The organism is Halorubrum orientale (assembly GCF_059623105.1).
This window is the reverse complement of sequence record NZ_JBSPSR010000001.1, coordinates 1-55,763: the sequence shown is the minus strand read 5'-3', so window position 1 is coordinate 55,763 and position 55,763 is coordinate 1. Positions and strand designations below refer to the sequence as shown.

The following is a 55,763-nucleotide window of genomic DNA, read 5'->3' as shown; positions in this document are numbered from 1 at the left end:
TCGCGAAGCGCAATCGCCGTTGAGGTGTCTCGGTGTGCCCCGTACGGGACCCGCGGCCGGATCGTGTACGGATGCGTCGCGACCCAAGACGTGTGCAGCGCGACAAGCGCGTCGGCCGTCCCGCGGATATCCTCGTAGATGCGCTCGCAGATCTGTTGTTGGACGCGTGGGGGATCCCCGGACGGCGACGGCTCGCGACCGAAGTACCGGTTGGGATCGTCGTCGTGGTACGAGGCGGTCCGACGGTTTCGCCGAAAGCCATCGGGGTTCATCACCGGAAGACACACCACCCGCCCTGCGAGCGTGTCGACGTCGATCCGATCGACGATGTCGTGGGCGACGACTGTCCCTGTGGGCTCATCGCCGTGGATCCCGGCCGTGACCCACGCAGTCGGGCCGCTTGCCGCCCCGTTCAGGACGGTCACGGGGAGGCTGACGTCGCCGCCGAGTGGTAGCTCGGCGACATGACGTGATCCGGTCGCCCGCTCACCCGGCTCGGCGACGGCCGTGCCGACAGCCAGTGCGTCGTCAGCCGTCATCGCGTCACCATCCAGTCGTCGAGTCGTCTTCGAGGTTGGTATCGAGGGTACACGATGGGCGTGAGATAGAAGCCCGACGACATCAACCCAGGGGGTCGAACGGGCCCAGTCGCTGTCGGGACGCTGACCGAGCGAGTAGTCGCCTCACGACAGCTCATCCGCCCACGGCCAGGGGCGCTCGTCGCCCCACGGCCACGTACCGGTCGCTCGCATCCCGACGTCGTATCCGCCCGCTATCGCCTCGTCTCTGACCGACTCTGGGTCGCGGCCGGCAACCGCGCGGTCGGCCTCGGCGAGTTTCGCCACGCCTGCCGCACACAACACGGTCAGCTCGCGGAGGTCCCGCACGTCGAGTTTGTCGAACGTGTCGCCGTGGGTGTGTCCCCACCCGCGACCGCTCCCGTCAGCGGTTGAGCGGCCCTGGCCGGCGGCGACACCGCGCTGGACGAACGGCCAGTGGTCGCTGTGCGGGCGGAGACCGTCTTCAACCCGGATCGGCACGTCGAACGCGTCGCTCACCTCCTCGAACGCCTCACCCATGCCATCGGCACCGTGTGGATACACTTCGAGGTCCCGCGAGTACCCCGCGCCGTCGACGTTGAGTACACACTTCACCAAATCGAGGTCGTGCGTGTGTGACCAGTAGTACGACCCGTACAGTCCAGTTTCTTCGGCGCCGAAGACGACGAGCCGCACCCGCGTCTCGAGATCCGCTTCGATCGACGCGAGCACACGGGCGACGCCGACGACGAGTGCGGCACCAAACCCGTTGTCGTTCGCGCCTGTGCCGACATCGTGTGCGTCAAGGTGGGCGGTGTATACCACCTCCTCGTCGGTGTCGGGGCCCAGCACTGCCTCGACTGTCGTCGACGTCGCCGGCTCGTTGCGGGCCGAAACCGAGAGTGTCGCGTCGATGCCGCCGTCGTCACTCGTCTCACAGTGGCGGGTGAGTCGCGCACCGAGCTCTTTGCTCAGTCCTACCGCCGGGATCGCCCCCGGCCCGTTCGTCCGGCCGACGTCGCCGGTCGGTGGGAGGGCCCCCTCGATGTGGTTATAAAACAGGAAGCCCGCCGCACCCGACTCGGCGGCGTAGTCGTACTTCTCACTGCGGTGGACCCAGCGGCCGTAGTCGTCGGGCGTGAGACTCGACGCCATCGCGATACACCCAGACAGATCGAGTCCTTCGAAATCCTCCGGAAGGCCGTACCCCACGTCGACGATCTCGCCGGTCACCTCACCGGAGGGCGTCCCCGGGAGCGCGACGAGTTCGTGGCTCCCGTCGAACGTCGTCGCGCGTCCAGTGTGCTCGACGGTGAGCGCTGCCGACTCACGCCACCACCCGGGGATCGGAAACGAGGTCTCCGTGACCGACGCACAGCCCGCCGCCTCAAGCGCGTCGGCGACCAGCGCCGCCGCCGCCGTCTCACCCTCGTGGCCCGGCATCCGGTCGCCGAGATCCGAGAGGTCAGCGAGGAGCTCCCAAGCGGTCGAGTCGGTATACGCCGCACCCACGGTCGCAGCCGGTAGCATTGTCATATCGCAACCCACACGTGCGGAGTATATCACTCTGCGGGAGGGGCGCGCGTTCGCCGGAATCGACGGCCGACGGACCCGCTCCAGGCGCGACCCAGGGCATTATACTCGTCCGCTCGAAGAAGAGGTATGGAGCCGCTCGTTGCCGTCATCCTGATCGGTCTCCCGCTCGCGTGGCTCGTCGCGTTCGCGGCGTACGCCTACCTCGACGCGCCAAACCACGGCATGAACCCGCGAAAGTGGGCGGTGATCGCGTTCGTCGTACCGCTTTTCGGCTTCTTTGCGTACCTCTTTGAACGATCGGAAAAACACGCCGACCCGGCCGACGACGACTTCACCCGCGGTGCGGTCTTCGAGGTGCACGACTCAAGACGCGGCGAGCCGGCGCTCGGACCGAGTGCGAACAGCAGGCGTGCCGGCGACCGAGCCGATGGTGATGAGACGGACGACAGCAAGGTCACAGCCGAGAGTACGGCCGACGACGATTCGGATGACGACGAGTGGAACGACCCGCCCGGCGTCGACCTGTGAGCCGCCGGCAAGGTCTCACAACAGGTCGGCGAGCGCGGCCCGACGCCGAGTGAGGTCGAACGGTGCCGCCTCGGCGTCGAGTCGCTTAAGAAAGCTGAAAACGTCGACGCCACCGCGTTCGGCGTGTTCGACGAGCGTCTCGATCGCGGCTCGGTTGTGTGCAAGCGACTCGAGGAGTCCACAACAGAGCGCGAGCGCGGCTGCGGGCTCACCTGTGGGAAACGCGCGGTCAACCGACCCGAAGTCGGCTATCTCGACATCGACGGCCGTCGCGTCGGCGGCCGCTGCTGAACTTGTTCGGAGACAGTGCGTGCAGAGTGCCGTCTCGTCAGTCGGCGCGTGCACGCGAAGCGACAAGGGAACGATGAACGCGACAACAGACGAGCCACAGTGGGGACAAGCCATTGTGTGTACGGTGGGTGTCGAGCCGCTGCGTCACTCGGCCTGCTCTGCCGGCTCCGCTGTGTCCTCGTCGTCGCCTGCGTCCGCATCCGCCTCGTCTTCGGCCTCCTCTGCTTCTTTTTTATCTTTGATCTTTTTTAGCCGGAAGATCTCCTCGCGCTCTTGTTCTTCGAGCTTTTGTTCGATGTACTCCTGATTCTCGTACAGCTGTGGCAACAACGTGAACTCGAGGGCGTTTACGCGGCGCTTTGTCGTCTCGATCTCCGTGAGCATCTTTTTCATCGCCGTCTCCACCTCGGCGGCGAGAATGATCGATTCAAGCAGCTTCTCGTAGGCGTCGGCCGCTTCGTCAATCCGCGCCGAAGAGCCGAGCAGGCCGTACCCGCGTTCATCGAGGTTCTTTTTCACCTTCGAGGACTCGATCTGGGGGACGACGACGCCCATGATGTTCTTCGAGCGCGTCGTGATCTCCGGGTGTTCTTTCAACGCCGCGGCCGCGCCGCGGACGGCGACGTCACCCTCCATAGCACGAGCCATGTCGATTGTGTGCTGGGCGGTCTCGTAGTCATCTGCCACCTCCGAGCGGACGTCTTGGGCCTGGTCGAGGATGTCCATGAACTCCATGATGAGCCCGTCACGCTTCTGTTCGAGCGTGTCGTGGCCGCGCTCTGAGAGCTCGATCCGGTCTTCGATCGCCATCAGGTTCTTCCGGGTCGGCTTGACGTCCGTTGCCATCGCTTACCGGTCTCTTCCGGGCGGGCGTGGTTAATTCTTTCCAGACGACCCCGTCGCTCGATGGGTCGAGACAGTGGTCAAAAAAGGCGTGCCGGCTCAGTCGTCGGCCTCGACGGCGACGCGCTCCGACTCATCCTCGCGGTAGTACATCTCGATGAACTCCTCGTCAATCCGGTTGAGCTCCTCTTTCGGCAGCGTCGAGAGAAGGTCCCACCCGAGCGCGAGCGTGTCTTCGAGCTCGCGGTTCGTCTCGAAGCCTTGGTCGACAAACGTCGTCTCGAAGGCGTCCGCGAAGTCGAGATACTTGTTGTCGCGCTCTGAGAGCGCCTCACGACCGACGATGTTCACGAGGTCACGCAGGTTTTCACCCTCCGCGTACGCCGCGTACATCTGGTTGGCGACGTCGCTGTGGTCCGCCCGCGTGAGCCCTTCGCCGATACCGTCGTCCATCAGCCGTGAGAGGCTCGGAAGCACGTTGATCGGCGGCTCGAGTCCCTGGCTGTTCAGGTCGGGGTCGACGTAGATCTGCCCCTCCGTGATGTACCCAGTCAGGTCCGGGATCGGATGAGTGTCGTCGTCGCCGGGCATCGTGAGGATCGGGATCTGCGTCACCGAGCCTTCACGACCCTGTATCCGACCGGCACGCTCGTACAGCTGTGCCAGGTCGGTGTACATGTATCCGGGGTATCCACGCCGACCGGGCACCTCCTCACGGGCCGCACCGATCTCACGGAGTGCCTCACAGTAGTTCGTCATGTCGGTAAGGATGACGAGGACGTGGTAGTCCTTCTCAAACGCAAGGTACTCGGCTGTTGTGAGCACCATCCGCGGGGTGACCGTCCGCTCGACAGCGGGGTCGTCCGCGAGGTTCATGAAGACAACAGAGCGCTCTAAGGCGCCCGTGCGCTCGAAGTCCTCCATGAACTCGTTCGCCTCCTCCTGGGTGATACCCATCGCACCGAAGATGACAGCGAACTCGGAGCCGTCCTCGTCGTCACCCTCCTCTTCGGGCACACTCGCCTGTCTTGCGATCTGCATCGCCAGGTCGCTGTGTGGCTGGCCCGAACTCGAGAAGATCGGGAGCTTCTGACCACGGACGAGCGTGTTCATGCCGTCGATGGCAGAGACGCCCGTCTCGATGAACTCCTCGGGGTACTCCCGTGAGTACGGGTTGATCGCCGCACCGACGATGTCCTGTCGTTCCTCGGGGACGATGTCTGGCCCGTCGTCGATCGGACGGCCCGACCCGTCAAGCACTCGCCCGAGGAGATCCTCGGTGACGGGCATCTTCATCGTCTCGCCCAAGAAGCGGACGGACGCGTTCTGGTCGATTCCGGACGTGCCCTCGAACACCTGGATGGCGACGACGCCCTCCGAGGATTCGAGCACCTGTCCGCGCAGCGTCTCGCCCTGTGCCGTTTCGATCTCGACGATCTCGTCGTACCCGATAGCCTCGTCAACCTCGGCGTACACCAGGGGGCCGCTGATCTCGGTGATTGTTTGGTACTCTTTCATGTTCAGTAGAGACTCCGGAGCTCGTCGGTGATGTCGGCTTTCAACTCCTCGATGTATGCCTCGTACTCCTCTTGGACGCCAACCCGGTTGATCTTCGGCGCAGCGTCGATCGCGACGATCTCGTCGACCGGTACGCCGGCTTCGAGCGCGTCGAACGCCTCGTCGTTGAGCGTCTGGATCGCCGTCAACAGGAGGTACGTCTTCTCCGGCGGACAGTAGGTGTCGACCGGGTGGAACGCGTTCTGCTGGAGGTACGCCTCACGCAGGTAGCGAGCGACCTCGAGCGTGAGCTGTTGGTCGTCCGGAAGCGCGTCCTTGCCGACCAGCTGGACGATCTCTTGAAGCTCCGTCTCCTCGTCAAGCACGTCGACGGCCCACTGCCGCTTGTCGGGCCAGTCCTCGGCCACGTGCTCTTGGAACCACGGATCGAGCTGGGTGCGATACAGCGAGTACGACTCGTTCCAGTTGATCGATGGGAAGTGTCGCCGCTCGGCGAGGTCCGCATCGAGCGCCCAGAATGTCTTGACGATGCGCAGCGTGTTCTGGGTGACCGGCTCGGAGAAGTCGCCGCCAGGCGGCGACACCGCACCGATAGCCGAGACGGACCCTTCGGTGCCGTTCACGTTCTCGAAGGAGCCGGCACGCTCGTAGAACTGCGCGAGGCGGGCGGCGAGGTACGCCGGGTACCCCTCCTCGCCCGGCATCTCCTCAAGCCGCGAGGAGATCTCACGCATCGCCTCTGCCCACCGCGAGGTGGAGTCGGCCATCAGTGCCACGTCGTACCCCATATCGCGGTAGTACTCGGCGATCGTGATTCCCGTGTAGATACAGGACTCACGCGCGGCGACGGGCATGTTCGAGGTGTTCGCGATGAGCGAGGTGCGGGCCATAAGCGGATTGCCGTTGGCCGGATCTTCGAGCTCGGGGAAGTCTTCTATCACCTCGGTCATCTCGTTGCCACGCTCGCCACAGCCGACGTAGACGATGATGTCAGCGTCGGCGTACTTGGCGAGCTGGTGTTGGGTGACCGTCTTTCCCGACCCGAACGGCCCGGGAATCGCGGCGGTTCCGCCCTTCGCGATCGGGAAGAGGCCGTCGAGGATGCGCTGGCCAGACACCAGTGGTGTCCGGGGCGTCTTCTTGCTCGCCGCGGGACGCGGCTCACGCACCGGCCACTCTTGATGCATCGAGACCTCGACGCCAGTGTCGAGTTCGACCACGGTCTCTGTCACGTCGAACGACCCCGCCTCGACGGCGACGACCTCGGCGGTCTCGTCGGCCGAGAGCGCGTCCGGTGGCACCATGACCTTGTGGTCGATGGTGACCGTCTCTTCGACGACCCCGACCACGTCGCCGCGGCCGACCTCGTCGCCGACCTCGACTGTGGGCTCGAACGCCCACTCGGTCTCGAGGTCGATACCCGGTGCATCAACCCCACGGTCGAGATACGGGCTGTCCATCTTGCCCTCCAAGACGTCCAAAGGACGCTGTACGCCGTCGTAGATGGCGTCCAGCATACCCGGACCAAGGTCGACCGACAGCGGCTCGCCCGTGTTCTCGACGGGTTCGCCAGGGCCGACCCCGGAGGTCTCCTCGTACACCTGAATGGTCGTGATGTTGCCCTCGATCTCGATCACTTCCCCCATGAGTCCTTCGTCGCCGACGTAGACGACGTCGTTCATGCGGGCGTCGAGATCACGGGCGCTCACGACCGGACCGCTCACGCTCTGGATTACACCGTCACCGGTGGTCTCCGTGGATTCTGCTTTGCTCATGTTAGTCCTCGTCTTCGTCCATCAGGTCGATCCCGATGGCGCGTTTGATCTGGTCGCGGAGCCCGCCGCTGCCGGCGCCGCCGGCGCCGAGCGTCACGAGTACGGGCTCAATGCTCCCCTCGACCCGCTCGCGGGTGCTCCGCGAGAGATGATCGAGGTCCGCGTCGTGCATCACGATGATGCCGGTGTCGTCGTCGTCGAGCGTGCGCTCGACGGCGTCGTCGAGCCGCTCGTCTTTTTCGTCGTCCGGCACGTTCTCGAACCGTCTGACGCCGGCCAGCCGGAACCCGGCAGTGAACTCCGGGCTGCCGACGACGGCGATCTCCTGGCTCATGTTATCACCAGCTCCGACTCGATCGCGTCGGCCGAGAGCCCGGCCTCCTTGCCGCGAGCGATCGCGCGAATGTTCTCTACCTCGCGCTCTTTCGCGAGGATGTACGAGATGACCGGCGTCACTGACACCGGGTGGATCGTTCCCAGCTTGTCGGCGTACGCCAACAGCGCCGCGTCGGTCGCCTGCTCGAACGCGATCAGGCTATCGGCCTCCTCGAGTTCGCGGAGCGCCGGACCGAGGTCGTCTGCGTACTGACTTCCAGCAACGTACTCGACGAGCTCGTCGAGGTTCCGGGCGAGGCGGGCCAGCGACGTGCGGGTAAACAGCTGGCCACCGTCGATGAAGTACTCAGCTGGGTCGATCTCCGCACCGGAGCGCGCGAGCCGAAGGGCATTCGCCGCGTTCCGGAAGTCGACCTCGGCTTCGAGGAACGCCTCGTACTGTCGGACCGGCTCTCCGCCCGGAAGCCCAGTCAACAGTCGGTCGTAGAAGGCGCGATCGACGGCATTTTCGAGCGGGACGAGCACATCCGACTCCTCGAACGCCGGATACGCCGCCTGTAGCGGCTCGTCGTAGATCGTATCTTCGACCGCTTCGACGACGGCTTCGATCGAGTCAGCATCGAGCAGCCGTCGGATCTGGTGGTCGTCAAACTCGCCGGCGCGGATGAGGTCCGTCTCGATCGCCTCGCGGCTCGCGTCGGTGTACACCCCTCGAATCACGGTCTTCAGGTTCCACGCGTCGAACTTGCGGAGGTACCGGGCGACGAGGTCGTACAGCTCCCCTTCGCTCCACTCGAGGATCGCCTCGAACTGCACCGCGAGGTTCCGGTTTAGCGCGTACTCGACGAGGTCGACGCCGCCGTGTCGACTCCCGAGCGCGTTTATCTCCGACTCGTACGTCGACTCCTCCATGAACCGGGCGATTTCGGCCGGTGACATGCGGACCAACTTGCGGTACTCCTCGTCCCCGTAGAGCTGGCCGCGGCGGGCGCGAACCCGCGCGACGACGTACCCAGGGTTCGAGCTGCCGACGGCACTCATTGGTCGAACAGTCGCTCCGAGACCTGTTTCAACTCGTCATCCCAGACCGATTCGAGGATCGAGTCGAACGTGTTGTTCACGCGGACGCGAGATGCGTCGCTCTCTGCGACGACACCACCCAGACAGTCGACGGGCTCGCCGACCTCAGCGTCCCGCCCCTCGAGCAGCGACTCGAGGAGATCAACGTCCGCAGCGCGCGTGGAGACGGTGACCGTCTCGTCGTCGAACTCCGCGAGCGTCGCCTCGAGCATCGCCTCAGTCAGCTCTCGACGGCGGTCACCGTCGATATCGGCGACAGTTTGCTCGACGGCGTCGTACACGTCTTCGAGGACGTCGCGACGGGCACCGAGCCGCTCTTGTTTGGCCTCAAGCGTGGCCGATGAGAGGGCCTGTTCGCGCTCTTGATCGATCTGTCGATCGACCTCGGCGAGCCGTGCCTCACGGAGCTGTTCTGCGTCCGCTTCCGCCTCGGCGAGTATCGCTTCCGCCTCGGCCTCGGCCGCCTCACGGATCTCCGTTGCACGCGCGCGGGCTTCGTCTCGAACGTCCTCAACGACAGTTTCCAGACTCATTGTGTGTGAGTCGGATTAGACGATGAACACGACGACGAGCGCAAGAATCACGATCGTCTCGGGAAGAACCGTCAGGATGAGCCCGTTGACGAACAGGTCGTCGTCCTCCGCCATCGCGCCGACGGCTGCCGATCCAATCCCTCGCTCGGCATACCCCGCGGCGAGCGCGGCCAGCCCCACAGCGAGTGCAGCGGCTGCGCTGGGGTCGGTGAGCGTTCCTCCGGTGGACAGTACGGCGTTCCCGAGTGCGTTGGTAGCTTCAAGCATTGGTAGTAGTTGCGGTTGCTCGTCTCCGAACAGTTGCTAGTTGCCCCTAGAAGCGACATAAAGCTTCCCAAAACGACCGACCGGAACCGCCGAGAGACGGCGTCAACGCGCCGAAGAGACCGGAGGCGAGGTGTCTGCAGTGCAGCAGAGAAACCGGTGTCGAGTCGCGACCGCAGGTCGCGATGACTTACTCCTCGGAGGTGAACTGGCGCTCGCGACCGAGCGGTGTATACGCCTCACCGCCGCTGTCGTAGAACTTCCCGAAGAACTCGACGTATTCGAGACGCACCGCCTGAATGCCGGCCGACGAGACGCCGAGCAACAACACCACGATGTGACCGACGAACGCGACCAGGATCCCGCCGACGAGCGCGAGCGCGCCGACGAGGCTCGGCTCGAAGGCGGTCGTCATCCCGGCGAAGACGAGTTCGTACGACTCGGGGTGATCCCGGATGTACGTGAGGTACTCCGGCGAGAAAATGAAGTGGTAGCTCCCCTCGCCGCCGTCGTCGATGTACGCGCCGAACGCGAGCAGGTTTACCGCCAGCGCCATCCCACCCTTCGCGAGCAACACGGCCATGATACGGGCGTACGAGATAACATTCACGACAGGTGAGAGCACCTCCGCCAGCTCGGCCGGCTCTCCGACAGCGAGTAACACGAGGCCGACACCGGCAGCGACGAGGCCGGCGATGCCGACGCCTACCGGGAGCCCAGAAAACGTCACCGCACCGAGCGTGAGCACCGAGATCGACTCAAAGAGGAAGTCCGGCTTCGGACCGAGGACGTGGCGGCTGAATATCCAGATCCACGCACCGTTCAACAACAACAGCCACGATGCGCTCTCGTACACCGCGTGAGCGAGGTCGTGCCGCTGGTAGTTCCCCACGAACGAGAGCACGTACCCGATGTTCAAGTGGAGTGCGCCGAACAGGACGCTGACGACGAGCCACGAGAGGGCCCAGTCAATGTCGGCCGGTGAGAGGCCTTTGCCGTCGATCGGCCAGTGGATGCCCAGGAGTTGATACGCGTGATACCCGAAGACGTCGATCCCGAAGTAGATCCCGAACAAGGTGGTGAATCCACCCGCCCACATCGCAACTGCACCCAGCTCGCGGAACGTCCCTTCGTACCGGGCGTAGAGAACGTACCCGATGACGGCATACAGGATGCCGTAGCCGGCATCGCCGATCATGAATCCGAACATCGCCGGGAACGTCAAGAAGACGAGTAGCGTCGGGTCGAACTCCGAGTACCGCGGGCGACCGAACCCTTGAACGAGCAGTTCGAAGGGACCTGCTGCACCCCCGTTATTCTGGACGACCGGGGGCTCTTCTGTCGGCTCGGCAGCGTGTCCGCCGTCGGTGGCCGCCTCGTGGTCGGTATCCCCGTCGGTACTTGCTCCGACGGATTCAGTGTGGTGGCCGCCGTCAACGGTGTACGAAGCCTGGTGTAGCTCCTCTACCTCGGCATGGTCGCCGACCGCGTCGGCGACGACCGATTCAAACTCGGCAACTGTGGCCGTCGGCATCCACCCCTCAGCGACGAACGCATTCTCCGTGGTAGCAAACGAGAGCGGTGCCTGTTTCTTTTCTGCCTCGATCGCGAGCTGTTCTTCGGCGCGCACGAGGAAGTCGGCCGCCTCCTCGCGAAGTGCCGCCAGCTTCTCGTCGACGCCCGCGACCTCGGCACGCAGCTCGTCGCGCTCGGCTTCGAGCTCGGCGACGTACGCGTCCGGATCCGTCTCGGCGTCCGGCACTTCGAGGACGGCGATGTCGACACCGACAAGCGCGTCTTGGAGGACGCCATTACCCGCGTCATCGGCGGGTGCGGCGAAGGCGGCCACGACGTCATCGCCGGTGAACACGTCGAACGCGGCAACGTCGTCGGCGTTGGTGAGGGCCGTCTCGACTGCGTCGGCACGCGCCCGTCCGACAACCACTTCGAGCGAGTCGTACCCGTCAAGCAGGTCGAGCGCGATACCGAGGTCGGCAAACGGTGCGACCCGGTCGATCGCCTCCTGCTGGTCGCGAAGGGACGCACGGAGCTCGTCACGACGGTCAGTGAGCTCGTTGACGCGGTCGCGCACCCGCTCGAGTTCGACCCGCAGCGTTTCGTCGTCAAGCTGACCCGCGGCGCTGACCCTACGCTCGTCGACGTCGAGGATGCTCTTCAGCGACCGGACCGTCACGAGTCGGTCGTTAACGGTCTCGGCACCCGAAAGCGATGTTCCGCGATCAAACCCATCGTATCGGCCGTCGTAGTCTGTGACGTGAAGCGAGTGGTGGTTGTACGTCGCCTCGATGACGTCGTCGATGACGCGTTTTGCGCCCGTCACCGACACCTTGCTCATGCGCTCTGGTCTCAGTCCCATTTACTCCTCCGTGGCGTGGGCCATCACGGCGGCCTCGAATTGGTCGACTGTGTACCCGACGGCGTCATCGAGACGTTCTCGGGCAGTCGATTCGAGCGCCTCGCGGTCAGCGCGCCCCTCAGCGAGGATCTCCTCGCTGGCTGCTTCGATCTCCTCGCGGGCGTCTTCGAGTCGGGTCTCGGCTTCGGCCGCCGCCGCTTCTTCGGCCTCGGCGCGGATCTCGTCGGCGCGCGTCCTCGCCTCGGCGAGGCGCTCGTCGGCGTCCGCTTCCGCCTCCGCGATGATCTCGTCCGCCTTTGTTTCAGCCGCTTTGATCCGGTCGAGCACCTCTGGTCTCGCCATGCTACTGATCGCCTCAACGTGCACGAGCGACGTATAAGGTGTTTGCGGAACCGCGCGGTGCCGGTTGTGCCGCCCGGCTGGATTTAAGTGGTCGTCGCGGGACGCCTGAGACATGTCTACCGTGTACGCGGTCGCCTCGGCGAAGGGAGGGGTGGGGAAGACGACGACCGCCGCTGGACTCGCGACGGCGCTCGCGGCTGCCGGTGAGTCCGTCGTCGTCGTCGACGGCGACATCGGATCGCCCACGTTGGCCGACACGCTCGGCGTAGATCCGGGAGAGACCACGCTTCACGACGTGTTAGCCGGGCGGGCGGCACCGGCCGCGGCAGTCGTTGACGGACCCGCTGGCCTCCAGGTGGTGCCAGGCGACCCGTCGATCGAGGCGTTTGCGGCCGCGGACCCAACCCAGCTCGAAGCGGTCGTGACCGCGTTCGAGGACGTATCATCAGTCGTCGTCGACACGAGTGCGGGGCTCACCCACGCTACCGCGAGGGTGCTCGCGCTGGCCGACGAGACGCTGCTCGTCACCACACCAGATCCCCGGGCGGTCGCAGCCACCCAGAAGACGCAGGCGCTCACAACCCAGCTTGGCGGCCGCGTCGCCGGCGCCGTGCTTGTCCGTACGGGCGAGGAGACGCAGGGAGGCGACCAGACGGCCGAATTGCGGTCACTCGAGGGGCTCGAAACACCGGTGCTTGTACGCGTGCCGGAGGACCCGACTGTCGATGCGGCGGTCGCAGCCGGCGAGTCGGTGGTCGTGTTCGACCCGTCGGCTCCGGCGAGTCAGGCGTACCGTCGGTTGGCAGACGCGGTGACCGGGAGCGAGGGAGCCACGGAGCGTGTTGGAGCCGAATCCGTCGCTACAGGGCTGGCTGGCTCGCAGACGACCAACGAGCAGCCGCCAGCTGAACCCACGGAAGCCACAGTCTCAACGGCAGAATCGGAGGCGACAGAAGCAGAGGAGGAGGAATTGGAGACGACAGAAGCAGAGGCGACAGAATCAACGAACAAACGTGAGAGAACAAAGTCAGTAGGTGTCACGAATTCCAAGCTGGAGTCAGCCGACAGCGATTCCGGCGAAAGGTCACCCTACGATGCGTCCGACCCAGAATCGACCGACGACGAATCTGAGCCGATGTCGACCGCACTCACCGGTTCGACGGACGCGAGTGCCCCACCCGAAGACGAGTCTGCCGGACAAGAAAACGGGACGACAGAGCGAGGTGGCCTGCTTTCACGACTCTTTGGGCGCTAAGCTGGGCTAGGACTCGGCGGGCGCCTCGGCGCGGTCTCGGATCAGCTCGCGGATCTCCTCGGGATCGGTGACGTTTTCGAGCTCGGCTCGAGAGACGATGGCGGTGCCGTCGACCGACTCTCGTCGTTCGGTCTCCTCGGTAAAGTAGACGGAGCGAGTACGAGCAACCTCACCGATCGAAGACATGATTCGGGCGCGCTTTTTCGCCGCAGGGGTGAACGCTGAGTGGCCGGTAAGCAGTCGCGTGACCGGGGCGTCTGCGTCTTCAGAGACGGCCTTGAATGGGGCGCGCGCAGTGGGGTGGACAGTAAAGCCGACGCGCGTCAGCACGTGGACGATTGGCTCGTCGTCCGGGTCCGCCTCCGGAGCGGCGGGGGTCGGGTCGGCGTCGCGCACGTCGTCGGCACCCTCAAGCACATCGACGGGGCTGGAGAAGGGCTCATCGAAGAGCTCCTCCAACTGGATCGCGACTTCGATCGAGGCGTTCATGCCGTCTTCGTATTTAGAGACGGTGCGCCGAGAGACACCGAGTTCAGACGCGAGCCGGCCGAGCGACCACCCGCGAGACTCACGCTCGTCTGCGAGCAGATTACCGTCGAGGCTGACGTACAACCCGCCCGGCGCCGCGTAGATAAGCGGTGGCATCCCCTCGACGAACAGTTCGAGGGCAGTGTCCGGATTGATCACCGGGACGCCGTGCCGGAAGTAAACGACGCCCGGTTTCAGGTCCTCATCACGGGTCCGGATCCCGATGACCATCGGCGTCGCCTCAAGATATTCGCCGAGCCGGCGCATCTCCGCGCCGGTCGCCGCGTCAAGCGCATCGACGTTTCCCAGAATTTTGAGCAGAAGCAGGTCCTCGCCGCGCCGGGTAGCCAGATCGAAGCTCTTTGGCCGAACCGCACACCGGTCGCTGACGAGGAAGCCCGCGTCCTCTAACATCGCGGTGACGTTCTCGATCAGCGCCGTCCGAGACATAGCCGTGTCAAGCGGCTCGCAACTTATATACGTTGTGCCGGCGGGAAACGGAGAGCCCGGCGCCCGCTGGCGGTTTGGCGCTTGCACGAGTCGATACGATTAAATAACAGTTGGCTGGCAACGCCACACAGCCGGCTTCGCCGGCTACAGCGACCTGTGCGACGAAACCGGTTTGACCACGGACGCCGGACGGCGAGCCATGCCGATCGTCGCCGTCGACGACACCGACTCCCGCAAACAGGGAATGTGCACCACGTACGTCGGCGTCAGACTTGCCGAACAACTGATCGCGGCCGGCGCCACAGTGCGGCGGCGACACCTCGTGCGGCTCAACCCGGCGGTGAAACACAAGACGCGGGGGAATGCCGCAGTCGCGCTCCACGTCGCCGACGTCGATGCAAGCGAGGCATTCGCGCTCGCGGCCGAGACAGTCCGCGAGTTCGCGGCCGTCGAGGACCCACGGACCGCTCCCGGTGTCGTCGTGGCGGACGTGCCAGTTGGAGCGCCTGCCACCTCCGACCCGGGTTTGGAGGCTCCAACGATTCGGTCGGCGGTGACCACGGCGATTCCCGATTCAGTCGCCCGATTCGCCCGGCGGGCGGTCCACGAGCGGCTGTCACTCGAGACGGCCGTCGCACTCGCCGACCGGCACGGCTACCGCCACGCCGCCTTCGGAGCCGGCGGTGCCGACGGGGACGAGGCTCCCGGCCGTGGCCGTATCGGTGCGCTCGCGGCGGTCGGGGCGGCGACAGCGTTCGACGACTGGACCGCAGAGCACATCAGCTACCGCGTATTCGACCGCTGTGGAACGCCGCGGTCGGTGGACACAAAAAGCGTCTTTGCCGCCGCAAACGCGGCGTACCCGGACGTCTGGGACACCATCGACCGGGGGACGGGCGAGGTGGTCTGTGTGCCACACGCACCGGGGCCGATCCTCCACGGGATCCGTGGCGACGACCCAGCCGCCTGTCGGCAAGTCGCCGCGGCAATCGAGAGCGAATACGTCGAGCGCGCCGCGACGTTCCACACGAACCAAGGGACCGATATTCACCTCCGGGACGGGACAATTGGGAGCCTCACCGACGGGGCGTGTTACCGGGTGTCCGGTGTTGTTATGGGTGAGCCGGAGTCGAAACGCGGGGGACACGTCCACCTCAACGTGGCGGCCACCTCAGGAGCGTCGTCCGTACTTCGAGCCGTCGCGTTCGCGCCCACAGGACGGTTTCGCGACCACGTGCGGGCGCTTCACCCTGGCGACCGCGTGACACTGTGTGGCGAGTACGAGGTGCGCACGGGCCGGTCGGATCCGGCCGGCACGCTGAAACTCGAGAAGCTCGCCGTCCGTGACCTCGTCGAGACGACGACGACGACGCCGACGTGTCCGGCGTGTGATCGAACAATGTCCTCAGCAGGGCGTGATCAGGGCTACCGCTGTCGAGCGTGTGCGACGACCGCCCCGGGGAAGGTGACGGTGCCGCTCAACCGCGAGCTCAACCAAGGCTGGTACGAGGTGCCACCGAGCGCCCGGCGGCACGTGGCAAAGCCCCTCATTCGTGGCGGGTTTGACGCCCCGGTCCACCCCGAGCGATAGGTGTGAGCGGTGTGGATGCCATATACGTTGTGATGAATACGACCGCGCGACACTCGGACGCCACTTGGACCACACCTTCCCCAGCCGATTTCATACGAGAGCAGGGCTGTGAGAAGCGTGACGAACACGACCGCACAACACCCGGACACCAGTTTCAGCCACACCCTCCCCAACCGATTCACTCGTCGCCTACGGCGACTCGTTCATCCCTCGCACGCGCTCGCGGGCACGCTACCGCGACCCGCGAGGCGCGCGCCAGCGTGGATTTGGTCGGCTGTCTGGCCGCTGCTCGGGGGAGCTGATGGTGCTGCCACGAACGCTTAAGAACGTCCCCGTCTCGGTAGCGACATGGCCGGAATCGTCTTCTACAGCACCGAGAATCGCGACGCGGTCGTCTCGTTCTACCGCGAGCGTCTCGCGATGGACATGTGGCTCGAACAGCCGGACTGTACAATCCTCGAACACGGGAACCTCCTACTCGGATTCTGTGCCCGCGACGAGACCGATACGTGTGGGATCTGCACGTTCGTCTACCCGGATCGGGCGGGCGTCGACGAGGCATACGACCGGCTCGGTGACGCCGCACGCGACCCACCACACGAGAACCCGACGTACAACATTTACCAGTGTTTCGGCACGGATCCCGACGGTCGGACGGTCGAGTGCCAGGCGTTCCTCGCGCCCGACGTCGACCTCCCCTGAGTCGTCTCGTCACTCGACTGTAGTCGCTCACTCGAGTGTCCGCTCGGTGCGCCACGCCGTTGCCTGCGCCTCAGCCGCCTCGCGGTCCCCGAAGGTCCGGCGGGCGTACGTCCGCTCGTCGACGGCCTGTTCCATCACGTCAAGCCGGGCCACGTAGTCGCCGTCGGCCCGCTCGCGGAGCCGAACGGTGGCGTACCCGTCAGTCCGTTCCCACTCCGTCACCGTCTCGTCGTCACGTGTGCGCGACCAGCTCATATCAGAATTCGACAGCCCATAAGGCTAAAACGGCGCGGTTCGGGACCCGTCCGCAGGTATATCAGGGATGCCGACCCAGCGACTGCATGGCCGACGACGCGTACACCGACAGACGGCGCCGACTGCAGGCCCGGCTTCGGACGATCGACGCCGATGCCGTCATCTGTGCGCCGAGTCGGAACCTCCAGTACCTCACCGGATTCAACACAAAGCCCAGCGAACGGCACTTCCTGCTCGTTGTCCCGGCGTCAGGGCCACCGACAGCGCTCGTTCCCGCACTAGAGGAGACGGCGGTTCGTGAGGCGACGAATGTGGCTGCTGTGCACACGTGGCGTGATAGCGACGATACGCGAGCTGCCATCCGGTCGCTACTCACGTCGTTGGGCGTCCGCGACGGACGGCTCCTCGTCAACGACACGATGTGGGCACAGTTCACCCAGGACCTCCGGGCAGTCGCACCAGGTGCCACCTGGGGACTCGCAAGCGAGGCGCTCAGAACCCTCCGAATCACCAAAGACGAGAGCGAACTCGACGCGCTTCGGGCCGCGGCCGCCACAGCAGACGCGACAGTCGAAGATCTTCGGGCGCGCGACGACGTGATCGGAACCACGGAGGCAGCCCTCGCCGCGTGGATCCGCGATCGGCTGGCCGCACACGGTGGGTCAGGTGTCGCCTTCGAGCCGATCGTGGCTGCAGGCGAGAACGGCGCAAAACCGCATCACAGCCACGGCGACCGGGTGATTCACGCAGGCGATCCGGTCATCTGTGACTTTGGGACCCGCGTGAATGGGTATCCCTCCGATACGACCCGAACGTTTGTCGCCGGCGGCGACCCGCCGGCCGCGTACGAGCAGATTCACGAAACGGTCCGGGACGCACAGGCAGCCGGCATCGACGCGATCGAACCGGGAGTGACGACGGGCGCTGTCGACGGCGCGGCACGGTCGGTGATCGACGCAGCGGGGTACGGCGACGCGTTCGTCCACCGAACCGGCCACGGCGTTGGTTTGGAGGTACACGAGCTGCCGTACATCGTCGCCGACGGAGAATGTACCCTGGAGCCTGGAATGGTGTGCTCTGTCGAGCCCGGCATCTACCTCGAGGGGCGCTTTGGCTGTCGGATCGAAGACCTCGTGATCGTGACCGACGATGGGGCTGAGCGGCTGAACACGACCGACCGCGGGTGGGAGTGGTGAGACGGGACGGACCGAAACGCTTACTCTCGGCCGACCGGACCGCTCTCGTATGAGCGAGACCGACGAGGACGCCGACGCCGAGCCCGCCGTTGAGCTCGGCGAGGGACCGGCCGTAGAAGGCGAGCCCGTGGCTCGGGTTGCCGCCCGGCTGACGTGGCCCGCCACGCGGAGTGAAGTCCAGACACAGGAGGGCAATGCGGTCGTTCGAACGCCGGACGGGCCCGCACAACTCACCGAAGTGCTTGAGGAGTCCGACGTCCCGCTGTACGAGAGCCGAAGCGAGTTCCGGGCGGCCGTCACGGACGTGGTTGGCGACGGCCCGGTCGCCACGGAGTGAGACGACGTCGCGGTGACTGCGGACTGCTTTTGCCATCGGGGGGCCAACAGGCCGTATGGCAGTCCCCTTCGACCCAGCTGAGCTGACGGGAGACGACTTCGGTGAGCAGCGCGTGACCCTCGAGATGGACCACGAGGCGGCGATCGAGCGCGTCAGGTCGGTGTGTCTCGACGCCGGGTTCGGCGTGCCGGTCGAGTTCTCCCCGTCTGAACTGTTAAACGAGAAGGTCGACGCCGATCGCGAGCCGTACTACGTGCTCGGGGCGTGTAACCCGTCGGTAGCTAACCGAGCGCTCGACGCGACCGACGGGCGAATCGGCGCACTGTTCCCGTGTAACATGGTGATCGAACAGACCGCTCCCGGCGAGCAGGTCGTCCACCACGTCTCGATCATGAAAATCGCACGACTGCTCGGAATGCCGACCGACGAGGCAGCGATGGACGAGATTCTTGCAGAGACTGGTGAGTTGGTCGCTGCGGTGTTCGGTCAGCTCGAAGCGGAGCCGTCGTAGCGCGCGCGTCAGCCGCGTTCGGACGGCGACGCGTCGGTGAACGACGAGAGAGTCGTCTGCAGCCCGGCGGCCATCGTCGAGGTCCGTCGAAGCCGGTCGAGTGAGATCGGCAGGTGCGCGGTGACGCCCGCGACTGCCTCGGCGAACGTCTCTGCGGTACCGTACTCATCGTCAAAGGCATCTCGGACCGACTCGCGCACCTGCCAGACGCCCACCGGTCCCCAGTAGTCGTCGGAGACGTGTCGACAGACGAGTGCTGTTGCCCGCCGGCCGCGGTCAGCGAGGTGTTCGAGCACGCCGAGGCGGGCCGCATAGTACGCTCCCGCCGTCTCATCGACGTACCGGGTTCGCCCATCACGGGTCTCACTGTCGGCTGCGGCCGCGACACCGGCGGCCGGATCAGGATTCCACACGGAGCCGGGAGCCTTCAGCTCGACGAGTTCGAACTCCCAGTCGCCGGGAGCGAGGAGTACCCAAAAGGCATTACCGAGATACTCGGTGCGATGGATTTCGACGGTGTCAATCGAGGGGTTATCACGGATCGACCCACGGAGGTACCGCCCGATCGTGTCGTCGACAGCGGTGATCGACCATCGCGTTGGTACGAGCCGGCGGTCCTCCCCACGGCCGAGTGCTCCCGCTGAAAGGATCGTATTGATGTCGTAGACGTCAAAGCCACGCCGATGACATCCTCCCCGGCGTGAACGCCGGGGTTTCCTCGCGCTGGGGTATCGACTACCGGCCCACGGAGGCAACTTGCGGGTTCGTGCGCTCCTCGTTGGAACAAGAGCGTGGTGACTCTGACCATTCGTGGTCGTTCCACTTGAGGCGCACAGGCCGTGCCATCGGCCGTGCTACGTCCGTCTGCCGTCTCAGGAACGTTTCGCTGGCGGTGAGGTCCGCGTGCCCCTCGAAGCCGCACGGGCACGTTAGCGTGTCTCGGTGGCGCGTCGTTCGTTCCGTGGACCCGCACTGGGGGCACTCTTGAGAAGTCCACGCTTCCGAGCGAACCTCCACCGAGATACCGTACTCCTCGGAGGTACACGTGAGTCGGTCGATGGACGCCCGGAACGCCCAGAAGTTGTGCGTCTTAGCGTTCGCTTCGACCGACCAGTGCGTGTCGAGTACGTCCGTCAACGCCCCGACGTACACCGTGGAAACGCCCTCGCTGTGTAACCGTTCGATGAGGTCGCGGGCGAGCGCGTCTTGGGCGTGGTCGCGTCGGCGCGTCCGGCGTTGGTACAGTGAGCGTATCCGGTGACTGCTGTACCGGCCGTCGTCCAAGAGCGCCTACAATCGCCCGATTTCTCGTGTCGCCTCGCGGAAGCGGTCGAACAGGCCGCGTCCCTCGTACAGCAGTTGCGTTCCGGTCGTGGTCGTACAGGCGACGAGGTTGTTCGCACCAATATCCAGCGCGGCGGTTTCGTCCGCCAGTGGTTGTGCCAGCCGAGAATTGTCGATTGTGACTGGCTGAAAGGCCCTGAATGTCTGTGCGTTCTCGTCCCAGAACAACTCCAACCGGCCCTGCTTGTCGTACTCTTTCCAGTTGGGTTCGCCCCGGACTTCGAGCCGGAGACGTTCGCGGTGTCCCAGCCCGTACTCGTCTTTCAGGTCTTGGCCGACGAGGATTTCGAGTCGGGAGTATTCGCCCCACTCGACAGAGTACGAGGTGTTGCGGATGTACGTGCGGAGTTCGCGCCCGTCGTCTTGGTTGCCCCAGTATCTGGGCTTGCCGTTGGCTTCGCCCTTCTTTTGCAGTGCGAAGAACGACTTCCACGCTTCGCGGTTCTTCCGTTCGATTTGCTGAACGGTCGAAGCCCCGAGCGTGCCGCCGTAGCGGCCGCGATACTCGCTGATGTCCCATACGTCGGCGTCCGGGTCGGCGTACTGTTCGCGGCGCTCGTAGTTTATTTCGTTCCAGAGAGCGGCAGAAGCGTCCAACAAGCGTCGAAGCAACTCCTCGTCCTTCTCAGACTGAGGAACCACGTCGAACGTGTTGGCCCGCTTCATCAGCTACTCCTACGAGATGGCAAAACATAGATCTATGGTTATTCATAGACTGGACTGTGATGAACATCCACATCGAAGTTCCGGACGAAGAACAGTACGAGCGGTTGAAAGACGTGAAGAACAAATATGGGCTAACGTGGCGCGGGATGCTTGTCCACGCGGCCGACGACTTGGATACCCCGGACTGAGCGGTGTCGGCGGCTGTTCGGCTGTTGTCGGATTCACGCCCGCCGTAAACGGCGGGACTCTCTCCTTGACTTAGGTAGGTCATCGCCCCTTCGGCCCGCCAGTCGTCGTCTTCAAGTGTCTTTTGTACCGGTCGGGGGACGTGCGGATTCTCTCCGAGCGTCGCGTCGCGGGCGGCGGCGCGTGGCCCGGTCGGTGCTCGCACGTCGGTCGATCCGATCTCAATGTCGAGAGACGGACGGCCAGCCAGTCCAACCTCCACGTCAACCGGCCGATCGGCGATAGCGACCTCGCGCTGGACGCCGAGCCAGCCGTCCCACACGTCGTGGACGCTCGCCGCCTCGTTGGCCGGGAGTCGCCCGGCGTCAGTGACATCAACGCCACGATTCGCGTTCAGCAGGCTCGTTCGGCGCTCGAAGACGTCCGTGATGGAGACCTGCTCGTCGTACCAGTCACCGGACGTCTCGAAGATCGCGGCGTTCGCCTCCTGACCCACCGGCGAGAGCAGCCCCGTTGAGACGGTAGGGTAGTTTGTGCGGCCAACGAAGATCGACGGCGAGACGCTGCCGACGACTGCGTCACCGGATACCTCTGCGTCGAACCGTCGCTCGAAAGCGTCGAGATGATCGAGGATGCGGTAGTCCTTTTCACGCGCAAGCCGACGCCGCTCAGCTCGCTCGGTGCGCTCGAGTGTGACGTACTCGTCGAGCCGTATACAACGGATGTTCGTCGTGATCCGGCTTGAAGATTCGTGTCGGCGTGTGTCCCAAACGGTCCGGAGCACCGGCCACAGCCGCTCGGGCTAGGCGTGGATACCCATCGCTTCGATCTGCTCTTGATACCGGTTCCGGATGGTGACCTCGGTGACCTGTGCGACGTCAGCAACCTCACGCTGGGTCTTTTTTTCGTTACACAACAGCGAGGCAGCGTAGATAGCCGCCGCGGCGTATCCGGTCGGTGACTTCCCCGAGAGCAGCCCCTGTTCGGCCGTTGTCTCGATGATCTCGTTTGCCTTCGACTGCACCTCCTCGCCGAGACCGAGCTCCGATGAAAACCGCGGGACGTACTTTTGTGGGTCGACAGGACGCATCTCTAAGCCGAGTTCCTGTGAGATATACCGGTACGTTCGCCCAATTTCTTTACGATCGACGCGTGAGACCTCGGATATTTCTTCGAGCGAGCGGGGGATTCCTTCCTTTCGGCAGGCAGCGTACAGCGCAGCGGTGGAGACGCCCTCGATCGAGCGCCCACGGATGAGATCCTCGTCAAGCGCGCGGCGGTAGATAACCGAGGCGACCTCGCGAACCGACCGGGGCACGCCAAGTGCGCTCGCCATGCGGTCAACCTCCGAGAGCGCGAACTGGAGGTTGCGCTCGCCCGCGTCTTTCGTTCGAATCCGCTCTTGCCACTTGCGCAGCCGGTGCATCTGTGACCGCTTCTTCGAGGAGATGGAGCGGCCGTAGGCGTCTTTATCTTTCCAGTCAATCGTCGTCGTCAGCCCCTTGTCGTGCATCGTCTTCGTCGTTGGGGCGCCGACGCGCGACTTCGACTGCCGCTCTGAGTGATTAAACGCCCGCCACTCTGGTCCGGGGTCGATCTGCTCCTCCTCGATGATGAGTCCTGTCTCCTCGTGTATCAGCTCGCCGTCGGCCGTTCGGGTGAGTGTTTCCGGGTCGAGGTCCTCCGGGTCAACCTCGTCTGGATCGGCCGTCTCGGCGTCAGCGTCTTCTTCTCGCACGCGCTGGCGATCGTGATCCCGTTGCCGGGTGGGCCGTGTCATCGCATTTATATATTACGCCCATGGATTCACTTAAACGTTCGCGACCCCCGACTCCAGGCGACAGACAACGCTTTGAATCGCCGAACCTGAAGACGAGTGAATGCCGACGATCGACTGCGATCCGGCGGCGGCGCGCGAGCGGCTCGAACGCGCTGACGTCACGATAGGGCCGGGAAACACCGAACACGAGCGGTGGCGGGCCGAGCGTGATGGGGCAGTAGCAGTCGCATACACCGATACGGTGGTAATCCAAGGGAGCGACCCGGTACGGCTACGCGCCATCCTAGCCGATGGGGGTGGGCGCGCACACGTCTACTTTGACGGCGCAGCGCGCGGAAACCCCGGACCAGGTGCGGTTGGGTGGTGTCTCGTCACTGCCGACGGCATCGTGGCCGAGGGGAACGAACGAATCGGACGAGTAACCAACAACCAGGCCGAGTACACGGCGCTGATCCGAGCGCTCGAGGCAGCAAGCGACTACGATTTCGACGCGGTCGACGTTCGCGGCGACTCGGAGCTGGTGGTCAAACAGGTCCGTGGAGCGTGGAACACCAACGATCCGACGCTGCGCGAACGGCGGGTGCGCGCTCGGGAGCTGCTCGACGGGTTCGACCGCTGGTCTATCGCGCACATCCCGCGAGACATAAACGAACGGGCCGACGAACTGGCCAACGAGGCATTCGATGAGTGATACAGACGAGGAGCCGCCGGCGTGGGCGAAAGACCGCGTGCGTGAGCTCGAGGCGGCCGAGACCGAAGACGAGATGCACTGTCCCGGAGATGGAGAGGCGCGCGTTCCCGACATTCCGGTGGACGCCGTCGATGAGGCAGAGCGGTTAACACGGCTAGCGCGTGACGCAGCCGAGGCTGCCGAAGCCGACCACTACCGAGTGCGCCGCCAGGAGGTAACCGCCGACTACGGCTACACACCGCGGGTGCGTGAGACAGACGACACCCTCGTGTTGTACCCGGCGGAGTGGCTCGAGTCCGGGGAGGTCCAACTCGATCAGATCGATAACACCGACAGGGCGGTCGAGGTATCACTCTCGGGGCCCGGTGACGCCGACCAGTACCGGGCGGTTGCCGCGTACAATACCGCCGTGGTCGAGGCCGTTGCTGAACGAGCGGACGAGGTACACGCCGAAACCGCCCGGAGTTTCGCGGCTTTTGCAAACAATCACTACGTGCGAACAATCGACGACATGACACCGGAGATGCGTGCGGAGTTCCGTGAAGAGTACTTCCCGCGGAATGCGTGGCCAACGGCAGCACAAATGGAAGTGCTCAGTACGTCAGTTGAGCTCATTACGGAGATTGCTGCGACCCTCGACGAGCCACGGCTGTGACCGGCTGGTGCCGGACCGTGAGAGGGTAAGCCTGTGGTGACTCCGCGGCAAAGCTATCACTCTGCGTGAAAAATACAGATCGCGTAACGCGCTGAACCGCCTACTCAAGGAGTGTGTGGACCTCGTCGGCTCGGGTCTCGTCGGTAACAAATCGGTCGAGAACCCACGCAAGCTGGCCTAAGACAACGTCGTGGCCGGCTTCGGTGAGCGCATACTGGTTCGTCCGTTTGTCGAGCTCACTCTTTTCGATATATCCCTGGTCGACGAGGTCGTCAAGGTTCGGGTAGAGTCGACCGTGGTTTACCTCGGAGCCGTAGTACGACTCAAGCTCGCGTTTTACTGCAAGCCCGTACCGCGGCTCCTCTGCGAGGATTACGAGGATGTTCTGTTGGAATGCGGTTAGCTCGTGGGCGGTCGTAGACTCCTCCGGAACGGATTGTGCCTCTGACATGCCGTACAGAAAGGTGTCCTTACTTATAATCTTTCTCAACGACTGTCCTGTCCCTTCGCCGAAGTGTGGACGGACGGTCAAGGAGTGATGCACATGAAGCGTCGTGAATAGGCAAATATTGTCATCAATACGCATGAGAAGACATTAGATTACGGTGGCCAAGCGCGCGTCAGCGAGGTATGCACACAACCCTGGGACCCCCGTGACTACTCCGTTCGGTCACAGAAACATGCTCCCGGATGTGAACCACAGTCGGAGCGAAGTTCCTCCCTAATTCAAATCTGTCAGCATGAATCTCTGCTGCTCGCGGTATTGTTCGCAGCAGAAATGCCGCCTCCCGGATTTGAACCGGGGACAGCTCGATCTTCAGTCGAGTGCTCTCCCAGTCTGAGCTAAGGCGGCTCGTACGTCAGGGAAGGCCGATTCGGGACAAAAGGATTTCGAAAGACGGCAGCCGACTACAGAGAGACGAGGAGAGAGCCCACGACTTCAGTCGTGCGAAGAAGTCAAGAGCTGAAAAAGCGCCCGTGAAAGCCGAACGGTTCGGCGTGTGGAAGCGGAGCCCGCGCCATCACCGAGACCGTTGACGCGTCAAACACGAGGAGAACCGTCCGTTCACGATCGACGTCAAGCGCGGTGGCCACCACGACCCCGTCGTCTTCGGCGTCGGCATCCGGTCGCCGGATTGGGATTGGCTCTTCAACGTACGTCGAGCGCGCCCACCACTCACTGGCCTCGCCGGTCACACAGTCGACCTTCACGAGTCCGTTTGCCCCGTCGCGGGCAGTCGCTTGGCCGTACGCGTATCGGTGCTTGTGGCCGGTCCGATCGGCCATGACACGAGGGAACTCCATCCCACCGTCGTACAGCTGAGACCGGGTGACGGTATTCGCCGCGAGGTCGACGCGGTATCGAACCAACTGTCCATCGTCGACAGCGGGGAAGCCGGACCCATCGAGCTCGGCTAACAACAGTGAGTCGACGATATCGCCGTCTGGAAATTCGATGAGGTCGAGCGTGACCACCTCGTCGTCTGAGACGTACGCGTTAACATGGTGAAAGCTAAACACCGGGTCAAGCGTCGGGTCGGCGATGAGGTCGCCCGTCGCGCGGTCAACTACGAGCACCCGAGTCGGGCGGTTCGGCTGCCAGTCGAGCATATCCATCGCGCCCGACGCGAACGGATTGAGCGCACGAAGCACCGACAACACGAGCGGCGACTCGACGAGGATGACGTGGTCGTCGGTGACACTGCAGTCGTGGATGTACGCGGGACCGTTGGCGTTGATGGAGGCGATCCGTTCGCGGCTGTTCGACCCCGATGGGAGCCGATACACGTGGTACTGCGGCGTGAGCCCGAATTCCGTGGTGAAGCCGATCGTTTCGGCACGGTGAGGGTCCCGGACGAGATGTGCGGCCGTCACGTGCTCTGGAACGTCGTCGTCGAAGGTGAACTCGCCACGGGTCTCGAGCGTCTCCGGGTCGAAGGCGACTCGGCGCGGCGCCTCGGTGAGTGCGACGTACGCGTCACCTGCCCGTGCGACGTGGACGTTGGCGTTGTCCGTCGGTTCCGGCAGGCCCGCCGAGGAGAGCGTGTCGAATATCCGCCGCCATCCGCGGGTGTCGGTCCCGAACTGCCCCGTGAGTTCCCCGTCGACCGCGTCAGCGTACGCCTCAGACCGGAGAAACCGATTCGAGTAGCGGACTGTACCGTCGTCGAATGCGTACCGCCGGAGCATCGCGAGCCCGTCGAACCAGTGGGTGACGCGGGTGTCGCCCGCCTCAAACTTTCCCGGACCGTTGCGGATGAGCGTCCCCGAGAGCCACGACGGGATCTCGCCGTCAACCTCGAGGATGACGTCCTCGAACTCCGACTCGGCGGTCTGGAATCCGAGGCCGTTCGCGTGAGTCATTACAGTAGTATCGGGGACTGCCGCTGAAGAATGCTGCGTGGATGACGCCAAGAGACGGGCAAGGTAGTGAGCGAAGAGCCCGATATTTGGGGTCACACGAGAAGAACGACCGTCGAGAGCCACCCGGCGCCGACGACTACTGAGGCGACCGTCGTCGACCGGGTCGGCCGGGTAGGTGGGTTCCGAAAGAGCGCCTCGTAGAGAAAGACGGTCGAGACGAGGCTGCCGCCAGCGAGTCCAAGGTGGGGAGCAACCGCCGGGTGGAGGCCACTCGCCGCCCCAATGAGGACCGCCGCCGCAATCGCGACGAGTAGTCGGTCGTAGTAGCTCACCATTGCGTTAGTGAACAGTTCGAGCTAGCGACATAAAAGACGACTGGGTATTCTGGTCGAATCACTCTCTGAGTTGAATCCACGCCATCGCTGCTGCTCACGACGTTGCTCGCAGACAGCAAGTGGGACCGCCCGGATTCGAACCGAACCGAGACTCATTCTGCTCGCCTCGCAGGGCTCGAATCCACGCCATCGCTGCTGCTCACGACGTTGCTCGCAGACAGCAAGTGGGACCGCCCGGATTCGAACCGGGGTCACGGGCACCCAAGGCCCGGAGTATACCACTAACCCACGGTCCCGCACCTACTCTACCGCCAAGGCCCGCTAAAGGGTTTCGTTCGGTGGCGGCAGTCTCACGACTCGTCGTCGCGAAGCTCAAGCGCCGCAACGAGGTCGTAGGGGTCGGTTCCACGGCGAACCGCGTCGAGAATATAAAACGCCTCATCCGGCGCGAGGAAGTGGCGGCACACCGCTCGGCCGAGCGGTGTCGGCGAGAATCCATCAATGAACTCCCACTCAAGCAGCTTCCCGACCGCGTGCGTCGTTGGAACCGCACCGATCATCCGGTCGTTGAGCCGCTTTGCCCGCTTACCTGCAACGACGACGTTTGCCAGCGTCTCTTCGGCGGCTGCCGTCTCGTCGTACTGTGTCGTGACGTCTTCCATCTCGCCTTTCAACAGCGTGAACGCCACCTCGTCTTCAGTGCGGTCCATCGAGTTGTGATACACCGCGTCGGGCTCGACGAGCAGGTACACGCGACCACGGTCGTGGTAATCTGGGCGACCCGCCCGACCGAGCATCTGTGAGAACTCCTGTACAGAGAGCCACTCGATGCCCATCGCCAGCGTGTCGAAGATCACCTGTGAGGCAGGAAAGTCGACGCCAGCCGCAAGCGCTGCAGTCGTCACGACCGCCGATAGCTCTTGGTCGCCGAACTGCCGCTCGACCTGCTTGCGTCGGCCGTAATCGAGTCCCGCGTGGTACGGCGCCGAGTCGTACCGCAGCGATCGGCTGATCTCGTGACACCGCCGCCTCGAGTTGGTAAAGATGATCGTCTGCCCGCGATATCCCTTCGAGGATTTCGTGTCGAACTCACGTTTGACCAGCGTGTCCGCAATCTCTGTTTTCTCGCGACCGTCAGCGAACGTGACGTGTCGTTCGATCGGTACGGGGCGCTCCTCGAATTCGATGAGTGTCGCGCGAAGTCGTTCAGCGAGCCACTCGGGATTGCCGACTGTCGCCGAGAGGTATACGAACTGTGTCCCGTCGTGGCCCGCTTCGGTCTCCATCCGCGTTTCACTGTAGTGTTTCAGCCGCGAAATCAGTCCATCAAGACGGTGGCCGCGTTCTCCCTCTTTTAGCGTGTGCACCTCGTCGATAACGACAGTGCCGACGTCTCCAAGGTCTTTGCCCGTCCGGAGGGCGTGGTCGATACCCTCGTACGTCCCGACGATCACATCTGCACTCGGGTCGAATCGGGTGCCGTCGTCCGCGATGCGAGACGATCCGACCCGGATCGAGACGTCGAGGCGGTCGCCGTAGCGGTCGGTAAAGTCCTCGTGTTTCTGGTTGGCGAGCGCGACGAGCGGGACGAGAAACAGTAGCGTTCCCTCCCCACGCAGAGCGCGGTCGATTCCGGCCAGCTCGCCGACGAGCGTCTTCCCGGTTGCCGTCGCACTCACCACGAGCTGGTCGTCACCCGCCAGCAGCCCGTTACGCACCGAGAGGCTCTGGACCGGTAACAGCTCGTCGAACCGACCCTGGATCCGATCTGCGAGCGCCGGGTGGAGGTCGAGGTCGGCGGTCGCCACCGGCGAAATGTCGTCGACGGTCGCAGAGACCTCGTCGTACTTGGTGAGGTCAGGGTCGAGCCCTCCCGAGAGCAACGAGAGGATTCGGTCGAGGTCTTGGGTATCGTACAGAAGGTCTTCGAGCCGTGCTTCGGCCGCACCAGTGAACTCTCCGGTGTATGAGAGCTCGCGGTCGAGCTCACGACGAGCACAGGACGGACAGATGTGCTCATCGTTGTGTTCGATGGCAGTGTCGCTCGTAATCGGACCGTACCGTCCGTCGGCTGAACACCGCCGGCAGGTGCGAACCGTCGTTGCCTCGAGCTGGTAGCCGTCGAGCATCGCCTGGAGTCGCTCGCGCTGTGCCGGGGCGGTCTGTTGAGAGAGCCGAATGCGGTCGGCCGCACGGGCGAGCTCCACGAACTCGTCAGGCTGGCGCGGCTGCTCGGTGCCGTCGGTGTGGACACGGAACTTCCCCGGCCGTGGGCCGGCGTCGGTCGATTTTAACTCGAGTCGTCCACGAAGTACCCGGCTGCCATCGCGGGTCGCAACGACGGTGTAGTCGGTACGGGCCTCATGGAGAAAGAGCGTCTCGACGCCGGCGAGCTGCGTTGACACTGTGTGAGTGTACGTGAACCGAGTACTTCAGCGGTTCGGCTCGAGATGAAATGGCTCGCGGTCTCGGCGTGCCGATTAGGCAACGAGGAGCTTCTCGCCGCGTTCGACGGTGATCCGGCACGGCGGTGAGAGCTTGTTGTACGCGCGACGGAACGCCTCTTTGACTGCTGAGGCCTGGTCGACGTCACAGTAGGCCGTGAACACGACGGTGTCGGCGCTGAGGCGTGCTGCGGTGCCAACGGGCTTGCCGAACGCCTGGCGCATTCCGTCGGAAACACGGTCCGCCCCGGCACCGGTCGCCTGCTTGTTCTCGCGGATAACCTGGTGGGGGAACGTCCGGAGCGTCATCTTGTACGCGCCTTCGCCGAGCTCTTTGATCAGGTGTCGGTTCGCCGAGAGGCGGGCGCTCTCGAGTGAGCCGTGGCGGATCTGGACCTCCTCTTCGACGCGCAGGCTGATCTGGACCGGGTAGTCGTCCGGCTCCGTAGAGAGGTCGCCCATGTTGTGCTGTGCGATCTTCGAGCCGGGGATACCCGTGATGTACTCACGACGGGTGTACGACGGCTTGTCGATCGTCCGGTACATAGAGGCGGGTTTGTCGGACATGGTCAGTTATCCGATGTAGCCGCCGCTGCGTGAATAAACCCGTCGATACCGCGGCGAATCCGCCAGTCCAAGCGACGCTCGGCCGTCCGCGTGTGTCACTCAGTCGTCGGGTCGAGTGCCACATGGGCAAATCCGCGCTGCGTGAGTCGCTCGGCGGCACGGTCAGTCACACTCGGCGCGACGAGTATCCCGCGAACCGCTGGCGTTGGTCCAGCGTCGTCGTCCGCACGCGGCAGTCCATCGCCCTCGCCGAGTTCCTCGCGAACGGCTCGGACGTACCGAGCGAGCTGACCCACCGCGTCCGGGCCGACACGACGGCGTTTCAACTCAACGACGACCGGTGTGCCGTCGGCATCGACACCAAAGATGTCCATCGGGCCGGCACTCGACGGGCGTTCCGTCTCTCGTGGGTCGAAGCCGGGTTCGATCAAAGACGGATCGCTTAGGATTCGGGTTCGGAGATCGGCTTCGCTTCCGTGAAGTTCGAGATCGCGTCCGCCAGTGATCGACATCGCCACAACGTGTGCGACCGTTTCGAACCGAACAGTGAGCGTCTCATCGGGGTTCTCACGGACCGAGCAAACGCGGAGTCGTCCCTCACGAACTGCGGCGCGGTGCGTCGAGCCCGGTGGTTGCCAGTTGATCGGGGTGCGTCCTTCGTCGGTGTGGACGAGCGCGGTCCCGTCAGGTTTCAACAGGAGGAGCCGATCACCGACACCGAGATCAGAGGCAGCACGTCCGTCGTAGGAGACCGTACACCGGCCGAAGAGGGTCACCACGTCGCCACGGTCGAAGGCCGCCTCCAACTCCCAGAGGACCTCTCGGTGACTCGGCTCGTGGAGACTGATGACTGCCACACGACTACTACTTGGCCGACGGCAAAAAGCAGCACGAGGCGAGACGAGAGCGAGCACAGCAACCAGCCGCCAGAGACAGTTGCCAACCCACACATGCGGTGGCGCGCGCCTCGTGAGCACGCCGGAGGCGGGCTCGCGAGCGCGTGCGAGGGATGAGCGAGTCGCCCGGGGGCGACGAGTGAATCGGCTGGGGAGGGTGTGGCCGAAAAGAGTGCCCGGTTGTTGCGCGGTCGTGTTGGTTGTATAGATACTACCACACACGTATAGAATCGGCTGGGGAGGGTGTGGCCGAAAAGAGTGTCCGTGTGTCACGAAGTCGTCTCGTTCACACAGCCACTATCACACACGTATTGGGGAGGGTGTGGCCAATTAGTGTCCGGGTCCACAGAGATCGCGCTGGTCACGAGATCCACACTCACACACCGCTCACCTACTCGTCGTCACGTCGTGCGACAACGATGCCGGCGATAAAGAGGATCGCACCGAGCCCAAACGCCCCAATCCGTAGTGTCGGTTCGGATACAAAAAATCCGATGAGCACCATGAGGCCGAATCCACCGTGTAGTACCGCCGTTGGGTTCATGCGAGTCGTATGCGGTGTCCGTACAAAACGCCCGTGGTTAGCTCACGTGCCGTGCTCCCAGCTGTCCATGTACTCACGCTGGGTCACAGAGAGGGTGTCGTGAGCGACTCCTTCAGCGTCGAGTTTGATCTCGGCAACCTCGCGGTCAAGCGCGTCAGGAACATCGTGGACGCCAGGGTCGTACTCGTCGCCGTGTTCGGCGAGCTCACGCACACAGGCCGCCTGCACGCCGAAGCTCTGGTCCATCACTTCGACGGGGTGCCCGAGCGCGATCGGAGCGGCGAGGTTGACGAGTCGCCCCTCGGCGAGCACGTTGAGCACACGACCGTCGTCCAGTTCGTACCCCTCGACCCCGTCGCGGGCCTCAAAGCGGTCGACCGCGAGCGCAGAGAGCGCGTCGAGGTCGATCTCCACGTCGAAGTGGCCAGCATTCGCGAGCAGGGCGCCATCAGGCATGACCTCGAAGTGCTCGCGGGTGATCACGTCTCGGTTACCCGTCGTCGTGATGAACACGTCGCCTTTCGCGGCGGCCTCGGCCATCGGGAGTACCTCGTACCCCTCCATGTGGGCCTCAAGCGCCTTCCGGGGATCGACCTCACAGACGATGACGTGGGCGTTCTGGCCGGCCGCCTTCTTCGCGACGCCTTTTCCGCAGTAGCCGTAGCCGCCGACGACGACGTTCTTGCCCGCAAACGAGAGATTCGTCGTCATCGCGATGGTCGCGAGTGAGGACTCGCCCGTCCCGTGGACGTTGTCGAAGAGCCGCTTCATCGGCGTGTCGTTCACCGCGAACACCGGGTAGTGAAGCTCGTCGTCGGCGTCCATCGCGCGCAGGCGGTGGACGCCCGTCGTCGTCTCCTCGGCACCGCCGATCACCGAGTCGATCAGCTCGGGGTACGACTCGTGAACGAGTTTCACCATGTCCATCCCGTCGTCGACGGTGATCGTCGGCTCGTGAGCGACGACCGCGTGCATCGCGTCGTAGTACGCCTCCTCGTCGACGCCACGGACCGCATACGAGGTGATGGCGTCGTGAGCGTCGAGCGCCGCGGAGACGTCGTCGTGCGTCGAAAGCGGGTTACAGCCGGTGATAGCCACTGTCGCACCGCCGTCGGCGAGCAGCTCGACGAGGTTCGCGGTTTTCGCTTCGACGTGCATCGCCATCGCGACCGTCTCGCCCGCGAGTGGCTGTTCGGCGACGAACTCCTCACGGAGCGCGTTCAGGATGGGCATGTGCTGGAGCGCCCACTCCATCTTGCGACGGCCCTCCTCGCGGGCCGTCTCCGGGTCGGATAGGTGGTCTGTCACCGGCGGATACGCGTGTTGGCTCATACATCTTGATTCGCTTACCGGCCACTAAACGCTGCCGACACCGGGAACGCACGCGACGAGCAACACCATCTAGCCGTCTGTCATCGGTGAGCAGCAGCCGCAACGCGATCGATACGGTCGGTTTCTCATCTACTCGCCCGCCGCCGCGCGATCAACAAGGTCGTGGGCGGCCGCCGTAGCGCGCTCACGGATCGATTCGGCGTCGAGTGTCAGCACCTCCCGGTCGCGCATGAGGACCTGCCCGTCACAGACCGTGTGTCGAACGTCACTGCCGCGGGCCGCGTACACCAGCTGTGAGACCGGGTCGTGGACCGGGGTCAGGTGCGGTGCCTCCAGGTCGACGACCGCAAGATCGGCGGCCTCACCGGGGGCGATCCGGCCGCCGGGAAGGCCGAGTGCGTCCGCACCCGCGGCAGTGGCCATCTCGACGACCGCCTCGGCGGGCACCGCACTCGCGTCTCCGGCTGCGAGCTTCCCAACCATCGCGGCGTCGCGCATCTCGTCGAACAGGTCGAGATCGTTGTTCGAGGCCGCCCCGTCGGTCCCGAGTGCGACCGTGACGCCCGCCTCGTGGAGACGCTGGACCGGCGCCATCCCGCTGGCGAGTTTCATGTTCGAGGCTGGACAGTGGACGGCAGCCGTATCCGTCTCCGCGAGGAGTTGTATCTCCGAGTCGTCGACGTGAACACAGTGAGCGAGGAACGCGTCCGAGCCGAGCGCACCGACCGAGTCGGCGTACGCCAGCGGTCGCTCCCCGCGCTCGTCGACGATCGGTTCGACCTCGTCACGCGTCTCGTTCGCGTGAAGATGCACCGGCACGCCGGCGGCGGTCGCCTGTTCGTTTCCTTCACGAAGGTGTGACTCACCGACCGTCGTCAGCGAGTGGGGCATGAACGCCGTCCGAATCCGGCTGTCGGCCTCGCCGTCGAACGACGTCGCGAACGACAGGCTCTCGTCGACGTCGGCGGCCGCCTCCGCGTCTGATTTAGTGACGGTCACGACGCCACGGCCGAGTCGGGCGCGCAGGCCGGCTCGCTCGACGACGGCCGCAACCCGGTCCATCGCGAAGTACATGTCCGCGAAGGCGGTCGTCCCCGAGCGGATCATCTCGAGGACACCGAGTTCGGCGCCGACGGCGATGTCGTCGTCCGTGAGCGCGGCCTCCACCGGCCAGATATCCTCACGAAGCCAGGCGTCGAGCGGCTTGTCGTCAGCGTAGCCGCGAAGCAGCGTCATCGAGACGTGCGTGTGGGCGTTGACCAACCCGGGAATCACCAGCCCGTTCGTCGCGTCGAGCACCTCGATGGCATCGTCAACGGCGGCAGCGACGTCGATATCCCCGGTGATAGAGTCGACGGAACCGGCGACAGCATCACCGTCGTCTTCGTCCGTGCCGACCGCGAGTATCGTTCCGTCGTCGCAGTCGACGACGACGTCCCCTGCCCGCACCCGTCCGTCGGGGTGAAGCACCTGCCCACCCGTGAGACACAGCGTATCCATGCGCACCGATTCTGCCCGACCGGCCTAACCGCTTCGGGTCCCCCCGCCGACGACAGCGTAGAGGACAACCGCGAGAACCGCACCGGTCGCGGGGACAACCGCGAGGAGCAAGAACGCTTGCGATACCGTCGTTATCCCGAGCAGGTATCCAGCGATTGCCGCCCCCGCCGCCCCGACGCCAAAGTTGGCGAGGTAGGTGTAGCCGTACGAGAGCCCACGGCCGTCCGGCGGGCTGTAGGCGGCGATAGCGGCCTGGTACAGCGGCTGGATAGAAAAGAGTACGAAGCCGAACACCGCACTGATCGCGACGAGCGGGACGAGCCCCCGCGACGCGACTGGCACGAATGCCACCGCCAGCGCCACAAGCGTGGTGAACACGGCCGCGAGCCCTGCGGCAACCGGGATCCGGTCGGTGAGCTTCCCTCCAGTGTACTGGCCGGCGATCCCGACCGTCAACAACCCGGCGTACAGGTACGAGGCGAGGTCAAACTCGGCAGCGAGCGCCGAGTTGGGGGCGATGCGGTTGAACGGCCCCGGCACGTCCGCGACGAATCCACCCAGCACGTCCGGAAGGAACGTCAGCGTCCCGCGGTAAAAGAGGCCGTTCATCACTACGACCGTGAGCACAAGCGTGAAGCCGACGGTGAACAGCGCCCGCGTATCGGCGAGGAAGCCAACGACACCGCTCGTGGCACCGTCGGTGCCAGCGTCTGTGCGGCCGGCAGCAGCGTCGTCTGTGTCGTCTGTGTCGTCGACGTCGACGGCGGCCATCTCATCGAACTCCGCAGAGAGCGCGTACACGACCGCGACGGCCGCGGGAACGACGAGCAGCGCCGCGACGACTCGCCAGTCAAAGACGACGAGCAGCGAGGCGGTGAGGAAGGGGCCGAACGCAATGCCGAGGTTGCCAGCCATGCCGTGGTAGGCGAATCCCGTCCCGCTCTCGTCAACGCCCGTAGAGATGAGTGAGAGCGACGCCGGATGGTGGATGCTCGCGAACACGCCCCAGAGCGCGAGTGCGAGCGCGATAGTCGCGGTCCCCGGTGCGAGACTCAACAACAGGAACGACGCCCCCATGCCCGCGAGCCCGACGAGCACCAACCACTTGGTGCTGTACCGGTCAGCGAGGACTCCGCTCGGCAGCGCCCCGACTCCGAACAGCGCGTAGCCCACTGCGACGACCGTCCCGATCGCTGCGGTCGTGATCGAGAACTCCGAGAGCCAGATGACGACAAGGATCGGAATCGAGAGCTCGTACGTGTGGACGATCGCGTGAGAAACCATAGTGAAGCTGACGATCGACCGACTGTTCTGATTCATCGACAGCGGTGCTCCTCAGCCGGTCGGTAAAACCCTTCTGAGCGACGCCGGAGCTATGTCTGTCCGCACCCAACCACCGTTGTGACCGAGGACGCACACGCACACACCTCGTACTCCGACGGTGCCGGTCTCCCGCGAATGGTCGACGCCGCCGCGAACGCTGGACTCGACGCAATCGGCTTCACCGACCACTGCGGCGTCGGCAGGGCGCGTCGTGAGGAGCGACTGCTATGGAATCGAAACTTCGATCAAACGTACGAGCGACGACGCGAGGCGCTCGCCGTTGCCGCCGACCGGGCGCCCGAGTTGACCGTGTACGACGGCGTCGAGATGGACTACGCGCCCGAGGCGGCTGCGACCATCGAGTCATTTCTCGAGACGGCGGGATTCGACTACGCGATCGGGAGCATTCACTACGTCGACGGGCGACACGCCTTCCCGTTCGAGGACTTCGGCGACGCGAGCAACGAGGAGCGCGACGCGTTCGTCGACGCGTACTACGACGCCGTGGTGTCGCTCGCCGAGTCCGAGCTGTTCGACGTGCTCGGTCACGTCGACCTGATCGAAGATCACCCAGCGCTCCGCGGACGCACAACCGAATCCCACCGACGCCGGGTCGCCGCCGCCTGCGCCGAGACGGGAACGGTCCCCGAGATCAACGCCGGACGAACCGGTGACCGCGGGGAGTTCGATGACCTCCACCCGGCCCTCCCGTTCGTCGAGACGTTTCGGGATCACGGCGTGGGGTTCGTCGTTGGGACCGACGCCCACGCCCCCGACGACTTCGCCGGACGCCTCGACCGGCTCGACCGGTTCCTCGAGACGACCGGGATCGAGCCGCTTCCGCTCGTGGCAGTCGTCGGTGAGGCGGCGTCTCAGTGAGGTCGGCTCCGAAGCTTCTTGTCTCGAGGGCGTCGCGTACGGGTATGGCAACCGACGCCCAGCAGGCGTGTTTCGAAGCCGGGATCAAGTTCGGCTCGCTGTATCACCAGTTTGCCGGGACGCCCGTGAGTCCGACGAGCACCCGGAGTCTCGAGGCGGCGATGGCGGAGTCAATCGAGAACCAGCCGTGTTGTCGATCCGTATCCGTCGAGATCCACGACGACCGCGTCGCCGACGCGATCGACCACGAGAACGGCTACACCGAACTCACCGGGACGCTCATGCACGTCGAGATGCGGATCGAACACGAGGACGTCGTCGTCGACACGCGGATGCAGATGGAAGACGGCTACCCACTGATGAAGCTGGTCGAGATCCACGACGAGGGAGTAGACGCCTGAGGACCGCGACAGGCCATGTCATCGACGAACCGCCGCGACGACGCGGACCGAACCGGCTTCGACGACACGCGAAACTACCTCAGTGCCGCATTCGGGCGGATCCTTCCGGCCACGCTTGCACACCGAGCGGTGACGGTCTCGGTGACGACCGACGCGGCTACCTACGCCGTCTGTGAGCCCGTCGAGATCACCGTACAGCTTCGAAACCGTCTGCCAGTCCCTGTCGAGGTCGTCACCCGGACGCGTCGGCCGTGGGGGTGGCGCGTCGACGGCGTCCTCGAGGCGAGCGACGAGCGTCGATACGTCCGGGCGGCACCGACTACGGTCGGATTTCGGGCCGGCGAGACGAAACGCACGACTGTGCAGTGGGACGGTCGGGTGCGACGCGTTACCGAAGACGGCCTCGACCGGTCGGTGCCCGCGGCCCCCGGCGAACACGTCATCTCGGCGTTTCTTCCGGTCGAGGACCCGGCGCCGCGGCACGAAGCCGAGACACGCATCCGCATCCGGTGACCGCGAGCCGGCCGATCAGTCGTCGGCGTCGGCCGCGGGCTGGCCGGGGCGGTCCGCCTCGCGTGCGCTCACGTCGGCCGGCGAGGCGTCTGCGCCCGTCGCCACCGCGTCCTCGCGTGCGAGGTGACACGCCGTATAGTGTCGGTCGTCACCGATCGACGGGGCCACCTCGTAGGCCGGCTCGTCCGTCGCACAGATGCTGCGGTCCGCGAACGACTCGGTGAGCAGCGTCGCCGCCCCATCCCACTCATCGTCGGCAAGATGGTCGATCGCCGTGTCGATCACGTCGCCGGCCGCACCGCTCGGGACGTCGCCCGCGAAGAACTGCTCGCGGACCGCCTTCGGGTCGGTCGTCTCGAACGTTCGACGGCGCACCGCCCGCTGAAATGCGAGCGTGTTCGACCACGCCGCCGCGGTGAGGTCGTACGCCGCGGGCTGAATGAGAGACGGACACCGCGTCCGGAACCGGCAGCCGGAGGGCGGGTCGATCGGCGAGGGAACGTCGCCCGACAGCGTCGCCTTCCGGCTGTCACTTCGCGGGTCGGGGACAGGGATCGCATCGAGGAGTGCACGGGTGTACGGATGTTGTGGATTCTCGAACAGCTCTTCTTTGTCAGCGAGCTCGACCAGCTGGCCGAGGTACATGACCGCGACCCGGTCGGAGATGTGACGGATGACACTGAGGTCGTGAGCAATAAACAGGTACGTCAGGTCGAACTCGGCTTGTAGCTCCCGCATCGTGTTGAGTACCTGCGCCTGGATCGAGACGTCGAGCGCGGAGACGGGCTCATCACAAACGATGAAATCGGGGTTAACCGAGAGCGCCCGCGCGAGGTTCACCCGCTGGCGCTGGCCGCCGGAGAAGGCGTGCGGATAACGGTTATAGTGTTGTGGATCGAGCCCGACTTTCTCGAGCAGCTCCTTTGCGCGCGCCTCGCGCCCGTCGGCGTCAAGCATGCCGTGGGCCGCCATCGGCTCCTCGACGATAGGACCGACTTTCATCCGCGGGTCAAGCGAGGACTGGGGGTCCTGGAAGATCAGCTGCATGTCCTGACGGGTTCGCCGGAGGGGCTCACCGGAGAGCGACGCGAGGTCCGTCCCTTGGAAGTAGACGCTACCGGCCGTCGGCTCAACGAGCCGGAGGATCGTCCGGGCGAGCGTCGATTTTCCACAGCCCGACTCGCCGACGAGCCCGAGCGTCTCGCCGCGTTTCACGTCGAAGCTGACGCCTTCGACGGCGCGGACCGGCTCGGCCTCCCGGTGGACGAACGGGAATTCGCGGTCGAGACGGACTCCGCCGAACAAGCCGCCGTCGGACTGAAACTGCGTCGTGAGGTCGCGAACCGAGAGCAGGACGTCGTCGGACCGTTCACCGCTCATCAGTCGTCACGCTCCGTGCGTCCGACGTCGAAACCGCCGGTAGCGTCGATGTCTATCGGTCGGCTCTCGTCGTATCCGACGTCGAATGCGTCGTGTTTCACACACGCTGCCGTGTGTGGGTCGCCTGCAGCCGCAGACGAGTCGACCGGATGTGGCTCGGAGCCGACCGGCCGCGGTTCAGGGTGGACCGTCCGGCACACCTCGCGGGCATCCGGACACCGTGGGTGGAACCGACAGCCAGAGGGTGGGTCGATAGCCTCCGGCATCACCCCCTGGATCGGATCGAGCGACTCGACCGTCTCGTCTGGGCGTGGCATCGAGCGCAACAACGCCTGAGTGTACGGGTGTTTGGTGTTATAAAAGAGGTCGTCGACGGCGGCGTGCTCGACTATCTCACCGAGGTACATGACGTTCACCCGGTCACAGATTTCCGCGACGACGCTCATGTCGTGTGTGACCCACACGAATGCGGTGTTATAGGTCTCTTGGAGCTCCTCGACGAGCTCGAGTATCTGTCCTTCGACCGTGACGTCGAGGGCGGTCGTCGGCTCATCGGCGATAATAAGATCGGGCTCACAGGCGAGGGCCATCGCGATCAGCACCCGCTGGCGCATCCCACCGGAGAACTGGTGTGGGTACTCCTCGTACCGCGTGGCCGGGTCCGGGATGCCGACCTCACGGAGCATCGAGATTGCCTCGGCTTTCGCCGCGGTCGACGAGAGGCCACGGTTGAGTTCGATGAACTCCCGGAGTTGCCCCCCGACGGTGAAGACGGGATTCAACGACTCCATCGGGTCCTGAAAGATGATCGCGATACGGCGCCCGCGGATCTGTTCGCGCATCTCGGACGCCGAGAGCATCTCCTCACGTGGACGGATCTCCCCGTCTGGGCCCTCCTCGAGTCCGAAGAGCGTCTCGCCGTCGAAGACAATCTCACCGCCGACGATCTCACCGGGGCTGTCGACGAGCCGAAGGATACTCGCGGTAGCGACCGATTTGCCGGCGCCGGACTCGCCGACGAGTCCGACAATCTCACCGGGCTCGACATCGAACGATATGCCGTCAACCGCGCGGACGGTGCCATCTTCGGTGAAAAACTGGGTCTTGAGGTCGCGAACGCTGAGGAGTGGGTCAGACATGTCAGTTGTTGATGCGTGGGTCGAGTGCGTCTTGGAGCCCGTCACCGAGGATATTGAACCCGATAACGGTGATCAGGATAGCGAATCCGGGCCAGAGGCTGAACGTCGGTGCCGGAAGCATGTACCCGCGCGAGGCAGAGAGCATCTGTCCCCACGAGGGCGTCGGCGGCTGCGCGCCGAATCCGAGAAACGAGAGCCCGGCGACGATGAGGATACTCACGCCGACCTGCAGGGTCGCCTGAACGAGGACTGGCGCGAAGCTGTTGGGGATGATGTGTCGGAAGATGATATTCCGGTCTTTCACCCCAGCCGCCCGGGCGGCCTCGACGTAATCCTCCTCGCGGATCGAGACGACCCGAGACCGAATGAGCCGGTTGAACACCGGAATTGCGGTGATACCGACGCCGATCATCGCGAACGTGAGATCTCGACCGAACGCGGTCATGAACGCGATGACCAACACGAGAAACGGAATAGCGTAGATGGTCTCTGTGATCCGCTGGAGCACGTCGTCGACGCGCCCTCCGTAGTAGCCGGAGACCGCGCCGACGAGTGTCCCGCCTACGAGCCCGATACCCGTCGCCATGAACCCGACCGTCATCGCCACCCGCGTGCCGTACACCACCCGAGTGAGGAGGTCCCGGCCACGGTGGTCGGTGCCGAGTGGATGCTCGATCACTCCCGGGCCGAACTGGTTTTCCATCCCGGCCGGCGGGAGCAGCCGTCGGACGGTTTCTGGGTCGGTTTCGGGGTTGTACAGGACCGTCTCTGCGATCGCGTATTGTAACAGGTAGTAGTCGAGCGCGGCGATCACGGCAACGAGCGTCATCACGCCGACGATCAGCGTGCCGATACGCGCGGTCGTGTCGCGGCGGACCTGCCGGAGCGTGTAGCGGAGCCCGACGCGGGCTTCGACGTCGGCCGGTCCACCGGTCGATTCGTCCGAGTCGTCCGTCCGAGACGGTGTCTGTGCCATATCAATCATCACCGTAGGTGACCCGCGGGTCGAGGTAGCTGTACGCGACGTCGGTCACGATGACGCCGACCACGTACACGAACCCGAACACGAGTGTCGTCCCCATGATCAGCTCGTAATCTTGGTTGTTGATCGCCGTGATGATCAGCCGGCCCATCCCCTGAATCTCGAAGACCGTCTCCGTGAGGACTGCACCACCGAGTGCAGTCGACAGTCCGAGGCCAACGATGGTGATGACAGGGAGTTGTGCCACCTGAAACGCGTGTTTGCGGACGATCGTTGACTCGGGGACGCCGTACGCCCGCGCGAGCGTCACGTACTCGCCCTGTAAGGAGTCGACCATCGACGAGCGCTCGATGCGGGCTATCTGTGCCATCTGAAGCGTGCCGAGTGCGATCATCGGCAATAAGAGGTGGTGTGCCGACTGCCGGAGCACCGCCAAGCGTGTCGCCGCCCCGCGAACGTCCGCGGGATCGGCCCACGGCAACACCAACCCGCGAGCGGGGAACCACCCGAGATAAAACGCGAAGACGATGATCAACACCAGCCCGATCCAGAACGACGGCGTCGAGACACCCACGAGCGAGATGACACGCGACACGTGGTCTGCCGGCTCGTTCCGTCGCTTCGCAGAGAGCACCCCGAGCGGGATCGCCGTGACGATGGCAAACGCGAACGCCGAGACCATGAGTAACAACGTCACTGGAAGCCGCAACAGGATCATCTCGGCCACAGGTCGATCAAAGTAGATACTTCGCCCAAGGTCGCCGGTGGCGATGCCCGCGAGGTAGGTGAGGTACCGTTCATACAGGGGACGGTCGAGTCCGTAGCGGGCCCGAATCGCCTCAACCTGTTCTTGTGCCGGCGTCGGACCGAGCATAATCTCGACCGGATCGCCGGGGATCTGGTTGGCGAGGAAAAACGTGATCGTCACGATACCGACCAAGACGGGAATGGCCTGAGCGAGCCGCCAAAGGGTGTATCGGAGGAGACCCACGGGTTATGAGGAGTTATCGTGAGACCGAGACGGTGGTGTGGTCGGTCGCCACTTGGACCTCGGTCGCAATCGGGTGTGCGCTGAAGCCGCCGACAGCGTCGTTGACCCCGTAGGAGTTGTTCAGATTGTACGCCGGGAGATGAACGCGTTCTTCAAGCAGCTGAGTCGTCGCATCGATGTAGCGCTCACGGCGCGTCTCGTAGTCAGCGGACTCACGGGCCTGTGTGAGCATCGCAGAGGCTTCGTCGTAGTCGTGGAAGGTCCCGTTGGTGACCCCGTTGGTCTCCTGGCTGAGCAGGTAGTACGCGAATGCGTCCGGGTCGGGCGAGCCGGACCAGCCGAGGGTGTACATGTTGTACGCGTCCTCACTGTTTGGCCCCTCGTCGCTCTGGTACGTCTGGATGAAGGTCCCCCAGTCGAGCCGCTGGACTTCGACGTTTTCGAAGCCGGCGTTCTGTAACCCGTCGCCGATGGTGATCCCGATCTGCTCGCGCATGTCGTCCGGGGGCACGATGATCCGCCACTCATAGTCGGTCGAAACGCCCGCCTCCTCGAACAGCGACCTCGCCGCATCGATATCCTGGTCGTGTGGAATGTTCGCCCAGTCGTCGACCGGGAACTCCCACTCGGTAGCGATCGACGCCGGGTATGGGCTGTACTGGCGCACACCGGAAGGCTCGACGAAGTTCTCGATGGCCTGGTCCATCGAGAAGCAGTAGTCCACCGCTTCACGAACACGTGGGTCGCTCGTCGGTCCGTTGGCGCAGTTGAACGCCAGGTAGTAGTAGCCGACGCCCGGCGACTCGGTGATGCGTGCGCCCTGGTTGCTCTCGACCGTCTCGTACAGCTGTGGGGGGATCGTCTCGATGATGTCGACGTTGCCGGTCTCGAGTTCGGTGACCCGGGTGGTCTGTTCTTCTATCGGATCGAACTCGATCCCCGCAACAGCTGGCTGGCCGGCGGTGTCCCAGTAGTCGTCGACGCGCTCGACGGTCGCGTAGTTCTCTGGCTCCCACTCGACGAGGCGGAACGGACCAGAGCCGATCGGCTCTTGATTGTACGCTTCTGGGTCCTCGCGCCGGACGTTCGCGTTGACCACGCTTCGCACCATCGCCGTGGTAAACGCGCCGTACGGGTATTTGAGGTCGAACTGAACGGTCGTCTCGTCGACCGCCTCGGCGGTATCGATCATGTTGACCTCGGAGGCGTTTGCCGTCTGTTCGTCGACCGGAGCGGTCATCGTGTGGACGACGTCGTCGGCGGTGACCGGGTCGCCGTTGTGGAAGGTCGCCCCCTCACGGATGGGGACGATGTACCGGGTGCCGTCGCGTTCGACGGTCGGCATGTCGGCGGCGATCTTCGGCTGGATGCGCACGTCCTCGCCGTACTCATAGAGGCCGTCGAAGATCTGGCCGGCAATCTGTCCCGAGGGGACGTCGTTGATCAAGACGGGGTCCATATCGATAGGACCCTTGACTTGTGCGACGTACAGTGTCGGGTCCGGACCGCCCGAGTCGCCGCCGCCTGTGGTGTCACTACTGCCGTCCGTGGAGCCGGAGCCCGACTCCCCACCACCAGTACAGCCGGCGAGGAGGAGCGACGTGCTCGCCGCGCCCCCGGCGAGGATCTGCCGCCGAGAGAGTCGGGTCGTTCGGTGCCGAGACATATACAGGTGTTACCGGTACCATACTAAAACGTTGGCTTCATCACAGCAAGCCACCGCAAAAGCACCGCCTTCACCACGAAGACCGAGAGATAGCCGTCGTATCCGTTGCCCCGCGACGAGACACTGGTCGTGTTCACACGGAAACGCATCGGTAGGTTGATTTTTGATCAGCGTTCGCGGTGTACACAGTCCATACCACCGCTCATCGGCATGATTATTCGGCAAACGCCGCCGAGAGTGCCAGTAGATTTATGTTCGTGTTGCCGTTGTCACCAACAGACACCGAATGACCGACACAGACTCCGGCGGTCTCACACACCTGTACAGCGAGACCGTTCGCGCGACGATGGACGGGGGGACGTACGGCGCGTGGCGATCGATAGCGGGCGCCGACGCCGTGCCGCTGAGCTTCGGCTTTCCGTACCCCGACTCGTTCCCGAACGACGCACTCGTCGAGTCGGCTGAGGCGCTCTTCGCGGCGGAAGGCGACTGCGCGCTCCAGTACGGCGGCGGCGAGTACGCGGACGCGCTGCCCGAACTGATCGCGTCACGGGCACGGGACCGTGGCATCGCGTGTACGGCAGACGAGATACACCTGACGAACGGGGCGACGAACGCGATCGACACCGTGTGTCAGACGTTCCTCGACCCTGGCGATGCGGTGTTCGTCGAGGGGCCGACGTTCATGGGTGCACTGCGGCTGTTCCGCAACTACGACGTCGAGATCGCGGCGTTCGACGTCGACGAGGACGGTCTCGACGTCGAAGCGGTCGCCGCGGCGCTCGAGGCGCGTGCCGCGGCCGGCGAGACGCTGCCGACGCTTTTGTACACCATCCCCACGTTCCACAACCCAACCGGGGTGACGCTCACCGCGGACCGACGGGCCCGGCTGCTCGAGCTCGCCGAGACGTACGACTTCGTTATCCTCGAAGACGACCCGTACGGCCAGCTGCGGTTCGACGGCACGGAGCCCACACCGATCAAGGCGCTCGACGAGACCGGGCGCGTGGTTCGGGTCAACACGTTTTCGAAGACGATCGCACCCGGCGTCCGGACGGGATGGACGATCGCCGACGAGGCGATCACGGCACAGTTCGACCGGATAAATGCCGGCGGTGAGCCCAGCTTCACCCGCGGACTGATAACCAAGTACGCCGAAGACGGCCGACTCAACCGCGCTATCGAGTCGCTGTGTACCGGCTACGAGCCTCGTCGCGACCAGCTCCTCGAGAGCCTCGAAACCAGGATGCCGCCGGGAACAACGTGGAGTGAGCCCAACGGCGGGTTCTTCGTCTGGGTCGGGTTCCCCGACGGCGTCGACGCCGAAACGATGCTCGACGACGCCATCGAACGCGGCGTGACCTACCTCCCGGGGACCTTCTTTTACCCCGACGACCGTGGGGCGGGACACGCCCGCGTCTCGTTCAGCCACACGACCCCAGAAGAGATAGATGAGGGGATCACCGCGCTCGCCGCCGCTGTTGAGGCGGCGATGCCGACGGCCGAGGCTGACGACTGATCGGACTCAAACAACGCGGTTCTGGAACTGTTCGGGCTCTCCGGCGGCGTAGTGGGCGTAATTCTCGCCAACGAGCGATGCGATCCGGTCGGCGTACCGCGGGGTCGACCCCGCCATGTGTGGAGTGATCACGACGTTTGGGAGGTCCCAAAGCACCGACGATGGCGGAAGCGGCTCCGATTCGAAGACATCGAGGGCTGCCCCCCGAATACGCCCCTGTTGGAGGGCGTCTTCGAGCGCCGACTCGTCGACGACAGGGCCGCGTGCAATGTTCACGAGGACCGCATTCGACCGCATCGACATCAGCGCCTCAGCGTCGATCAGGCCGCGCGTCTCCTCGACAAGCGGGCAGGCGAGCACGACGTAGTCGGACCGTGCAAGCAGCTCGGGGAGCGCCTCGGGTGGGTGTACCTCGTCGACGGTGGACGGGGCCGTCTCAGGAGTGCGTTTCGTGCCGATCACCTCCATCTCGAAGGCGGCCGCGAGCTCGGCGACGCGCGTGCCGATGGCACCGACTCCGACAATGCCGAGCGTCTTGCCGCGGAGCTCGCCCGCCGAGTATCGCTGCCAGAGACCGTCGCGCTCTTGTTGACGAATACCGGTGTGAATCCGTCTCTCGAAGGTCAGGAGGTAGCCGAGGACCTGTTCGGCGATCGGATTCGCCGCGATCCCGGCCGCGTTCGTGACGGCGACACTACGCTCGGCCAGCGCGTCGAGCGCGTACGCGTCGACGCCGGAGTTCAGCGTCTGGACCCAGTCCGGGGCGGTGTCAGCCGGCAGTGTGTCAGCGATCGGCCGAATTGTCAATACGACGTCTGCGGTTTCGAGTGCCGCCGCCGACTCGGGCGCGGTCGTCGCCGCGTCGACGACCACGGTCGGCGGTAACACGTCCTCAAGTTGGGTGTGGAGTGACGCACAGACGTCGCTGCCGAACACGGCCGAGACGCTGTGGTGGATCAAGACCTCAGTCGCAGTCGGTGCCTCGTCCGATGACGGCGCTACGGTGTCACTTTGCATACACGCTCACGGCCTCCGGGTTGAGCTCGATAGACACATCGTCAGAATCGGGGATGCCGGCGCGTCCCTGCACAGAGACGTCCAAGTCGGGGATCGACTCATCGTGGGGTTCGACGACCAAGTTTGTCCGCTCGCCGTGGAAGTACTGGTTCACGATGGTGCCATCGATGACGCCAGCGCCCGGGTCGGTGAGCGTGACTTCTTCGGGGCGGATGGCAGCGACGACGTCACCGTTTACCGGCGACTCGCCGAGCTCGACAACCACGTCGGTGCCGCCGTCGATCGAGAGTCGTGGCGGGTGCGTAGTGTTCTCCACGACGCCGTCGAGGAGGTTGGTGTCGCCGATGAAGTCGGCAACGAACGCGCTGGCAGGCTCGCGGTATATCTCGCGAGGGGTGCCAACCTGTTCGATCTGACCGTTGTTCATTACGGCCAGTCGGTCTGACATGCTCATCGCGACGTCTTGGTCGTGGGTGACATAAAAGAACGTACTCTCGACGCGGTCGTGGATCTCCTGGAGTTCGACTTGCATCCGCTGGCGAAGCTTTCGGTCGAGACTCGAAAGCGGCTCGTCGAGTAGGAGGATGTCGGGCTCGTTCACGAGCGCCCTGGCGATCGCGACGCGCTGTTGTTGGCCGCCGGAGAGCTCCTGTGTCGAGCGCCGCTTGTAGCCAGAGAGTCCAACGATAGCGAGATACTTCTCGACGAGCCGCTCGCGTTCACCGGGGTTTACTCCGTCTTTTTTCAGCCCGTAGCCGATATTCTCGGCGACCGTCATGTGTGGGAACAACGAGAGACTTTGAAACACCAGGTTCGTGTTCCGCTTGTTTGGAGGGCGGTGAACAACGTCCTCGCCTTCGATGCGGATCGCTCCATCGGTCGGTGTCTCGAAGCCGCTTATCATGCGGAGCGTGGTGGTCTTCCCGCAGCCGGAGGGACCGAGCAGCGAGAAGAACTCGCCACGTCGGAGATCAATGTCGATACCGTCGACGGCGACGGTGTCCCCAAACTCCTTGCAAACCCCGTCGAGCTGTACCGCTGTGTGCGATGTCGTCATACGTATCGGCAGTTTGTACGATACGTATTGAATTTTGTCCCGAAGAACACAGCGTATACACAGGAATACATAGAATATAATGACGTTACTCTCTAAACACTCGTCAAACGGGTTCGTGTTCGGTCAACCCGGCGTTTGAGGCGCGCTACGTGCCATCGTTTGCAGTAGACGATTAGACAACAATAGTCACAAATAACGTACAATCGTAGGTTTATAAGGATACTATATTGATGAACAATCCATATATGGGACACACTTATCAGGAATGACCAAATCGCTCGGGACACACATGGTAGACAGACGGCAATTCATCAAGACGGCCGGGGCGGCCGGCGTCGCCGGCATGGCGGGCGTATCTGGGTGTATGGGCGGTGGAAGCGGGACCACGGTATCGATCCTCACGTGGACGGGGTACGACGACGTCAACGACCAAGTCGAAGAAACACTTGGCGACGTTACCCTCGACGTCTCGATCGCCGACGGCTCGGCGAACATGTTCTCTACGGTGAACGCGGGCGGCGGAGAGGAGTACGACATCGTCATCCCGAACAACGAGTACGTTCCTCGGTTCATCGAGGCCGACCTCGCGGCGCCGGTCGACATGGACATTATGAGCAACTTCGACGCGTTATACCCCACGTTCCAGAGCGCGGCGGAGGGACAGTTCGCCGACGGCGGCGACGTGTACGGCCTCCCCGTCCAATTCGGGTGGTACGCGTACGGATATGACACCTCCGTGCTGCCAGAAGACCACGAGCACTCCTACGACGTGCTATTCAGCGAAGAGTACGAGGGCGTGGACCTCACCGGCGGTATCACCCTGTACGACGGCTACTACAAGTCGATCATGGCCGCCGGGCTCGCGCTCGGGTACACCGACGCCTTCGAGGGTGACACCGTCTCGTTCACCGACGAGCAGCTCACGTCGATCGAAGAGACACTGATCGACTTCAAACCAAATCTCCTCGGGTTCGTCCATGACGAGGAGACGCTCACTCAGGACTATCAAAACGGCAACGTGGTCGTTTCCTACGCCAACCGGAGCACTCACGTCGGGATCATGAACGACGCCGAAAACGTGGCGTTCTCTCAGCCGGCTGAAGAGGAGCTCACCTGGTTCGAGGGCGCTGTCGTTACCTCCGGCTCCTCAAACAAAGAGGCTGCCTTCCGCGTGCTCAACGAGTATCTCGACCCCGAGATTGGCGCCGCGCTCTCGGAGACGCGGAACATCATGAACACCTCACAGGCCGCGATGGACACAATAGAGACGCCGTCGCTCCAGATCGAACCGGGCGTCCTCGAGGGGATGATCCCGTTCAAGCCCGCTGAACAGGACGCCGCCTGGATCGAGATGTTCGAGCGGGTCAAAAACGCGTGATCGCGGTATGAAGACGATCGACAGACTCGGTGACGCGTTCGAGCGACAGGGTCGACGGGCGAAGCTCACGCTCATGGCGGGACCGGGCGTCGGATGGCTACTCACGCTAATCTTGCTTCCGACCGCGTTCTTAGTGGCCGTGAGCTTCGCAGAGATCAACAGCTCGTACGACGTCGTGTGGTCGTTTTCGGTGTCGAACTACAGAGAGCTGTTCGTCAGCCAGGACGGCTGGTTCCAGACGCCGTTCATCGACTCGTTCCTGCTTTCGCTGCGCATCTCGGCGGCCACCACGCTGGCCACCGTCGTGCTCGCGTACCCGGTCGCATACCTGCTCACGCGGCTCTCTGGCCGTCGGTTCAAGCTCCTGTTGTTCGCGGTGCTCGTTCCCTTTTTCACCATCTTCATCGTGCGTATCTACTCGTGGCTCTCGCTTTTCGGCAGCCAGGGACTGATCAACTCGGCACTCGTCGCGACCCCGTTCGTCGCCGAGCCGCTCGGGATCTTCGAGTATGGGGTCGCCGCCGTGGTGATCTCGCTCACCCACGCCTTCTTCCCGTACATGCTGTTGACACTGTACTCGAGTCTCGAGGGGATCGACTACGGAGTGATCGAAGCGTCGCGCGACCTCGGGGCGTCGCGACTCGAGATCGCCAAAGACGTCGTCGTCCCGCTGTCGGTACAGGGGCTCATCACCGGCTGTGTCTTCGTGTTCGTCCCGGCGCTCGGGACGTTCATCACGCCACAGTTCCTCGCGCGCGGACAGTTCACCATGATCGCCGAAGTGCTCACCGCCCGAATCACCGAGTTGTACGCGCTCAACTACGGCGCGGCGGGGTCGTTGTTCCTCATCGCGCCGACCCTGATCGCGTTCGCAATCGTCATGCGCACCACCAGCCTGGAGGCGATGGGGTGACCGATGGCCGATAGCGAGCGACACAGTCGGCTCTCGCGGCTCGTCGGTGAACCCGGCCTCACGGAGACCGTCTCCGTCGACCGCATCGTGAGCGCGGTCGCCACCTACGGCATGTGGGGATTGACGATCGGCATCGTCGTGTTTCTCTGGCTCCCGCTGACACAGATCGTCGCGCTCTCATTCATGGAGAACTCGGCGGTCTTGTTCCCGTTCGAGGGAGTCACACTCGACAACTACGTCGCGCTGTTCACCAACGACGGGCTCCTCTTAGCAGCCAGACAGAGCGCATTCGTGGCGACGACCGCCGCCACGGTGGCGACACTGCTTGGCGTCCCGCTGGGATTCGCTATTGCCCGGCACGACTTTCGCGGCCGGGGTGTGCTCAGAGGGCTCGTCATCGTCCCATTGTTGATGCCCGGAATCATCATGGGGATCTCACTTCTGATCTTGTTCCGGGTTGTCGACCTCTCGCCCGGCTTCATCGGCACCGTCCTCGCACACTCGGTGTACGGGCTCCCGTTCATCGTACTCCCGGTGGTCGCCAGACTCGCCGTCTTCGACCGGAAGCTCGAGGAGGGCGCCCGCGACCTCGGCGCGACCGGGTGGGGCGTCGTCCGAGACGTCACGCTTCCGATCATCTCACCGGCGATCGCCGCAGGCTTCGTGTTCGCGTGGCTCCGCTCGTTCGAGGACTTCATTCGCGTCTTCTTCGTCGGCGGGACGATGGATGCGCTCACCAAGGAGATGTACGGCATGGTCGTCTACTCACAGGGGACAGAAGCGATGGACCCGATGGCGACGCTCATCGTCGTGGTCGTCAGCGCCGCGTTGGCGATCGCGATCAATCTTCGGGATATCCTCGAGTACGTCTAGTTGCCGGGGACATCTCGGTTGCCGGGGACGCTTCGGTCCCCGAGGCTCACTCCGTCCCGGTCCCGCCGGGCCCGCTTATTCGGTCGGCTCGACGGCCCGGACCGTCCCGACGCCCTTACTGGATCCTTCCCGGAAGACGAACCGCTGACCCGACTCGATGAGGTACGGCCGAAACTTGAAGCGGACACGGGTGCGGCCGGTATCGCCCGGAAGGAGCCGTCCCTCGGCCGGTGAGAACACGGCCGCCTCCGAGAGGGTCTCTAAGTGGACCACCGGCTCGTACCCGGGCTGGATCCGCGTCGGGTGGTTGAGCACCATCACCTCCGCCTCGAACGACCGTACCGGCCTCGGGTCAGCATTGCGGGGGACGAGCGCCATGCCGCGTTCGATGTCTTCCTCGTCGACGCCTTTCAGCGCGATACCGACGATCCGGCCGGCCGTCGCCCGGTCGACCCGGTGGTAGTGCATCTCGATGGACCGGACCTCGACCTCGCGGAAAGAGCCGTCGGCCATCGGCCCTAAGAGAAGCTCGTCACCCGCCTCAACGACGCCGGAGTTTACCGTCCCGGAGGCGACCGCACCGACGCCGGTTACCTTGTAGCTCCGGTCGATATACATCCGAAACGCCTCGCGCTCGGGTGTCGCCCGCTTTGGGAGTGTTTCGAAGAGCCGGTCGAGCGTGTCGAGGCCGGTCTGTTCGACCGCGCTGGTGTGAAGCACGGGAACGACGCCGTCACCCACCTCGGCGACAGCGGTGTCGACGCCGTACCGATCCACCGGGAGCGGGGTCTCACCAACGTCTCGCAGCGTCGACTCCACCTCACGCTCGACGGTCGCGAGCCGGTCGTCAGTGACGGCATCGGCTTTGGTTATCGCGACGATGGTCGGAAGCTCGGTCGCGAGAAGGATGCCGAGGTGTTCACGCGTCGTCGCGGTTGGCCCGTCGTCGGCGGCGACGACGAGCAGGCCGTAGTCGAGCTTCTGGCCGACGAGCCCGCGGATGGTCGTGCGGAGCCACGGCTCGTGGCCGACCGTGTCGACGAACGACACCAGCCGGTCGGCCTCCTCGACGATCCGAGCCCGGTCGGATTTGCGATGTGGATTGTCCATGCGGACCGGATCGGCCGTGTCCTCAGCGAAGCCGTACACTGCGTACGAGAGGTCAGCGGAGAGCCCCCGCTCGACCTCGTGTGGCTGGACGTCGAGGAAGCCGCGGGTCCCGCCTTGGCCATCGTCGGCCTGTCCGGTAACGAGACTGCCCACGAGCGTCGACTTGCCGTGGTCGACGTGGCCGGCCGTGCCGACCACCAGATGGTCGTCGTCCGTCGCGAACATCCCGCCCTCGCGGACGGTCGCGAGCCCAACGAGCCCGGCCGCGTCGCCCTCACCGTCCGCTCCGGCGCTCCAGGTCTCCACGTCGGCAATGTGGGCGTCCGCTTCCTCGGCCAAAAGTGAGAGCACGTCCATCGTCTCGGAGAACGCGTCCGGAGCGATACCGGCGAGTCCGCCATCGTCGGTGACGCCGACCACGTACGTCGCCTCACCGTCACCGGAGAGCACACGATGTCGGAGCTGTGCGACAAGTGACTCCATCCGGCCGTCGGTGAGGTGAACCTCGCGGGTGAGCCGTTCTTTGAACTCGATCGCACCACCGTCTCGCTCACCACGCTCTAAGGCCCGGCGTAACGCGGACCGGTCAGCGCTCATGATACTCGGTACGTGATAGCACGGCTTAACGGTTTTCGTGCGTGTAGTCCCGAGCGGTCCTGAGCGGACAAGAGCCGGCCTGAACAGTCCGTTCTGCTCGTGAGTCGTCACGGATGTGAGGGAGGTACGCTGTATTCAGGCGCTATCACCTCGCGTCAGATCGAGGTAGGTGCGCCGGACCGTCACCGGTGTAACGTCAGCAGCTGTAGCCACGACCGCCTGAGTGCAGTCGCCCCCGCGCTGTCTGGCGGCCGTGTACACACAGGCGGCCGCGACACCGACCGGGTTGCGACCGTTCGCAATTCCCTCGGAGACGGCCCGGTCGGCGAGGTCGCGGGCGCGGGCCTCGGTTTCGGCCGAACAGTCGAGGTCGCTCGCGAGCCGCGGGAGGTACTCGGCGGGGGCGGTCGGTCCGATCGGGAGGCCGAGCTCGCGGTTCATCGCGTCGAAGGCGGCGCGGTGTTCCGCCTCCGTTGCTTTCGCGGCCGTACACACTTCGGTGACCGTCCGTGGGACGCCGGCGGTTCGGCAGGCAACGTAGATGCACGCCGCCGCAAACCCCTCAATAGACCGACCACGGAGTAGCCGAGCATCCTGTGCGGAATCGAACAGCGCGCAGGCGGTTTCTCGGAGGCTCGTCGGGAGCTCTAACGCACCGACGAGCCGCCGGATCTCGGTGTACGCGTACACGCGATTTCGGTCGCGTTTGGTAGCAATCTGCGCGCGGTTGTGTTGGGTTCGCATGCGGGCCAACCGGCGGCGCTTGCGTCCGGTAACGTGGGTCGACCGGCCGATCTCCGTCGAGAGGCCGCGGTCGTGACGCGAACGCGTGAGCGGTGCCCCCGTCCGTTTTGGGTCCGTCTCGTCGTCGTCGAACGACCGCCACTCCGGGCCGTGGTCGATCCGGTCGGCCTCGACGACGAGGCCGCACTCACCACACACGCGTTCCCCGCTCGTCGTCTCGATGTGGCTGTCACACTCGGGACAGGCGTCGGTGTGACGGTGCTCAAGGGCCGACGACAAGGAGACGGGAGACCGGGTCGTTCGCGGACGACTCGGACGAGTCGCCGACGTCCGGTCGTCGTGCGGTCGGTCCGTTGGAACCAGATCGTTGGTCAGCCGGTCGTCGGTCGAGTCGGTGGCGGCCACGCCGGAGCGGATCGAGGGTGCCTCACTCATCACATCTAAGCGTCGGGCCCGATCGTTTACTTAAACCCGGGGTGATCCGCCGGATTTCCGGCGGTCGGCCGACCAACTACCGACCGGTTACCGGTCGGTGTATTCGACGGCGATCGGGGCACCGATCGGGTCACAGGCGGTGGATTTATGCTTCGATCCGCGACAGTGACGCACATGAAGCTGTCGGAGATCGCCGAGGGCCTCGAGATAACCCTCGACCAGCGTGACCGGGGAGTTGCCGTCGCCGACGACACCGACGTACCGCTCGTCGATCGGCTCCGCGAGCACGCCGACGCCCTCCCGTGTACGCCCGAAGCAACCGCGACGCTGGTGGACGCCTACACTGCTGGCCGAAGCGTCGGCGACACCGCAGCGGCTGCCGGCGTGACACCGATGGCCGCGGCGAAGACACTGCATCGCTGTGGCGTCGACGGCGTGTGTCCGCTCGCGCCCACCCGCCGCGCGGTGGTTCGTGAGTGGCTCGACGGGGCCATCGCGCGCAGCGAGGCGCTCGCGCTCACGGGTGGCGACGAGGCGGACTTTGCACTCACGGCGTACGTCGAGACGCACGACCCGCTGCCTGTTGTTGCCGACGTCGTCGCCGCGAACCTGTCCGGCTCCTCGCCGCTCGGGGCCGGACTCGGTACGGCTGATCCCCTCGGCGACGCGGTCGGTGCACCCGATCAACTGCGGTGAGTCGGTCGCTATCGCGTGAGTCGGCCGAACACGCCTGAACGCTCGAACTCAAGATCCAGCCGGGTGTCGAACAGCGTCTCGTACGCGTCGACGACCGCACTGGTGTACGCGTCGCTCGCGGTCGCCGTGGTCGGCGCCGCCGTAATCTCTGGGTCCGTCACGCTGATCGACGCGTCAACGGCCGCGTCGGTTGGGTCGTCCGCGTCGGTGGCGGTCGCACCCGTACGCGTCACCGCAACTGTTGTGTCGACGCTCCCACCAACGTCGGCGACCCGGCCGTGGAGCCGGGCGAGCGCATCGCGGCCGTGTGGCGTGGCCGGCCGAACCGCAGCAACACGGTCGACTGTCGTGACGACGGCGACGGCCTGATTTGAGGCGACGGGCGGCGTGTCGACGATCACCGCGTCGTACGCGGCCGCCGCCTCGTCGATGCGGCGTTCGAGTGCGCGTGCGGCCTCGGCGGTCTTCGCGCGAGCGACACGCTCGAACGGAGCCCGAGTGGGAACCACGTCGGCACGGCCATCGAGTGCGTCGCTCGCGTCGTCGGCCGCGATCGGGTACGTCGCGGCCGGCAGCGACGCGTCGGGTTCGTCGGTAAGGAGCGTCGTGAGGTCGGTTCCAATCCGACCGGAAACGTACTCCGAGAGGCCCTGGGTCGCGAAGGCGGCGTCGACGACAACGACGTCGTGACCGGCACGGGCGCCGACGACCGCGAGCTCAACCGCCGTTCGGGTGGTTCCCGCGCCGCCGGTCGCACCGACGAGCGCGAGGGTGTGTGGTGTCATCGGCTCACGCCGAGGTCGCGTCGGCGATCGAGTCGGCGAGCGCGTCGAGTTCGTCCGAATCGAGGTCGGGACGGTCGCCCGCGACCGCGTGGATCGGCGCGCCACCGTCGTCGTCGAAGCGTGGGATCACGTGTGCGTGCACGTGTGACACCTCCTGGCCGGCCGCCTCGCCGTCGTTGATCCCGACGGTCGCAGCGTCGGCGTCGACCGCGTCCTGGACGCGTGGGGTGAGGTCGGTAACCACCTCGAAAACGGCGGCCGCAAGGTCGGCCTCGAGGTCCTCAATGCGGGCCGCGTGCGGCTTGGGAATCACGAGCGTGTGCCCGGGTGCGAGCGGGTTCGCGTCGAGGAACGCGAGGACCTCGTCGGTCTCGTACACGGTGCGCGCTGGGATGTCTCCCGCGACGATCGAACAAAAGATGCAGTCGTCGGTCATATCTGAGGGGTCGACGGCGCGGGGTATCAAGGTTTGGCGTCGAGCGCGTACGCTTGTAGGTGGTCGCTGTCGATGTGTATGTGTGCTCGGTGAGTCAGACAGAGCGTGAACCGGTTTGGTTGTAGACACGTGCTGGTTGGATATCCAATAGAATATATAGGACATCGGAGAGAGATTAATTACCCAGGCATCTGTACAGGCGTGGGTAGTAACACGATGTCAGTGGGGGTCCCCGACTATGACGACCACTCCAGACCCACCGACGCCAAGCCCGACCGAACGGGTAACCATTCTCTACCACGCACAGGAGCCGAACCTCTCACTCGTCCTCGGCGGGGAGGACGCCGACAGACGACCGCGAGGGAGGCAACGTTCGGCACGTGGGTGCAGACCACCGGCGACCCGATGGATCCAGCCAGGATCGGCCAGCTGACAGCCAAACAAAAGAGACGCTTCATGTCGTTGTGGTCGGTGGGTTCTCCGACCGACCACAGCGGGCGACCGCGAGCGACGTCGCCGAGCTGGCGTCTCACGGGACACGACAGCACACCACATGTAAACTACCCTACCCTACTTCGCTCACCCCATACGGGGTTCGCTCGTTGAGGGTTGGGCTTTGATGTGGACTCCCGGTAATCAGTCGCCAGCAATAGGCTGGTGACCCTCACCGTTCATCGCCCCACCATTTATACGCACGTCTACTTGTGCGTCTCCGCTCCCCGACTTGGGCGAGGAACGGAGTCTGTGTGTCCGCTTTCGAGCGTACCGGACCCCGATATTCTTCGCGGCGTTGTAGTCTGCGTTTACTTCGTACCCACACTTCTGGCACTCAAAGTGT

Annotated in this window: 54 protein-coding genes, 2 tRNA genes and 3 pseudogenes (1 of these 59 running past the window's edge); 17 read left to right on the top strand and 42 right to left on the bottom strand. The window is 64.6% G+C overall.

The window, feature by feature from the left end:
* Together ACWUI7_RS00295 and ACWUI7_RS00290 are read right to left on the bottom strand one after the other, a co-directional pair.
* On the bottom strand, positions 1-539 hold the 5' portion of the coding sequence (locus tag ACWUI7_RS00295; RefSeq protein WP_496640143.1) for a succinylglutamate desuccinylase/aspartoacylase family protein. The gene continues 532 nt to the left of window position 1, outside the view; only the first 539 of its 1,071 coding nucleotides appear in the window; the start codon lies at positions 537-539; the stop codon falls past the left edge of the window.
* A 144-nt stretch (positions 540-683) separates the two neighbouring features.
* Positions 684-2,075 carry a M28 family peptidase gene (locus ACWUI7_RS00290; protein ID WP_496640142.1) on the bottom strand — a complete coding sequence of 464 codons (1,392 nt, stop codon included), beginning with the start codon at positions 2,073-2,075 and terminating at the stop codon, positions 684-686.
* A 126-nt stretch (positions 2,076-2,201) separates the two neighbouring features.
* On the opposite strand from ACWUI7_RS00290, the gene ACWUI7_RS00285 reads away from it, so the two are divergent.
* Complete coding sequence (locus tag ACWUI7_RS00285) at positions 2,202-2,603, top strand: PLD nuclease N-terminal domain-containing protein (RefSeq protein ID WP_496640141.1); 402 nt, start codon at positions 2,202-2,204, stop codon at positions 2,601-2,603.
* Between the two features lie 15 nt (positions 2,604-2,618).
* Here ACWUI7_RS00285 and ACWUI7_RS00280 read toward each other — a convergent pair whose 3' ends face one another.
* From ACWUI7_RS00280 to ahaH, 10 genes are all read right to left on the bottom strand, one after another.
* Positions 2,619-3,008 carry a DUF6276 family protein gene (locus ACWUI7_RS00280; protein WP_496640140.1) on the bottom strand — a complete coding sequence of 130 codons (390 nt, stop codon included), beginning with the start codon at positions 3,006-3,008 and terminating at the stop codon, positions 2,619-2,621.
* Positions 3,009-3,038: 30 nt separating this feature from the next.
* Positions 3,039-3,740, bottom strand: a complete 702-nt coding sequence (locus ACWUI7_RS00275) for a V-type ATP synthase subunit D (protein ID WP_496640139.1) — start codon at positions 3,738-3,740, stop codon at positions 3,039-3,041.
* Positions 3,741-3,836: 96 nt separating this feature from the next.
* Positions 3,837-5,255 carry a V-type ATP synthase subunit B gene (locus ACWUI7_RS00270; RefSeq protein ID WP_496640138.1) on the bottom strand — a complete coding sequence of 473 codons (1,419 nt, stop codon included), beginning with the start codon at positions 5,253-5,255 and terminating at the stop codon, positions 3,837-3,839.
* A gap of 2 nt (positions 5,256-5,257) precedes the next feature.
* The gene (locus tag ACWUI7_RS00265) at positions 5,258-7,030 is read right to left on the bottom strand and encodes a V-type ATP synthase subunit A (RefSeq protein ID WP_496640137.1); all 1,773 of its coding nucleotides are present in this window, start codon (positions 7,028-7,030) and stop codon (positions 5,258-5,260) included.
* 1 nt (position 7,031) lies between these two features.
* Positions 7,032-7,364: a V-type ATP synthase subunit F gene (locus ACWUI7_RS00260; protein WP_496640136.1), complete on the bottom strand. Its 333-nt coding sequence runs from the start codon at positions 7,362-7,364 to the stop codon at positions 7,032-7,034.
* A complete protein-coding gene (locus ACWUI7_RS00255; RefSeq protein WP_496640135.1) occupies positions 7,361-8,407 on the bottom strand; it encodes a V-type ATP synthase subunit C in 1,047 nt (348 codons plus the stop codon). Before ACWUI7_RS00255 ends, ACWUI7_RS00260 begins: the two co-directional genes overlap by 4 nt.
* Positions 8,404-8,979 carry a V-type ATP synthase subunit E gene (locus ACWUI7_RS00250; protein ID WP_496640134.1) on the bottom strand — a complete coding sequence of 192 codons (576 nt, stop codon included), beginning with the start codon at positions 8,977-8,979 and terminating at the stop codon, positions 8,404-8,406. The genes ACWUI7_RS00255 and ACWUI7_RS00250 overlap by 4 nt, the downstream gene beginning before the upstream one ends.
* 15 nt (positions 8,980-8,994) lie before the next feature.
* Positions 8,995-9,246: an ATP synthase subunit C-like protein gene (locus ACWUI7_RS00245; protein WP_435161830.1), complete on the bottom strand. Its 252-nt coding sequence runs from the start codon at positions 9,244-9,246 to the stop codon at positions 8,995-8,997.
* Between the two features lie 187 nt (positions 9,247-9,433).
* Positions 9,434-11,599: a V-type ATP synthase subunit I gene (locus ACWUI7_RS00240; protein WP_496640577.1), complete on the bottom strand. Its 2,166-nt coding sequence runs from the start codon at positions 11,597-11,599 to the stop codon at positions 9,434-9,436.
* A gap of 21 nt (positions 11,600-11,620) precedes the next feature.
* Entirely contained in the window at positions 11,621-11,962 is a 342-nt protein-coding gene (gene ahaH, locus ACWUI7_RS00235; protein ID WP_496640133.1) for an ATP synthase archaeal subunit H, read from the bottom strand.
* A gap of 112 nt (positions 11,963-12,074) precedes the next feature.
* Here ahaH and ACWUI7_RS00230 point away from each other — a divergent pair, with 112 nt between their 5' ends.
* Complete coding sequence (locus ACWUI7_RS00230; RefSeq protein WP_496640132.1) at positions 12,075-13,217, top strand: MinD/ParA family ATP-binding protein; 1,143 nt, start codon at positions 12,075-12,077, stop codon at positions 13,215-13,217.
* A gap of 6 nt (positions 13,218-13,223) precedes the next feature.
* On the opposite strand, the gene ACWUI7_RS00225 is transcribed toward ACWUI7_RS00230, so the two are convergent.
* Positions 13,224-14,195: a transcriptional regulator gene (locus ACWUI7_RS00225; protein ID WP_496640131.1), complete on the bottom strand. Its 972-nt coding sequence runs from the start codon at positions 14,193-14,195 to the stop codon at positions 13,224-13,226.
* Between the two features lie 199 nt (positions 14,196-14,394).
* Between ACWUI7_RS00225 and ACWUI7_RS00220 the strand changes: the two genes are divergently transcribed.
* Entirely contained in the window at positions 14,395-15,786 is a 1,392-nt protein-coding gene (locus ACWUI7_RS00220; RefSeq protein ID WP_496640130.1) for a TiaS agmantine-binding domain-containing protein, read from the top strand.
* Between the two features lie 348 nt (positions 15,787-16,134).
* Positions 16,135-16,488: a VOC family protein gene (locus ACWUI7_RS00215; protein ID WP_496640129.1), complete on the top strand. Its 354-nt coding sequence runs from the start codon at positions 16,135-16,137 to the stop codon at positions 16,486-16,488.
* A gap of 27 nt (positions 16,489-16,515) precedes the next feature.
* Here ACWUI7_RS00215 and ACWUI7_RS00210 read toward each other — a convergent pair whose 3' ends face one another.
* Positions 16,516-16,743 (bottom strand): DUF7543 family protein, encoded by a 228-nt coding sequence (locus tag ACWUI7_RS00210; RefSeq protein ID WP_496640128.1) that lies wholly within the window; start codon positions 16,741-16,743, stop codon positions 16,516-16,518.
* Between the two features lie 86 nt (positions 16,744-16,829).
* On the opposite strand from ACWUI7_RS00210, the gene ACWUI7_RS00205 reads away from it, so the two are divergent.
* The 3 genes from ACWUI7_RS00205 to ACWUI7_RS00195 are packed head-to-tail and all read left to right on the top strand — an operon-like array spanning position 16,830 to position 18,787.
* Entirely contained in the window at positions 16,830-17,939 is a 1,110-nt protein-coding gene (locus tag ACWUI7_RS00205; RefSeq protein ID WP_496640127.1) for an aminopeptidase P family protein, read from the top strand.
* A 49-nt stretch (positions 17,940-17,988) separates the two neighbouring features.
* A complete protein-coding gene (locus ACWUI7_RS00200; protein WP_496640126.1) occupies positions 17,989-18,276 on the top strand; it encodes a DUF5789 family protein in 288 nt (95 codons plus the stop codon).
* A 55-nt stretch (positions 18,277-18,331) separates the two neighbouring features.
* The gene (locus ACWUI7_RS00195) at positions 18,332-18,787 is read left to right on the top strand and encodes a DUF302 domain-containing protein (RefSeq protein WP_496640125.1); all 456 of its coding nucleotides are present in this window, start codon (positions 18,332-18,334) and stop codon (positions 18,785-18,787) included.
* An 8-nt stretch (positions 18,788-18,795) separates the two neighbouring features.
* Here ACWUI7_RS00195 and ACWUI7_RS00190 read toward each other — a convergent pair.
* The 4 genes and pseudogenes from ACWUI7_RS00190 to ACWUI7_RS00175 form a co-directional block, all read right to left on the bottom strand.
* A pseudogene (locus ACWUI7_RS00190) lies at positions 18,796-19,473 on the bottom strand (hypothetical protein); the annotation flags it as partial.
* Between the two features lie 49 nt (positions 19,474-19,522).
* Positions 19,523-20,797 (bottom strand): annotated as a pseudogene (locus ACWUI7_RS00185) (RNA-guided endonuclease InsQ/TnpB family protein).
* A gap of 259 nt (positions 20,798-21,056) precedes the next feature.
* A pseudogene (locus ACWUI7_RS00180) lies at positions 21,057-21,698 on the bottom strand (hypothetical protein); the annotation flags it as partial.
* Between the two features lie 87 nt (positions 21,699-21,785).
* Positions 21,786-22,763: a transcription initiation factor IIB gene (locus tag ACWUI7_RS00175; protein WP_496640124.1), complete on the bottom strand. Its 978-nt coding sequence runs from the start codon at positions 22,761-22,763 to the stop codon at positions 21,786-21,788.
* Between the two features lie 100 nt (positions 22,764-22,863).
* Here ACWUI7_RS00175 and rnhA point away from each other — a divergent pair, with 100 nt between their 5' ends.
* On the top strand, positions 22,864-23,454 hold the full coding sequence (gene rnhA / locus ACWUI7_RS00170) for a ribonuclease HI (protein WP_496640123.1): 591 nt from the start codon (positions 22,864-22,866) through the stop codon (positions 23,452-23,454).
* Positions 23,447-24,109 carry a DUF7108 domain-containing protein gene (locus tag ACWUI7_RS00165; protein WP_496640122.1) on the top strand — a complete coding sequence of 221 codons (663 nt, stop codon included), beginning with the start codon at positions 23,447-23,449 and terminating at the stop codon, positions 24,107-24,109. The genes rnhA and ACWUI7_RS00165 overlap by 8 nt, the downstream gene beginning before the upstream one ends.
* Before the next feature lie 100 nt (positions 24,110-24,209).
* Here the strand turns inward: ACWUI7_RS00165 and ACWUI7_RS00160 are convergent, their stop codons facing one another.
* From ACWUI7_RS00160 to ACWUI7_RS00105, 12 genes are all read right to left on the bottom strand, one after another.
* Positions 24,210-24,560, bottom strand: coding sequence for a PadR family transcriptional regulator (locus ACWUI7_RS00160; RefSeq protein WP_496640121.1), 351 nt, complete (start codon positions 24,558-24,560; stop codon positions 24,210-24,212).
* A gap of 328 nt (positions 24,561-24,888) precedes the next feature.
* Positions 24,889-24,962, bottom strand: a tRNA-Phe gene (locus ACWUI7_RS00155).
* A 104-nt stretch (positions 24,963-25,066) separates the two neighbouring features.
* Positions 25,067-26,473, bottom strand: coding sequence for a carotenoid oxygenase family protein (locus ACWUI7_RS00150; RefSeq protein WP_496640120.1), 1,407 nt, complete (start codon positions 26,471-26,473; stop codon positions 25,067-25,069).
* Between the two features lie 92 nt (positions 26,474-26,565).
* The gene (locus ACWUI7_RS00145; RefSeq protein ID WP_496640119.1) at positions 26,566-26,808 is read right to left on the bottom strand and encodes a DUF8015 family protein; all 243 of its coding nucleotides are present in this window, start codon (positions 26,806-26,808) and stop codon (positions 26,566-26,568) included.
* 225 nt (positions 26,809-27,033) lie between these two features.
* Positions 27,034-27,104, bottom strand: a tRNA-Pro gene (locus ACWUI7_RS00140).
* Positions 27,105-27,158: 54 nt separating this feature from the next.
* Positions 27,159-29,213, bottom strand: a complete 2,055-nt coding sequence (locus ACWUI7_RS00135; protein ID WP_496640118.1) for a DEAD/DEAH box helicase — start codon at positions 29,211-29,213, stop codon at positions 27,159-27,161.
* A gap of 75 nt (positions 29,214-29,288) precedes the next feature.
* Positions 29,289-29,819 carry a 50S ribosomal protein L16 gene (locus tag ACWUI7_RS00130; protein ID WP_496640117.1) on the bottom strand — a complete coding sequence of 177 codons (531 nt, stop codon included), beginning with the start codon at positions 29,817-29,819 and terminating at the stop codon, positions 29,289-29,291.
* A gap of 95 nt (positions 29,820-29,914) precedes the next feature.
* Positions 29,915-30,676, bottom strand: a complete 762-nt coding sequence (gene nucS, locus ACWUI7_RS00125) for an endonuclease NucS (RefSeq protein ID WP_496640116.1) — start codon at positions 30,674-30,676, stop codon at positions 29,915-29,917.
* A gap of 430 nt (positions 30,677-31,106) precedes the next feature.
* Positions 31,107-31,259 (bottom strand): hypothetical protein, encoded by a 153-nt coding sequence (locus ACWUI7_RS00120; protein WP_496640115.1) that lies wholly within the window; start codon positions 31,257-31,259, stop codon positions 31,107-31,109.
* A gap of 42 nt (positions 31,260-31,301) precedes the next feature.
* Entirely contained in the window at positions 31,302-32,591 is a 1,290-nt protein-coding gene (locus ACWUI7_RS00115) for an adenosylhomocysteinase (RefSeq protein WP_496640114.1), read from the bottom strand.
* Between the two features lie 129 nt (positions 32,592-32,720).
* Complete coding sequence (locus tag ACWUI7_RS00110) at positions 32,721-34,091, bottom strand: amidohydrolase (RefSeq protein ID WP_496640113.1); 1,371 nt, start codon at positions 34,089-34,091, stop codon at positions 32,721-32,723.
* A gap of 24 nt (positions 34,092-34,115) precedes the next feature.
* Positions 34,116-35,411, bottom strand: coding sequence for an MFS transporter (locus tag ACWUI7_RS00105; RefSeq protein ID WP_496640111.1), 1,296 nt, complete (start codon positions 35,409-35,411; stop codon positions 34,116-34,118).
* Between the two features lie 81 nt (positions 35,412-35,492).
* On the opposite strand from ACWUI7_RS00105, the gene ACWUI7_RS00100 reads away from it, so the two are divergent.
* Genes ACWUI7_RS00100 through ACWUI7_RS00090 form a run of 3 tightly spaced genes read left to right on the top strand, consistent with a single transcriptional unit; the run spans position 35,493 to position 37,207 of the window.
* The gene (locus ACWUI7_RS00100; RefSeq protein ID WP_496640110.1) at positions 35,493-36,293 is read left to right on the top strand and encodes a PHP domain-containing protein; all 801 of its coding nucleotides are present in this window, start codon (positions 35,493-35,495) and stop codon (positions 36,291-36,293) included.
* Positions 36,294-36,337: 44 nt separating this feature from the next.
* Entirely contained in the window at positions 36,338-36,694 is a 357-nt protein-coding gene (locus ACWUI7_RS00095) for a dihydroneopterin aldolase family protein (RefSeq protein ID WP_496640109.1), read from the top strand.
* Positions 36,695-36,709: 15 nt separating this feature from the next.
* Complete coding sequence (locus ACWUI7_RS00090) at positions 36,710-37,207, top strand: DUF7974 family protein (protein ID WP_496640107.1); 498 nt, start codon at positions 36,710-36,712, stop codon at positions 37,205-37,207.
* Positions 37,208-37,222: 15 nt separating this feature from the next.
* On the opposite strand, the gene ACWUI7_RS00085 is transcribed toward ACWUI7_RS00090, so the two are convergent.
* From ACWUI7_RS00085 to ACWUI7_RS00065, 5 genes are read right to left on the bottom strand one after another with little or no spacing between them, the layout of a single operon-like run.
* Positions 37,223-38,587 (bottom strand): ABC transporter ATP-binding protein, encoded by a 1,365-nt coding sequence (locus tag ACWUI7_RS00085; protein ID WP_496640106.1) that lies wholly within the window; start codon positions 38,585-38,587, stop codon positions 37,223-37,225.
* Positions 38,587-39,726, bottom strand: a complete 1,140-nt coding sequence (locus ACWUI7_RS00080) for an ABC transporter ATP-binding protein (protein ID WP_496640105.1) — start codon at positions 39,724-39,726, stop codon at positions 38,587-38,589. The genes ACWUI7_RS00085 and ACWUI7_RS00080 overlap by 1 nt, the downstream gene beginning before the upstream one ends.
* Before the next feature lies 1 nt (position 39,727).
* Positions 39,728-40,702: an ABC transporter permease gene (locus ACWUI7_RS00075; RefSeq protein WP_496640104.1), complete on the bottom strand. Its 975-nt coding sequence runs from the start codon at positions 40,700-40,702 to the stop codon at positions 39,728-39,730.
* 1 nt (position 40,703) lies between these two features.
* A complete protein-coding gene (locus tag ACWUI7_RS00070) occupies positions 40,704-41,699 on the bottom strand; it encodes an ABC transporter permease (RefSeq protein ID WP_496640103.1) in 996 nt (331 codons plus the stop codon).
* Positions 41,700-41,712: 13 nt separating this feature from the next.
* Positions 41,713-43,365, bottom strand: a complete 1,653-nt coding sequence (locus ACWUI7_RS00065) for an ABC transporter substrate-binding protein (RefSeq protein WP_496640102.1) — start codon at positions 43,363-43,365, stop codon at positions 41,713-41,715.
* A 286-nt stretch (positions 43,366-43,651) separates the two neighbouring features.
* Between ACWUI7_RS00065 and ACWUI7_RS00060 the strand changes: the two genes are divergently transcribed.
* Positions 43,652-44,884 (top strand): aminotransferase-like domain-containing protein, encoded by a 1,233-nt coding sequence (locus ACWUI7_RS00060; RefSeq protein WP_496640101.1) that lies wholly within the window; start codon positions 43,652-43,654, stop codon positions 44,882-44,884.
* Positions 44,885-44,890: 6 nt separating this feature from the next.
* On the opposite strand, the gene ACWUI7_RS00055 is transcribed toward ACWUI7_RS00060, so the two are convergent.
* On the bottom strand, positions 44,891-45,901 hold the full coding sequence (locus ACWUI7_RS00055) for a D-2-hydroxyacid dehydrogenase (RefSeq protein ID WP_496640100.1): 1,011 nt from the start codon (positions 45,899-45,901) through the stop codon (positions 44,891-44,893).
* The gene (locus tag ACWUI7_RS00050; protein ID WP_496640098.1) at positions 45,891-46,958 is read right to left on the bottom strand and encodes an ABC transporter ATP-binding protein; all 1,068 of its coding nucleotides are present in this window, start codon (positions 46,956-46,958) and stop codon (positions 45,891-45,893) included. Before ACWUI7_RS00050 ends, ACWUI7_RS00055 begins: the two co-directional genes overlap by 11 nt.
* A 289-nt stretch (positions 46,959-47,247) precedes the next feature.
* On the opposite strand from ACWUI7_RS00050, the gene ACWUI7_RS00045 reads away from it, so the two are divergent.
* Genes ACWUI7_RS00045 through ACWUI7_RS00035 form a run of 3 tightly spaced genes read left to right on the top strand, consistent with a single transcriptional unit; the run spans position 47,248 to position 50,122 of the window.
* Positions 47,248-48,336 (top strand): ABC transporter substrate-binding protein, encoded by a 1,089-nt coding sequence (locus tag ACWUI7_RS00045; protein WP_496640097.1) that lies wholly within the window; start codon positions 47,248-47,250, stop codon positions 48,334-48,336.
* Positions 48,337-48,343: 7 nt separating this feature from the next.
* Entirely contained in the window at positions 48,344-49,249 is a 906-nt protein-coding gene (locus ACWUI7_RS00040; protein ID WP_496640096.1) for an ABC transporter permease, read from the top strand.
* Positions 49,250-49,252: 3 nt separating this feature from the next.
* The gene (locus ACWUI7_RS00035; protein ID WP_496640095.1) at positions 49,253-50,122 is read left to right on the top strand and encodes an ABC transporter permease; all 870 of its coding nucleotides are present in this window, start codon (positions 49,253-49,255) and stop codon (positions 50,120-50,122) included.
* Positions 50,123-50,197: 75 nt separating this feature from the next.
* Here the strand turns inward: ACWUI7_RS00035 and ACWUI7_RS00030 are convergent, their stop codons facing one another.
* Both ACWUI7_RS00030 and ACWUI7_RS00025 read right to left on the bottom strand, forming a co-directional pair.
* On the bottom strand, positions 50,198-51,829 hold the full coding sequence (locus ACWUI7_RS00030; protein WP_496640094.1) for a GTPBP1 family GTP-binding protein: 1,632 nt from the start codon (positions 51,827-51,829) through the stop codon (positions 50,198-50,200).
* Between the two features lie 135 nt (positions 51,830-51,964).
* The gene (locus ACWUI7_RS00025) at positions 51,965-53,008 is read right to left on the bottom strand and encodes a transcription initiation factor IIB (RefSeq protein WP_496640093.1); all 1,044 of its coding nucleotides are present in this window, start codon (positions 53,006-53,008) and stop codon (positions 51,965-51,967) included.
* A 174-nt stretch (positions 53,009-53,182) separates the two neighbouring features.
* Here ACWUI7_RS00025 and ACWUI7_RS00020 point away from each other — a divergent pair, with 174 nt between their 5' ends.
* Positions 53,183-53,704, top strand: coding sequence for a DUF7858 family protein (locus tag ACWUI7_RS00020; protein ID WP_496640091.1), 522 nt, complete (start codon positions 53,183-53,185; stop codon positions 53,702-53,704).
* A gap of 8 nt (positions 53,705-53,712) precedes the next feature.
* Here the strand turns inward: ACWUI7_RS00020 and ACWUI7_RS00015 are convergent, their stop codons facing one another.
* From ACWUI7_RS00015 to ACWUI7_RS00005, 3 genes are all read right to left on the bottom strand, one after another.
* The gene (locus ACWUI7_RS00015; RefSeq protein ID WP_496640090.1) at positions 53,713-54,489 is read right to left on the bottom strand and encodes an AAA family ATPase; all 777 of its coding nucleotides are present in this window, start codon (positions 54,487-54,489) and stop codon (positions 53,713-53,715) included.
* Positions 54,490-54,493: 4 nt separating this feature from the next.
* Positions 54,494-54,925, bottom strand: coding sequence for an HIT family protein (locus tag ACWUI7_RS00010; RefSeq protein ID WP_496640089.1), 432 nt, complete (start codon positions 54,923-54,925; stop codon positions 54,494-54,496).
* A 636-nt stretch (positions 54,926-55,561) separates the two neighbouring features.
* Positions 55,562-55,763, bottom strand: a 202-nt coding sequence (locus tag ACWUI7_RS00005; RefSeq protein WP_496640088.1) for a zinc ribbon domain-containing protein, incomplete at its 5' end; no start/stop codon positions are given.

Bases quoted from the DNA above. Each gene is read 5' to 3' on its own strand.
- ACWUI7_RS00160 (WP_496640121.1), bottom strand. From the start codon at position 24,560: ATGTCAGAGGCACAATCCGTTCCGGAGGAGTCTACGACCGCCCACGAG.
- ACWUI7_RS00205 (WP_496640127.1), top strand. From the start codon at position 16,830: ATGGCCGACGACGCGTACACCGACAGACGGCGCCGACTGCAGGCCCGG.
- ACWUI7_RS00095 (WP_496640109.1), top strand. From the start codon at position 36,338: ATGGCAACCGACGCCCAGCAGGCGTGTTTCGAAGCCGGGATCAAGTTC.
- ACWUI7_RS00270 (WP_496640138.1), bottom strand. From the start codon at position 5,255: ATGAAAGAGTACCAAACAATCACCGAGATCAGCGGCCCCCTGGTGTAC.
- ACWUI7_RS00255 (WP_496640135.1), bottom strand. From the start codon at position 8,407: ATGAGTGCCGTCGGCAGCTCGAACCCTGGGTACGTCGTCGCGCGGGTT.
- ACWUI7_RS00290 (WP_496640142.1), bottom strand. From the start codon at position 2,075: ATGACAATGCTACCGGCTGCGACCGTGGGTGCGGCGTATACCGACTCG.
- ACWUI7_RS00060 (WP_496640101.1), top strand. From the start codon at position 43,652: ATGACCGACACAGACTCCGGCGGTCTCACACACCTGTACAGCGAGACC.
- ACWUI7_RS00035 (WP_496640095.1), top strand. From the start codon at position 49,253: ATGGCCGATAGCGAGCGACACAGTCGGCTCTCGCGGCTCGTCGGTGAA.
- ACWUI7_RS00265 (WP_496640137.1), bottom strand. From the start codon at position 7,030: ATGAGCAAAGCAGAATCCACGGAGACCACCGGTGACGGTGTAATCCAG.
- ACWUI7_RS00030 (WP_496640094.1), bottom strand. From the start codon at position 51,829: ATGAGCGCTGACCGGTCCGCGTTACGCCGGGCCTTAGAGCGTGGTGAG.
- ACWUI7_RS00065 (WP_496640102.1), bottom strand. From the start codon at position 43,365: ATGTCTCGGCACCGAACGACCCGACTCTCTCGGCGGCAGATCCTCGCC.
- ACWUI7_RS00050 (WP_496640098.1), bottom strand. From the start codon at position 46,958: ATGACGACATCGCACACAGCGGTACAGCTCGACGGGGTTTGCAAGGAG.
- ACWUI7_RS00090 (WP_496640107.1), top strand. From the start codon at position 36,710: ATGTCATCGACGAACCGCCGCGACGACGCGGACCGAACCGGCTTCGAC.
- ACWUI7_RS00145 (WP_496640119.1), bottom strand. From the start codon at position 26,808: ATGGTGAGCTACTACGACCGACTACTCGTCGCGATTGCGGCGGCGGTC.
- ACWUI7_RS00220 (WP_496640130.1), top strand. From the start codon at position 14,395: ATGCCGATCGTCGCCGTCGACGACACCGACTCCCGCAAACAGGGAATG.
- ACWUI7_RS00150 (WP_496640120.1), bottom strand. From the start codon at position 26,473: ATGACTCACGCGAACGGCCTCGGATTCCAGACCGCCGAGTCGGAGTTC.
- ACWUI7_RS00195 (WP_496640125.1), top strand. From the start codon at position 18,332: ATGGCAGTCCCCTTCGACCCAGCTGAGCTGACGGGAGACGACTTCGGT.
- ACWUI7_RS00285 (WP_496640141.1), top strand. From the start codon at position 2,202: ATGGAGCCGCTCGTTGCCGTCATCCTGATCGGTCTCCCGCTCGCGTGG.
- ACWUI7_RS00260 (WP_496640136.1), bottom strand. From the start codon at position 7,364: ATGAGCCAGGAGATCGCCGTCGTCGGCAGCCCGGAGTTCACTGCCGGG.
- rnhA (WP_496640123.1), top strand. From the start codon at position 22,864: ATGCCGACGATCGACTGCGATCCGGCGGCGGCGCGCGAGCGGCTCGAA.
- ACWUI7_RS00105 (WP_496640111.1), bottom strand. From the start codon at position 35,411: ATGAATCAGAACAGTCGGTCGATCGTCAGCTTCACTATGGTTTCTCAC.
- ACWUI7_RS00015 (WP_496640090.1), bottom strand. From the start codon at position 54,489: ATGACACCACACACCCTCGCGCTCGTCGGTGCGACCGGCGGCGCGGGA.
- ACWUI7_RS00215 (WP_496640129.1), top strand. From the start codon at position 16,135: ATGGCCGGAATCGTCTTCTACAGCACCGAGAATCGCGACGCGGTCGTC.
- ACWUI7_RS00085 (WP_496640106.1), bottom strand. From the start codon at position 38,587: ATGAGCGGTGAACGGTCCGACGACGTCCTGCTCTCGGTTCGCGACCTC.
- ACWUI7_RS00210 (WP_496640128.1), bottom strand. From the start codon at position 16,743: ATGAGCTGGTCGCGCACACGTGACGACGAGACGGTGACGGAGTGGGAA.
- ACWUI7_RS00230 (WP_496640132.1), top strand. From the start codon at position 12,075: ATGTCTACCGTGTACGCGGTCGCCTCGGCGAAGGGAGGGGTGGGGAAG.
- ACWUI7_RS00240 (WP_496640577.1), bottom strand. From the start codon at position 11,599: ATGAGCAAGGTGTCGGTGACGGGCGCAAAACGCGTCATCGACGACGTC.
- ACWUI7_RS00245 (WP_435161830.1), bottom strand. From the start codon at position 9,246: ATGCTTGAAGCTACCAACGCACTCGGGAACGCCGTACTGTCCACCGGA.
- ACWUI7_RS00200 (WP_496640126.1), top strand. From the start codon at position 17,989: ATGAGCGAGACCGACGAGGACGCCGACGCCGAGCCCGCCGTTGAGCTC.
- ACWUI7_RS00250 (WP_496640134.1), bottom strand. From the start codon at position 8,979: ATGAGTCTGGAAACTGTCGTTGAGGACGTTCGAGACGAAGCCCGCGCG.
- ahaH (WP_496640133.1), bottom strand. From the start codon at position 11,962: ATGGCGAGACCAGAGGTGCTCGACCGGATCAAAGCGGCTGAAACAAAG.
- ACWUI7_RS00130 (WP_496640117.1), bottom strand. From the start codon at position 29,819: ATGTCCGACAAACCCGCCTCTATGTACCGGACGATCGACAAGCCGTCG.
- ACWUI7_RS00120 (WP_496640115.1), bottom strand. From the start codon at position 31,259: ATGAACCCAACGGCGGTACTACACGGTGGATTCGGCCTCATGGTGCTC.
- ACWUI7_RS00275 (WP_496640139.1), bottom strand. From the start codon at position 3,740: ATGGCAACGGACGTCAAGCCGACCCGGAAGAACCTGATGGCGATCGAA.
- ACWUI7_RS00175 (WP_496640124.1), bottom strand. From the start codon at position 22,763: ATGACACGGCCCACCCGGCAACGGGATCACGATCGCCAGCGCGTGCGA.
- ACWUI7_RS00075 (WP_496640104.1), bottom strand. From the start codon at position 40,702: ATGGCACAGACACCGTCTCGGACGGACGACTCGGACGAATCGACCGGT.
- ACWUI7_RS00020 (WP_496640091.1), top strand. From the start codon at position 53,183: ATGAAGCTGTCGGAGATCGCCGAGGGCCTCGAGATAACCCTCGACCAG.
- ACWUI7_RS00165 (WP_496640122.1), top strand. From the start codon at position 23,447: ATGAGTGATACAGACGAGGAGCCGCCGGCGTGGGCGAAAGACCGCGTG.
- ACWUI7_RS00080 (WP_496640105.1), bottom strand. From the start codon at position 39,726: ATGTCTGACCCACTCCTCAGCGTTCGCGACCTCAAGACCCAGTTTTTC.
- ACWUI7_RS00055 (WP_496640100.1), bottom strand. From the start codon at position 45,901: ATGCAAAGTGACACCGTAGCGCCGTCATCGGACGAGGCACCGACTGCG.
- ACWUI7_RS00225 (WP_496640131.1), bottom strand. From the start codon at position 14,195: ATGTCTCGGACGGCGCTGATCGAGAACGTCACCGCGATGTTAGAGGAC.
- ACWUI7_RS00115 (WP_496640114.1), bottom strand. From the start codon at position 32,591: ATGAGCCAACACGCGTATCCGCCGGTGACAGACCACCTATCCGACCCG.
- ACWUI7_RS00280 (WP_496640140.1), bottom strand. From the start codon at position 3,008: ATGGCTTGTCCCCACTGTGGCTCGTCTGTTGTCGCGTTCATCGTTCCC.
- ACWUI7_RS00110 (WP_496640113.1), bottom strand. From the start codon at position 34,091: ATGGATACGCTGTGTCTCACGGGTGGGCAGGTGCTTCACCCCGACGGA.
- ACWUI7_RS00010 (WP_496640089.1), bottom strand. From the start codon at position 54,925: ATGACCGACGACTGCATCTTTTGTTCGATCGTCGCGGGAGACATCCCA.
- ACWUI7_RS00025 (WP_496640093.1), bottom strand. From the start codon at position 53,008: ATGAGTGAGGCACCCTCGATCCGCTCCGGCGTGGCCGCCACCGACTCG.
- ACWUI7_RS00045 (WP_496640097.1), top strand. From the start codon at position 47,248: ATGGTAGACAGACGGCAATTCATCAAGACGGCCGGGGCGGCCGGCGTC.
- ACWUI7_RS00040 (WP_496640096.1), top strand. From the start codon at position 48,344: ATGAAGACGATCGACAGACTCGGTGACGCGTTCGAGCGACAGGGTCGA.